Origin of the sequence: Eggerthella sp. 1_3_56FAA (assembly GCF_000185625.1) — a bacterium.
Classification (GTDB): domain Bacteria; phylum Actinomycetota; class Coriobacteriia; order Coriobacteriales; family Eggerthellaceae; genus Eggerthella; species Eggerthella lenta.
Map to the genome: position 1 here is coordinate 175,181 of NZ_GL622579.1, position 55,470 is coordinate 230,650.

Consider the following 55,470-nt stretch of genomic DNA (forward strand, 5'->3'; position numbering starts at 1 on the left):
GCGCAACTGCGACGCCGCCGCTGCGCGATCCGGCGCGCCGATGTGGGCGCTTGGCTGACGCGGTCGCGACCGGCTGAGCGGAGGAGGCGAAGCGGTCGGCTGCCCGCTCGGCGGCGGCTAGCGTGCGTTCTTTGAGATCGGACGACGCGCGCACCTGGTGCTGCATGCGCTCGTACTCCTTGCGGAAATCGTTTTCGTTCATGAGTGCGCTCCTAGATTGATCTTGAGGGCCTTGCGCGCGCGGTGGAGGTGGGATCGGACGGTGCCTGAGCGCTCGCCGGTGATCTGCGCTATCTCGTCGGTTGCATATCCTTCGAAGTAGAACAGGTGCACGGCGGTGCGCTGCTGGGGCGTGAGGCGGGCGAGAGCCGCGGCCAAGTCGCCGGGCTCGAGGTTGCGGTTGCCGAAAGCGTCGTCGGGCGCTTCGCGTCCCGGCTCGTCCAGCTCGGAGGCGCGCAACGTGGACAGCGTGGCATCGTCAAGCTCGGCGCGGCGCTTGCTCCAGGGGCTGCGGTGCACGTCGTTGCAGCAGTTGATCGTCACGCGCAGAAGCCACGCCTTCAGATGCTCGTCGTCGGTGAACCGCTCTCTCGATTGCAGCAGGCGCATGAACACGGTTTGAAACACGTCCTCAGCGTCGGCGACGCTGCCCATGCGGCTGGTAGCCAAGCGAAGCACGGTGTCGCCCCAGCGCTCCATGGCGCTTTCGAGCGCCACGGCGTCGAGGACGTGCACGGTTCCGCTCGGCTGGCCAGCGTGCGGTTTTCGTCCGTTCGCTGCAGCAAGCGGACGGTCGCTCCGGGACGTTCCGGCTCCCAGAGCCTCGCAACCTACATCCATATCCCATCTCCTTTCCGCTACCAACACGCGCGAAGGAGCGTTTTGTCGCAGATGCTTCCGCCATCATACACAAGGTGCCCACAATTCAGAGGAGAAGGGGGAAAATGAAAAAGGCCAGACATGATGTCTGACCTTTAGAATTCAAATGGTGGACTGTCGGGGACTCGAACCCCGGACCTTGGGATTAAGAGTCCCCTGCTCTACCAACTAAGCTAACAGTCCAGAAATAACGCCTATGTCAAAGTTCCAAGTGCGCAAAGCGCTGGATTATTTTAAAGCATGTTTCCAGCAATTGCAAGTACTTTTTTCAAACTCGCGCTGGGGTGGATGATGGGACTCGAACCCACGACCTCCAGAGCCACAATCTGGCGTTCTAGCCGACTGAACTACACCCACCAAGGCGCAAGGTGGTAGTATACGGATTTTCTACCGGGAGTGCAAGAGGAATATGAGCAAAATGTATCAACCATTTTGCAAACGCCTGTCGATCGCTTGCTTTCAAGTAGTATAGAATCATCCAAGACGTCGAAAACGGCTGCCTAGCGCGGCGCCCGAAGAAGAGTCGACGCCCGAGGGGCAGGGCATCCGGCCCTCCCGCAATCGGAATGAGGAGCACTACGTGGATATCAAGCAATCGTCTGAAAAGCGGTTCGCACTTTTGATCGATGCCGACAACGTGTCGGCGAAATATATAAAGCCCATCACCGACGAGCTGTCGAAGTACGGCACCGTCACCTACAAGCGCATCTACGGCGACTGGACGCTCACGCTCCATGCCAAGTGGAAAGACGCGCTGCTGGAGAACTCCATCACGCCCATCCAGCAGTTCGGCTACACTCAAGGCAAGAATGCCACCGACTCGGCCATGATCATCGACGCCATGGACATCCTGTACACGCGCTCGGTGGAGGGCTTCTGCATCGTGTCGAGCGACAGCGATTTCACGCGTCTGGCCAGCCGTATCCGCGAAAGCGGCCTCACGGTCATCGGCATGGGCGAGAAGAAGACGCCCACGCCGTTCAGAAAGGCATGCGACATTTTCACCACGCTGGAGCTTCTGCTGGGCGACACGGGCGGCAAGTCGGGCGGACGCAACAGGAACCGTCACGACCAGGGCTCGTCGTCGAACGGCCAGGGCGCTGGAACCACCACCATGAGCAAGGACGAGATCGAGCAGGCCGTGGTGAACATCATCACGGACAACCAGAACAACGGCAAGTCGACGGGGCTCGGAGAGGTGGGCAGCCGTCTGCTGAAGCGCTACCCCGACTTCGACGTGCGCAGCTACGGCACGAACCTGCTGTCGAAGCTGCTCGACGAGTTCGCCAGCGTGCAGATCATCAAGGACGGCAGCTCGGTGGCCGTGGTGCTGGCTGAGGGTGCGAACGCTCCGAAGGACGCTTCCCCGGAGGCAGAGCAGGCACCCGAGACCAAGCAGGCCGACGACGTGAAAGACGCGCCGGTTGCAGAATCTGAAGGATCGACGGACGCACAGGGCGCCGCTGAGGCGAAGCCGGTCGAGAAGAAGCCCGCGTCGCGCCGTCAGCCGCGTCGTCGCAAGGATCAGGTCGCGGCGCAGCAGGGATCCGAGGCTACCGAGGAGAAGCCGGTTCAGGAACCGGAACTCTCAGCGGAGCCCGCAGGCGAGCAGCATGATCGTCTGGCCGAACCTGTCGTCGAAGCCGAGCCTGCCGAGCAGCCTCCCTCGGACAACCGTCCCGGACGTGCCGCCCGCATGCGCGCGGCTGCTTCTCGCTCGAGAGGCTCGGAAGGGCGCAAGCAGGCGGGGAAGAAGCAGACCGAGAAGGGTGAGCGCTCGGACGGCGAGGTGCCTGCCCAGGCCGCCGCGCCAACCGAGGAGCAGAAGCCCGCTGCGAAGCCGAAGCGCAAGCCCGCGAGGGCGAAGGCCCCCAAGGCCGAGCAGCCGGTCGCCGAGGCTACGGCGACGCAGGAGGAGCCCGTCGGGGAAGCGCCGAAGCGGGAGTCCGAAGCGCCCGCGAAGCGCGCACCGAAGCGTCCAGCCAAAGCGACTGCGAAGGCTGTCGCCGAAGGCGCCGCTGCCCCGTCCGACCCCGAGGCGTTCATCCGCCAGACCGTGGCCGCCGCCGAGCCGGAGGGGATCGCGCTGTCCGTGCTGGGCAAGCGCGTGCGCGGCAAGTTCCGCACGTTCAAGCTGCGCGATCTGGGCTACGCGCAGTTCAGGCCCTATCTCGACGACCTGGACGGCATCAAGGTGGAGCAGCGCGACGGCCAATCCTACGCCCGCCTCGACCGATAAGCGCGAATTGCCCGCGAGGGGTTTCTCGTGCGGTGCCGACAGGGAGGCTTCCCATCGGCGCCGCAGGGAGCCGCCCGATTACGGCTCGTGGTCTGCGCTCGGGGCGTCGAGCGGAATACCGCGCCCTCTTGGCAGAGGCGCGCATAAGTCGAGGACTTGGACTCCCTGCCCGATGCCGTGCGAACTCGCGGGCGCGGAAATGGACGAACGCGGCGGCGCATCCCGGCTCGTGACGGTCGGGCAACAACCGTTCGTTGAAGTCGTGAGGCGGCGTTTTCGGGTTCTTCTCCCATGATATCCTTGTAGCGTGAAAGCTGACGAGGTAGGAGAGGCATGAAGAAGATAGTCATGGTTATCGTCGCCGTCGCGCTGATCGCGGCCGGTGTGTTCGGAACGCTCGCCGTGCAGCGCACGTTCGAGCCCAGCATCTCGCTGTCGTCCACGTCCATCCAGGAGCAGCTGTCCGATTGCAGCGAGCTTGCCACGGCCAAGCTGGACTACCGCGGCCTCGTGCGCTACGAGAACGGCGACATCGACTTCATCACGAAGAAGGCCTTCACCATGGTCTACGATGCCGAGGTGCGCGCAGGCGTGGATCTGGCGCAGGCCCGCGTCGAGGTCAGCGGCAACGCCATCACGGTGAGCCTGCCGGCGCCGCAGCTTCTGGGCATCGAGATCGACCCGAACTCCCTCGAGTTCTACGATTCATCGTTCGCGCTGTTCAACTGGGAGAACAAGCAAGACACGGCCGAGGCGCTGAAGGTGGCGCAGCAAGATGCCGAGGGCAAGGTGAACCAGGCCAACATGCTGGAGCAAGCCAAGGCTCAGGCGCATACGCTGGTCGAGAACCTGTTGAAGCCCTTCACCGTCGGCGACAACGCCTATACGGTGACGGTGGTCGACCAATAGCAACGCGTGCAAGAAGAAGGGCGGCCCTGGAGCCGCCCTTCTTCTTGCAGAGGAACCGTTCCCCTTACGCCAGCTCGTTCTCGCTGAACGCATCCTCGCCGAACGTGATCTCCTTGCCGGCTTTGCGCCACTCGCGGTACTCCGACGTGGCGGTGAACAGCACGTCGGACGACGAGTTGAGCGCCGTCTCGCACGAATCCTGAACCACGCCGATGATGAAGCCGATGGCCACCACCTGCATGGCCACGTCGTTGCCGATGCCGAACAGCGAACATGCCAGCGGGATGAGCAGCAGCGACCCTCCTGCCACGCCCGACGCGCCGCAGGCGGACACCGCTGCCAGCGCGCTGAGGATGACGGCGGTGGGCAGATCGATGGACACGCCCATGGTGTGGGCGGCCGCCATGGCCATGACCGAGATGGTCACCGCAGCGCCCGCCATGTTTATGGTGGCTCCCAGCGGGATGGACACTGAGTAGTTGTCCTTGTCCAGCCCCAGCTTGCGGCACAGCTCCATGTTCACCGGGATGTTCGCCGCCGAGCTGCGCGTGAAGAACGCCGTGATGCCGCTGTCCTTCAGGCAGCGCAGCACGAGGGGGTAGGGGTTCTTGCGGATGCCCCAGAACACCAGCAGCGGGTTCGTGACGAACGCGATGAACAGCATGCAGCCCACCAGCACCAGCAGAAGCTGGCCGTACTCGGTGAATATCTCCAGGCCGTTCGCGCTCACCGTGGTGTACACGAGGCCCAAGATGCCGAAGGGCGCCAGCGAGATCACCCAGCGCACCACCTGCGACACGGCGTCGGACACGCTGGCGAACACGTCCTTCGTGCTCTGCGACGCGGCGCGCAGCGCGATGCCCAGCACCACGGCCCAAGCCAGGATGCCGATGTAGTTCGCGTTCATAAGCGCGTCCACCGGGTTCGACACCACGTTCATCACGAGCGCGCCCAGCACCTCCCCGATGCCCGACGGCGAGCTCTGGTCGGCCGCCGGAGCGCTCAGCGTGAGCTCGATGGGGAACAGGAAGCTGGCCACCACGGCCACGAGCGCCGCGACGAACGTGCTCACCACGTACAGGAGCACGACGGTTTTCATCGATCCGGCTGCGCGAGCGTTCGCAAGCGCGCTGATAACCAGGAAGAACACCAGAATCGGCGCGACGCCTTTCAGCGCCGACACGAACAGCGTGCCCAGCAGCTCGACGACCTCGATGTTCGGCACCGCCACGCCCAGCACGCCGCCGATCACCAGTCCGATGACGATACGCTTCACCAGGCTGACCGAGTTCCACGCCTGGACGACCTTCTTGATTCCCATGATGCGTTCCTTTCCCGTTGAGTCGCATCATAGTAGCAGAAAGAGGGCGCGCGCACGAAAAGCGTTCGGACGACGGTTTTCTTTCCCGCCGTTTTTGGTATCATGGTCGCTGCGCGCTTTCGGGCGCGATGCAACGCGTGCGGGCGTGGCGGAATTGGCAGACGCGCCAGATTTAGGTTCTGGTGGGGAAACTCGTGAAGGTTCAAGTCCTTTCGCCCGCACCATCAAGATACGTCGCGGCGCGCTTCGCCCAATACGGGATGCGAAGGCTGCGCGTCCCGTTCCCCATGCACGCTTTTGTCAAGCTAAACGCATCGTTGGACCCGCATACGCTTGACAAAAGCGTGCACGAGCAGAAAAAGGCTCGCAGCTTCGGCGTTCGGGCGAGCTAGGCGAAGAACTTTCCCAACAGAAAGCCTATGACTACGCTGAGGGCGGCGAACAAAGCGGCGGTGCCCACGAGGCGCGTTTCGCGACGCTCGCGGCGCTTGCGCTCCTCTTCCTCCTGTTTGAGCATGGGAAAGTAGGAGTATCCGTCCGACGTGATGGTGACCACGGTGCCGCGGCGGTCGTCGATTTTCTGCATGAGCGCGCCGTGCGCGATGAGCTCTACCTGCAGGTCGTCGTCGGGGCGATAGGGGAAGGCGCAGTGATACACGAGGTCGCCGTCGACGGTGCACGTTGCGCGCTCGTAGTCCAGCAAGCGCGCCAGCTCGCGTTCCTGCAATATGTTGAGATCGATGGTGGGCATGGAAGCCTCCGGCTGCTGCGTTTCGGGTGCGTTTCGCTTTCGGCTTCATGATACCGTGATCGGGCGATTAGCGGGAGGGCAAAATCGATTTGTAACCTTCGAGATTCGGGTAAGAGGCGCCTTCCTTGCCGTCCAATGGCGCTACGCTTCCGTTTCGACGGTGAGCTTGCCCGAATCGCCCGACTCGATCCGGAAGGGGTAGGCGATCAGTTCCAGGCCCAGCAACAGCACGTGGTGCTCGATGTTCGCGAACGGGCTGATGATAAGCAGCACGGCCAGCACCATCTCGAACACGGTGAAGGCCAGCTTCAACGCGAAGGGCCTCCTTCCCTTGAGCGCGTGCACCACCTCGTCGATCTCGTCGGCGGCCTTGTACAGGCCCAGGAGTCCCCACATCACGCCGACGAAGCTGATGGAGGCATGTCCCTGCACGAGGATGACGCCGCCGAGCACGCACATGACCACGGCCCGCCCCAGCACGGCCGGTTCCTCGACGAGGCTGCGCGCGTCGGCTCGCGCGCCGCTCGCGTGCGCAACCGCGTACACGAGGCCCGCCGCGCCCGATACCGCCATGAGGCCTCCCAGCAGATACGGCAGCGCGTCGGTGACGGTGTCGGGGATCAGCAGGCAGCACATCCCCAAAAGCGGCAGGAGCAGCAGCGAGACCACCGACACCTGCTCGCTGCGGCTGCGGGATTTGATGGCTTTGAGGGTGCGGTCCTGGGGCATAAGGGGCTCCTTGCGTCCTTGTCGAAAGTCGTCTCATGGTAGCATGACTTTCGATGCCGGCGGAATTTTCAACGGGCGGTTCCCCGGTTTCGTTTCCGTTGCACCCTGGTTGCGTCCCGGTTTCGTCGGTTCTTCGTGAACCTGCCTCATCTTTACTTCCCGGCTGGGCGCATATGTGCGATAATTCCGTCTCGGTGTGCTTGGCTTGCTTTGCAGGTCGTAACGCATCGCTGCAAGGGAAGGCCAAGGCAGTCGCACCGAACGATGCCGCAAGGCGACATATGAATGATGGAGGATAGTTACGTGGAAACAAAAGTTGAGGCATTGGAAGATAACCGCACGAAAGTGACCGTTACCGTCGATGCCGCGGACATCGATGCCCGCATCAAGAAGACCTACAAGGACTTCGCCAACAAGTACAACTTCCCCGGGTTCCGCAAGGGCAAGGCCCCGCGCCCGATCATCGACAACGCCCTGGGCGCCGAAGCCGTGCGCGCGACGGTCACCGACGACGTGGTCAACGGCACCTATCCTCTCGCCATCGACGATTGCGACCTGTACCCCATCGCCAAGCCTGAATTCGACGAGACGGACCTCGTCGAGGCCGGCAAGCCCTACACCTTCTCGTTCACCGTCACGGTGAAGCCCGAGATCGAGATTTCCAGCTACGAGCCCGTCGAGATCGAGCTGCCCGCCGAAGGCACGACCGATGCCGAGATCGACGAGCAGATCGACGCCCTGCGCGAGCACTACTACTCGTTCGAGGACGCTTCCGCCGCCACGAAGGTGAAGGAAGACAGCTATATCGACCTGGCCATGAAGGCCACCGACGACAAGGGCGAGGAGATTCCGTCGCTCACGACCGAGAACCGTCCCTACGGCTTGGGCGCGAACCTGTTCCCGGCCGAGTTCGACGAGCAGCTGGTGGGCCTGAAGAAGGGCCAGACCGCTACGTTCACGCTGGACATGCCCGCCGATCCGCCCATCATGCTGTCCGCGCTGGCCGGCAAGACCGAGAAGATCAACTTCGAGGTCGAGGTCAAGGTCGTCAAGAAGAAGATCGTTCCCGAGGTCAACGACGAGTGGGCCAAGGAGCAGATGGGCTTCGAAAGCGTCGAGGACCTGCGTGCGCGCATCGCCGAGTCCGTCACCAGCCAGAAGGCCGACATGATGCCGCGCCTGAAGGAGAACGCCTGCCTGTACGCGCTCGCCGAGCGCGTGGAGGGCGACGTCCCCGAGGCCATGCTGGAGGACGCGGAGGCCAGCTTGATCCAGGACTTCTTCCAGCAGCTGCAGAGCCAGGGCATGACCTTCGACGTGTACCTCGCCCAGCAAGGCATCACGCCCGACCAGTTCAAGGAGGACGTGAAGAAGCAGGCCGAGGACATGTCCAAGCAGGATCTCGCGCTTGACGCGTGGGCCCGCCACTTCGGCATGGAGGCTACGGCCGAGGAGGTCACCGAGGAGTTCGTGAAGAGCGGCGTCGAGGATCCCGCGGCTCTGGAGGCCGAGTGGCGCTCGAACGGCCAGCTGCACATGGTGCGCCAGGGCGTGATCCGCACCAAGGCCGTGAAGGACATCATGGACAAGGCCGTCGTGACCGAGCTCGACCTCTCGAAGAAGAAGGACGAGGAAAAGAAGCCGGCCAAGAAGGCTGCGGCCAAGAAGACGGCCAAGAAGGACGAGGCCGCAGGCGACGAGCCCGCGAAGAAGCCCGCCAAGAAGGCCGCTCCGAAGAAGGCTGCGAAGAAGGACGAGGACGTCGAGGCCAAGGCCGACGACGCAGAATAGCACCGTGAGCACATCGAGCCGTCCGGCCGCGCATCCGCGCGTCGCCGGGCGGCTCGAGGTAACGAAACGGTACCCCGGCCTTGCACAGCGCAGCGATAAACCTCACTATGGCATAAACGCAAGCAGGCCGCCGAGCGGCCGCAAGAGACAAGCGAGGCAACCTTATGAGCTTTGATCCCAAATCAGCACTGATTCCCTACGTTATCGAGCAGTCCCCGCGCGGCGAGCGCAGCTACGACATCTACTCCCGCCTGCTCAACGATCGCGTTATCTTCCTGGGCGAGCAGATCGACGACAACGTGGCCAACTCTGTGGTGGCGCAGCTGCTGCACCTCGAGAGCGCCGATCCGGACAAGGACATCTCCCTGTACATCAACTCGCCGGGCGGCTCGGTGACCGCGGGTCTTGCCATCCTTGACACGATGGACTTCATCAAGTGCGATGTGTCCACCATCTGCCTGGGCGAGTGCGCCTCTATGGCCGCCGTGCTGCTGTCCAACGGCGCCAAGGGTAAGCGCCTGTGCCTGCCGAACTCCATGGTGCTCATCCACCAGCCGTCCGGCGGCGCGCAGGGCCAGCAGACCGAGATCGCCATCGTGGCCGACTTCATGCTGAAGACCCGCAACCGCCTGAACAAGATCCTCGCGGACAACACGGGCCAGACGCTGGAGACCATCCAGAACGACACCGAGCGCGACAACTATATGACCGCCGAAGAGGCCGTCGCCTACGGCCTGGTCGACCGCATCACCACCTCGCGCGCGGTTGCGCCGAGCACCGACGAGTAGAGAAGCGAACAGGATACATGAACGACAGACGCGACGACGAATTCGAAGGCCGAGACGCCGATATCGCCTGCGCCTTCTGCGGCAAGCAGCCGCATCAGGTGGCGGCCATGATATCGGGGCCGAACGGCATCTACATCTGCGACGAGTGCATCTCCGTGTGCGCCGATGCCATGATGCGCGACCTGGGGCTGAGCGTTCCGGGCCACGACGAGGCAGCAATGGCGGAGGGCTTCTCCCACGCCGAGGAGGGCCGTCACGCGCGGGTGGGCGACGGGGTCGTGACGGCTTCGGTCGCCGATCCGGCGCCGGAGGACGTGCTGGCCGACCTGCCCACGCCCCACGAGCTGTACGCCGAGCTCTCCGAGCACGTGGTGGGCCAGGAGCAGGCGAAGCGCGCGCTGTCGGTGGCGGTGTACAACCACTACAAGCGCATCAGCCTGGGCGCGGACGCCGTAGACGGCGACGTGGAGCTGGCGAAGAGCAACATCATGCTTCTGGGTCCCACGGGCTCGGGCAAGACGCTGCTTGCGCAGACGCTGGCCCGCACGTTGCGCGTGCCGTTCGCCATCGCCGACGCCACCACCCTCACCGAGGCGGGCTACGTGGGCGAGGATGTGGAGAACATCCTGCTCAAGCTCATGACCGCGGCCGACTTCGATATCCCGCGCGCCGAGATCGGCATCATCTACATCGACGAGATCGACAAGGTGGCCCGCAAGGCCGAGAACCTGTCCATCACGCGCGACGTGTCGGGCGAGGGCGTGCAGCAGGCGCTGCTGAAGATCGTGGAGGGCACGGAGGCCAGCGTGCCGCCGCAGGGCGGCCGCAAGCACCCGCAGCAGGAGCTCATCCATATCGACACCACGAACATCCTGTTCATCCTGGGCGGCGCGTTTGTCGGGCTTGCCGACATCATCGCCGACCGCGTGGGCAAGAAGGGCCTGGGCTTCAACGCCGAGCTGCCCGAGAGCAAGAAGCACGCCGAGGCCGAGCTTTTGGCGCGCGTGCTGCCGGAGGATCTGAACAAGTACGGCATGATCCCCGAGTTCGTGGGGCGCATCCCCGTGGTGACGTCGCTCAACGAGCTTTCCGAGGAAGATCTCGTGCGCATCCTCACCGAGCCGAAGAACGCTCTGGTGAAGCAGTACACCAAGATGTTCGAGTTCGAGGATTCCGTGCTGACGTTCGAGCCGGAAGCCTTGAAAGTCATCGCTCACGAAGCGGTGGAGCACGGCACGGGCGCCCGCGGTCTGCGCTCCATCTGCGAGCGCGTGCTGCAGGACGTGATGTACGACCTGCCCGAGCAGAAAGGCCCGTCGACGGTGACCATCCGTGCGACGGACATCACGGGGGAGACAAAGCCCGACATCGAGCCGACGGACGGGGCGGAAGCTCTTCCGGCGGGCGATGCGGCAAGCCTGCAAAGCGCGTAGCGCGGGCGCAGGATACGGTAAACGAGCGGGCGGATCGCGGACGAGCGGCGCGCCCGCTTTTCGGTTTGAGAGACTTTGAGGACGAAAGAGCAGATCATGGCCGATAACACGAACGACAAGAGCGGCAAGAAGATCGACTACGACTTCGCCGCCCACGAGCGCCCGCTTTTCGACGCGTGGATGGACGCGGGCTACTTCCAGCGCACGCCCGAGCTGGGCGCGGGCACGGGGCAGCCCTACACCATCGTCATCCCGCCGCCGAACATCACGGGCGTGCTGCACATGGGCCACGCCCTCAACGACACCATCCAGGACACGTGCATCCGCCGCGCCCGCATGCAGGGCCGTCCCACGCGCTGGATCCTCGGCACCGACCACGCCGGCATCTCCACGCAGACCAAGGTGGACAAGAAGCTGGCCGACCAGGGCATCAGCCGTTTGGAAATCGGCCGCGAGGCGTTCATCGAGGCGTGCTACGACTGGTACAAGGAGTACGGCACCACCATCGTGAACCAGATCAAGGGCATGGGCTGCTCGTGCGACTACGCCGACGAGCACTTCACGCTGGAGCCGGCCTACGTGAAGGCCGTGCGCAAGCTGTTCGTGGACTGGTACCACGACGACCTCATCTACAAGGGCAAGCGCATCGTGAACTGGTGCCCCCACTGCACGACGTCCATCTCCGACGACGAGGCCGAGTACGTGGACGAGGCGGGGCACCTGTGGTACCTGCGCTACCCGCTGACCGAGCCCGAGGACGGCCTGGAGTACCTCGTGGTGGCCACGACGCGCCCCGAGACGATGCTCGGCGACACGGGCGTGGCGGTGAACCCGAAGGACGAGCGCTTCAAGCACCTCGTGGGCAAGACGGTGAAACTGCCGCTCGTCGACCGCGAGATCCCCATCTTCGCCGACTGGCACGTGGACAGGGAGTTCGGTACCGGCTGCGTGAAGACCACGCCCGCGCACGACCCGAACGACTGGGCGATGGGCGAGCGCAACGGCCTCGAGCGCATCAATATCTTCGACGAGACCGCGCACGTGGTGGACGGCTTCGGCGCGTTCAGCGGCATGGACCGCGACGAGGCCCGCGAAGCCGTCGTGGCCGCGTTCGACGAGCTGGGCTTGCTGGAGAAGGTGGAGGACCACGACCACTCCGTCATGACGTGCTACCGCTGCCACACGAAGCTCGAGCCCTGGGAGTCCGAGCAGTGGTTCGTGGCCGTGGACGGCCTCAAGCAGGACGCGGCGCGCGTGGTGGAGGACGGCTCCATCCAGTTCCACCCCGAGCGCTGGAAGCAGGTGTACCTCGACTGGCTGGACAACCTCAAGGACTGGTGCATCTCGCGCCAGCTGTGGTGGGGCCACCGCATCCCCATGTTCTACTGCGACGAGTGCGGCTGGGAGGACGCGTCGGTGGAGGACGTCGAGACGTGCCCCGTGTGCGGGAAGCCCGTGCGCCAGGACGAGGACGTGCTGGACACGTGGTTCTCGTCGCAGCTGTGGCCGTTCGCCACGATGGGCTGGACCGAGGAGGGCATGGACGCGCCGCAGATGAAGCAGGCGTATCCCACCCAGGTGCTGTCCACGGCTCGCGACATCATGGGCTTGTGGGTGGCGCGCATGGTGATGGCATCCATGTACTGCACCGATCGCATCCCGTTCGAGCACGTCATCATCCATCCCACGGTGATGGCCGCCGACGGCAAGCCCATGTCGAAGAGCCGCGGCAACGGCGTGGACCCGCTGCGCCTCATGGAGGACTACGGAGCCGACGGCATGCGCTTCGGCCTGCTCATGCAGGTGACGGGTGCGCAGGACCTCAAGTTCAACGAGGCGAAGCTGGAAAGCTCGCGCAATTTCGCGAACAAGATCCGCAACGCGGCGCGCTTCGTGACGATGAACCTCGACGACTACGTGCCGGGCGCGCCCGAGCCCGTGACGCCGGCCGACCGTTGGATATTCTCGCGCCTGGCGGGGCTCGTGGCCCGCGTCGACGAGGCGTACGGGAACTTCGAGTTCGGCGAGATCACGCGCGAGCTGTTCTCGTTCTTCTGGAACGAGTTCTGCGACTGGTACATCGAGTTTTCGAAGGCGCGCCTGAACGGCTCGCCTGAGGATCGCGCGGCGTGCCAGCGTAACCTCGTGTTCGTGCTCGACCAGGCGCTGCGCCTGCTGCACCCCATCATGCCGTTCGTGACGGAAGAGATCTATCAGCAGCTGCCTATCGACCGCACGGAGGCGCCGTACCTCATCGTGGCCGCATGGCCCGATGCCGATGCGCTGGCGCAGTACGTGGACGCGGATGCCGAGCGTGCCATCGACATGGTGTGCGAGACGGTATCGGCCATCCGCAGCACGCGCGCCCGCTACGGCATCTCGCCGAAGACGCAGCTGGCCGTGGCCGTGAAAGCGGGGGAGGACGACATCGCGCGCTTGGAGGCGCAGCGCGGGCTGATCGAGGGCATGGGCAATGTGGCCTCGCTTCAGATGGCCGCCGACGTGGAGAAGCCGGCCGAGTCCAGCGTGACGCTGGCGCCGGGCCTCGAGGTGTACATCGTGCTGTCGGGCCTGGTGGACTTTGAAGCCGAGCGCGCCCGCCTGGAGAAGGAGCGCGTGAAGCTGGCCGCCGACGCCGCGAAGCTGGGCAAGAAGCTGTCGAACCCGGGCTTTTTGGCGAAGGCCGCGCCCGAGATCGTGGAGAAGGATCGCGCCAAGCATGCCGAGATGACCGACAAGCTGGCTCGCGTGGAAGCGCAGCTGGCGGAGCTGGGGTAGCCTGTGTTCCCGTACGCGAGCATCCATCCTGAGGTTGCGAGCGCCGCGACCGACCTGCTGAGATTCGATTATTACCGGTTGGTCGATCCGCGCGACCACCGGGTGTTCGCGTACGACCGCGATGGGGATCGTCTGATCGAGGTCGACGGTCCCTGCTACCAGCTGTGGAACCAGGACGATCCGTGTCTCAACTGCTCGTCGCGCGCTTGCCTGACGATGCAGGACGCCGTGTTCAAGATCGAGTACCTCGACGGTCGCGTGCTTCACGTGACCAGCGTGCCGATGGACATAGAGGGCGCCGAGCTTGTGCTCGAGCTGATCAAGGATGTGACGGACAGCCTGCTGGTGGCCGACATCGAGGTGCGCGACAACATCGAGATCACCCAAATGATCACGAAGTTCAACGAACTCGCCGTGCGCGACGGGTTCACGAAGCTGTACAACAAGACCTTCATCAACAACGAGCTGGAATCTCTCGTTCAGGCTGCACGTGGCGGATCGCCGGCGGGAGAGGCCGCCGTGGTTCTGCTCGACATCGATGGATTCAAGCAGATCAACGATGCGTACGGGCATATTGCCGGCGACGACGCCTTGCAGTACTTCGCGAGCAAGATGCGCAGTTTCTCACGCTCTTTCGACGGGTGGGTCGGACGTTTCGGCGGCGATGAGTTCGTGCTGTGCGCGCCGAAAGGACTTTCGGAAGGCGATCTGGAGCGTCTGTTCGCTGAGATCGACGCGATCGAGCGCCATGCGTTCCAGGCTGAGGCGGGGTCGTTCTCGCTTGCGGCAAGTTGCGGCGTGTGCTTCGTGCGGCCGGATGACACCGTTCGCTCGCTGCTGGATCGCGCTGACGTTGCCATGTACCGGGCGAAGGAAAGCGGCCGAAGGTGGGTTGAGCGCTAGGGCGTGCGGAGCGCCGTCGAGGTGCGCGGTTGATTTTGCGATCCGGCGTTCGGCCATCGAGCCACTTGTCGAAGGAACCCGTGCGATTCGTCGTTCTGGACGAAGCCGCCAGGGCTCCGCACGTTGCCATCCTGAGCGAAACGACCGCAGGACGGTGCCATCATGGAGGCGATCAACGAGCGCTTCAAAGGTGGAAGCATCGCGGACTCATGTAGTCAGCTTTACTTGCGCCCCCTGTGCATCCCGAAGATGCACAGGGGGCGTTTTCGTGTTGCAGGGGCGACGGCTCTTTTGAATCGTATAGAAACCGCGTTGGATTTGTCGGTGAACCGCGTGTAATCCGCGTTGGATTCGTAGGTGCCGCGCGTGGAAACCGCGTTGGGGCGGCGTGGGAAAGGCGCTGGATTCAGGGGGAACCCGCGCTAGATCCCTGCCATCTGCGCGTGAGATCGCGTCGCTATCATTGAACGAGGAGGAATGCTGGACATAAAATAACGTGTGAGGTATATTATGGGGAACTGGGAAGTTGACCTGAGCCTGATAGCTCCATGGCTTAAGGAGCAGGATCAGGAGACGATCGTCGGTATGACGGCGGCGCTGAACGAGCTTCGCGATGTGGGCCCAGGACTGGGAAGGCCGCTTGTGGACACGGTGAAAGGTTCGTCGTTCAAGAACATGAAAGAGCTTAGACCTCCTTCTTCCGGCAGAAGCGAGATCAGGATATTGTTCGCGTTCGACCCGAAGCGGCGTGCGGTGACGCTGCTGGCGGGCGACAAATCGGCTGGCGGAACCCGCGAGCGATGGAATCGTTGGTATGCGCGGGCTATTCCGAGAGCCGATAGGCTTTACCGACAGCATTTGAGCGAGTTGGAGGATGAGAAATGAAGAAGAGCCTTTCCATCGAAGAATTTCTTGAAACGCGTCCTGACATCACTCCTGAAATGTTGGAGGAAGGCCGTCTTCTCGTCGAGGCGAAGATCAAGGGCTATGAGCTGCAGCAGGCGCGCAAGGCGTGCGGCATGACGCAGAAGGAGGTCGCCGCCAAGATGGGCGTCAGCCAGAAGCGCATCTCCGACCTGGAGAACGGCAGCATCGACGTCATGCAGGTGGAGACGCTGCGGCGCTACATCACCAGCCTGGGCGGCACCCTCGAGATCACGGCCAAACTTCCCGGTGTCTCGTTAGAGCTTCAGGGTCTGGGTACCGATCATCCGCTCTTCAAGCAAGAGGCGTGCGCCTTGGCGGCGGACTGACGGAGGGGATCGTCTCGACCAGCGACGGAGCCTCGCGATTCCGTTGCGCTGCGGGACGGCGTTGGTATGGCAATGCCGCTCGTTGCGGATTTATCGTCATTCGTTACCTTTTTGTTGTGTTTATACAACATGTAGGTATAATAAAGACCGCGACGAACGAACCGCTGATCGAAATGGTCAGGTATTTGGGTCGACGCGGGGAATACCCTCGAAGAACTCGGAAAGCGTCATGTCGAACCCGTTCGCGATTTTCGCGAGGTTCTGCAGGGTGACGTTGCGCTGCCCGACCTCGATGGAGGCCAGATAGGTGCGGTCCATGCCGATTTTGTTGGCGAACCGCTCTTGGCTGACATCGTGGACGGCTCGCAGATCCTTGATGCGCAGACCGACTTTTATTTGAAGTATGTTTCGCATCGTCGCAGCGTATCGTGGATGTTGTGTATATAACAACGGACTATATACAACATTGCATGATCGTTAAGGGAGGGAAGGGCGCTCGTCGCCTTTTTCTTTCGCCGTGATTGTTGTATTTGAGCAACAAATACGGGAGTCGCAAGGCTCGTTACATATCTTGAGAAGGCGAAATCGTCGCAAAGCGCGTTCCGTCGATCGACAAGAGGATGAATAGATGCGCAGCCGGCTCTGCATGAGCGGCCGTTGCCTGAGGGCGGCGGCGGGGCGCAGCTATTCATCCTCTTTTCTTTTGACGGAGCGGTTCGACATGTGCGAGGGAAAGGAGCAGGCATGTGGTACGTGGCGCAAGTGCAAGCGGGTCGTGAGTCCTCGACGCTCGAGATGTGCCGCCGTTTGGTACCGCCCTCCGTCATGGAGGACTGCTTCATGCCCGAATACGAGGTCATGTGGAAGATCCGCGGCGAATGGCGCCTGGTGAAGCGGCTGCTGTTCCCGGGGTACCTGTTCTTCGTGACCGATGACCCCGAGGCTCTCAATAGGGAGCTGTCGCGCGTGCCCATGCCCATTCGTCTGCTGGGCAACGAGGAGAACTCGTTCTTCCCGCTCACTGGTAAGGAACGCGACTGGTTCCTGTCGTTCATGGACGGCAACCATACCGTGCGCATGAGCGAGGGCTACATAAGCGGTGACAAGATCACCGTCACGCGCGGTCCGCTCATGGGCTTCGAGGGCGACATCCGCAAGATCGACCGCCACAAGCGTCGCGCCTACATCGACGTCAGCCTGTTCGGTCGTACCGTCCCCGCCAGCGTCGGTCTGGAAATCGTGAGGAAGTCCGCATGAGGCTGAATCGCTCAACGGGGGGGGGGGTGCTGACCGCAAGGGTCGTGTGCTGGTGGTTGAAACTCAAACGACAACAGAAGATTTACTCGAAGGCGGCACGCTAGCGGCGGAAGCCGGGGAAAGCGCGTTCGCTGTTTCTGAGGAGGAGCACGTCGCTGAGACCGCCGGGAACGGTCTGGTCTACCGCTTTGTTAAACGCGCTTTCGATATAGCGTTCTCGCTGTGCGTGGTCGTTGTTGGCTTGGCGCCGATCGCGCTGCTCTTACTGATCATTCGCCTCGAATCCCCCGGTTCGCCGATATACCGCCAAGAGCGCATCGGCTATCGCGGCCAACCGTTACGCATCTTCAAGCTGCGCACCATGGTGGCCGACTCCGACGATGTCGAGAAGCATCTGAGCCCTGAGCAGCTGGCGCAGTGGAGAAGCGAGCGCAAGGTGGAGGACGATCCCCGCGTCACGCGAGTCGGGCGCTTCCTGCGCAGGACCTCCCTCGACGAGCTGCCCCAGTTCCTCAACGTGCTTGCTGGCTCTATGAGCATCGTGGGCCCGCGTCCCGTGGTGGCCGACGAGCTGCCTGCGTACGGTACGGATGTGGACGCTTTCCTGAGCATGAAGCCCGGCATCACCGGCTGGTGGCAGGTTCAAGCAAGAAACGATGCAACCTACGAAGACGGCAGTCGCCAACAACTTGAGCTGTACTACGTGCGGAACGCGAATCTCAAACTGGACGTGGTTGTATTTCTCGAAACATTCAAATCCATCATCAACAAGACGGGGGTATGAGCGTTGTCTTCTGAAGTGGAGTCTTTACGCGACGATAAGACGCGCGCCTTCGAAGTGCGAAAGTTCTGCTCCATACACGCCGGCGCTGACGAGCATCTGATCGAGTTTTGGGAATTCGGCGAGGCCGACGCCCCACTCGTGAGCATCATCATTCCTCTTTACAACTGCGAGCGATATCTGGCTGAAACATTGGATTCGATCGTATCTCAAAGCCTGTCTTCCTGGGAGGCGATTCTGGTTGACGACTGCAGTTCGGATGGATCGCTTGAGATAGCCCTTCAGTTTTCGGAGCGGGATCATCGTTTCGTCGTATTGAGAAACGATTGCAACAGGGGAGCGGCTTTTTCTAGGAACAGGGCTTTAGCGGCTGCGTGCGGCAGGTTTATTGCCTATTTGGATTCCGACGACTACTGGAAGAAAGAGAAGTTGGAGAGGCAGATCACCTTCATGACCGAGAACCGTTTCGGAGCATGCATGACGTCGTACGAGACGGTGAACGAAGACGGAAGCTTTCGCAACATCGTTCATATCGATGAGCGTCTCGACTATAAAAAATTTCTGAAAAAACCTCCCACCTGCTCGCACACGATCATGTTCGATACCGAGCTCGTCGATAAAAAAGCTCTCGTCATGCCGGATATACGAAAAAGGCAGGATGCCGCAACGTGGCTCCAGGTTATAAAGCTGTACGGATGTCTTCATGGGTTCGATGAAGTGTTGGCGGCGAATAGGAAGCGAAGCGATTCGCTCAGCGCGAATAAGGTTTCGGCAGTGAAGGGAACATGGTTCCTGTATACGGAGATTGAAGGTTTGAGCAAGCCATATGCAGGCTACTGCCTGTTTTGGCAGATGTTTCATGCAGTTCTGAAGAGAATAGGAAAACGGTAAAGTGAGCGTGTACCAAGATTTGGTCGAGCGGAAGACGAAGCTATCCCTTATCGGACTGGGATATGTTGGCATGCCGATAGCGGTTGAGTTCGCTAAGCATATCGAAGTTGTCGGATTCGATGTCAACGAAGAGAAAATCCGCTTGTACCGAAAGGGGGTCGATCCGACGAAAGAAGTAGGCGACGAGGCGATCAGCTCCACAGGCGTCGACTTCACGTCGAATCCCGAACGTTTACGGGAAGCGCGTTTTCATATAGTTGCTGTTCCTACTCCGATCAATCAGGACAAGACCCCCGATCTGTCGCCGGTTGTTGGGGCGTCGACCATGCTTGGCCGTCACCTTGAATGGGGTTCGATCGTGGTTTTCGAATCTACCGTCTATCCTGGGGTCACGGAGGACGTATGCGTTCCTATCCTTGAGAGGGAATCCGGATTGCGGTGCGGCGTTGATTTCAAAGTGGGTTACAGTCCTGAGCGAATCAACCCCGGGGACAAAGTCCATACCTTGACCACTATCCGAAAAATCGTTTCGGGCATGGATGATGAGTCCCTTGAAGAAATCAAACGCGTGTACGACATCGTGATAGAGGCAGGCACCTATCCGGTCTCCTCGATCAAAACAGCTGAAGCAATTAAGGTAGTGGAGAACTCCCAGCGCGATATCAATATTGCCTTCATGAACGAGCTTGCCATGGTCTTCGACCGCATGGGTATCGATACGAGCGAAGTCGTGGAGGGCATGAACACGAAGTGGAATGCGCTCGGCTTTAAACCAGGACTGGTTGGTGGGCATTGCATCGGCGTTGATCCGTATTACTTTACCTACGAGGCCGAGAAGCTCGGTTACCACTCTCAGATCATTCTTTCGGGCAGAAGAGTGAACGATGCCATGGGAGGGTTTGTTGCCGAGACGGCCATCAGGGAGATGGTGCGAGTTGGGCTTGCTCCCAAGTCCTCGAACGTGGTCGTCTTGGGCATTACCTTCAAAGAGAACTGTCCCGATGTTCGAAATTCCAAGGTGTACGACATTGTCATGAGGCTAAAGGAATATGGAGTCGAGCCGTCGGTGGTGGATCCTTGGGCTTCGGGAGACGAGGTGAAGCAGGTTTACGGCATGCAGCTACGCGAGTCGGGTGATATTGCGAACGCAGATTGCCTGATTGTCGCGGTTGCCCATGATGAGTTCAAAGAGCTGGGCTTCGAGCGTATTGATGCTTTCTTCGGAGACAAGCCCGACGAAAGCAAGGTGCTTTTGGATGTTAAAGGAATATTGGACGCGAAGCGCTTCTCGTCTTATGGAAGCTTTTGGCGGCTATGAGTTTGTTTACGGATTTGAACGAACCGGGCGTGGCTGGAGTGGATTACGGGAACAGGGTGCTTCTCGTGCAAGCGTTTCTTGCATTTGAGAATCGCCATGATGTTTTCAGTCGAAATGTCGATGGCATGCACTATTGGCATCTTCTGAGGAAGTGGCTGTTCGACTCGGTATGCAAGCAGGTTCGACGTTTCGAATTCGGTGGGCATCCTGATTTTCATGCGCAGTTTTCAAAGGCTAATATCGCAAGAAGCCTGCCTCGTCTCCTCATGCAGCTGGGTGAATCGCGGAGCGGTATCGAGACGGGGGTAAGGGAAGGCAAGAAGGTTGTCTTTTTAGGCAATTGGAAGAAAACCGCTGGTTCGAACGGCGTTTGCAACGTGTTCCTCGAGGATCTGGCTCGAGACCTTGCAGACGACTGCTCGATTCTGGAGCGTCCCCATAAGCTTGCCCATGTAAAAGACTCCCTTGAAGATCTTACGATATACACGGATATCCTAGAGGCTAGATGGCTTGTTGCTCTTGCAACAAGAAAGTGGGAGAAAGCGTCTCGTTGCGTTTTGTCCGACCTTGCGGAATTGGTGGGGCTGCTCGAGTGTGAATTCGATGTCGAGATTGATCGGGAGGCTCTGGCTAAAAGAACCTCTTACGTGGTGACTGGCTATTACGCGCTTTCGAAATCGTTTCGTGAAATCTTCTCAAGATGGCAACCTGAATGCGTCGTCGAGGTCGAGCATTACTCGGTGTTCTGTCTCGTCTGCAACGAAGTTCTTCATGAGCTGGGCATACCGGTAATCGAACTCCAGCATGGGCAAATAGGGCCTGGTCATATTGCGTACAATCTTGATGCGCCGGACTGCGGAAGATACCTTCCTGACCGTATCGCCGCATTCGGTCAGTATTGGATTGACGAATGCGTTGTGCCGGATAGGGATCGACGGATGATCGCCGTAGGATCCATTCCGCTTGAGCGAGGGTTGAAAGCGTCTTTCGACATCGAAAAAGAACAGGTAGACGAGCACGTTCCTTTCGTCTTGGTGGTGTCTCAGGGTTATGACAACGGTGCGGTTTCCTCGTTCGTGTGCGATCTTGCTCGGGATCCGCGTGCGAACGAATACCGCATTGTCGTGAAACTGCATCCTTCCGAAAGAAACTCGTGGAGGGTCGTCCATCCTGAATTGACGGAGGTCGGCACCAGGGTTGAGATCGCGGAGACCGGGGATATCGATTGGTATCTGCAAAGGGCGACAGTTGTCGTAGGGATATCGAGCACGGTGCTTTTCGAGGCTATAGCCTATAGAAAGCGCGTGTTCATCCTGGATACGGTTGACAGTGAAATTGCTCAACCGCTGATGAGGTCAGGTGCGGCCGAGCTTGTGAAGGACGCATCTGAATTTGTGGGGCGCATGAGCGTAGAGGTCGAATCCGTTTCTGACAGCTTGAAATCCTACGTCTGGCACGAGGCTGCGCTCGAGAATACGGAACGGCTCGTTAGAGGCTTTCTTGAGTCCTGATCGGGGCAAAACGGTTATTCGATGATCGTGAAACCATGAAAAAAGACTTCTTGAAAAAAGCATCGACCGATTTCGCTCTCACTATCGGTGCGACCGTGGTTCTCGTAGGGACGCTGCAGCTTCTCGTGTATCCGTTTTTGGCGTGGAAGCTTGACGGCGATCGATACGGTTTGTTCCTGGTGGCGATAGGGATCGTCAACGCGCTTGAGCCGTCGTTCGGGAGCACCTTGTGCAATACGAGGATTATTCGCAACGAACGCTATGAGAAAGCCGGAATAGGACCGGGAGACTTCAAATACCTCCTATCCATTTCTGCCCCCGTACTGGCAGTGGCGACTGCGATAGTGTGCTGGCAACTTCTATCGATGGATCTATTGATGGCGTTAGCTGTTGGGATCCTTACGGGTATGAGTATCGTGAAGGCGTATTGTCTCGTCGCGTTCAGGCTTCATTTCAATTCCAAGAAGCTGTTGCTAGTCAACCTCTTAACTGCTTTGGGTTATGTGGTAGGTATGGGCGTTGCTTTCGCAAGCGGATTCTGGCCTTTCGTGTTCATACTTGGAGAAGCATTTGCCCTCGCATGTTTTGCACGATGCTCAAACGTGTTTTCAGAACCGTATGGCAAAACAAGGCTTTTTGGGTCGTCGCTGCGCACCTATGTGTCTCTTATAGCGAGCAATCTCATCACCTATTCGTCGGTGTACGTTGATCGGTTGCTGCTGTATCCGGCCTTAGGGCCTTCGGCTGTGTCGACCTATTACGTTGCAACCTTTTTCGGCAAGACGTTCTCGTTTTTCTCCTCACCGATCAGTTCCATCATGCTCAGTTACATGAGCGACGGCGTAGTCAAGATAACCGTCCGCAGGTATCACTTAGTGAATCTGTTCATACTCGCAGTGGGGCTTTTCATGTATGCGATTGCCTTCTTCATTGGGCCGCTGTTCGCGATGATTCTCTATCCTACGCTTTATGACCAGGCCTTGTCGTTGATGCCGTTGGGAAATGCAGCATCGATATTTGCGGTTGTCAACTCGTTCAATATGGTCGTAGTTCTTAAAGTTGCCCCGCCCCGCCTTCAGGTTGTTTCGTCGCTGTTCCGTTTGGTTTTGTATGCCGCTTCGATTGCTTTCTCTTCTTGGGTCGGTAGTCTTTGGGTGCTTTGCCTTCTCATGCTCATTTCTAACGCGGTGTCCTACCTATTCACGTATTCAGTGGGGCTTTTCTATATGAAACGTTCAGGAGCTATGGTTCGTACAGGAGCAAATTCGTGATTGCGCAAAAAACTGATACTACAGCGCCGAGCGCGAGAAAAAGTCACATTGGCATTGTGTACTCAATCTTGATGGTTCTTTTGCTGCTTGTTCTTTTTCTCTTGTCGCCGGCAAACAAAGTTTATGCATCGGTGGTTCTTACCGCAGTATTGGTGATTGCGACCGGTCTCTTTGGAAGAGAAGAGCTGGACGAGACAAAGATGTCGTTGCCGATGATCCTTTGCCTTTTCGGCCTTGCTGGTTCGATTCTCCTCACGATGGCGATTTCTCCCTATTCCATGCGGGATTTGTTCATCGACACGAGTTTTCTCCTGCTAACGGTTCTTTTCTTCTATTGCATACGACCGTCCTCGTTCGAGATTAGTCCCTTCATGAAACGCGTCTTTTATTGCCTTGCCCTTGCGGTTGTGCTGGTTTCCGTTTTTCGCCGCGACGCGGAAACTCCTTATTATGTTTTTGGTTCGTACGACAAGAACTATTTTGGCGTGGTGCTGTTCCTGTTTTTCTGCTGGTGCTGGTACGAGAAGCGAAAGCTTGGCGTAGCGGTATGTGTAGTTGCGGCTCTCGTCCTCAACAGCAGGGGATATCAAATGATGCTTCTATGCTTTGCTTTAATAAATGCTGTGATATGGATCAGAGCGCGACGAAAGGGGTCGGTTTCTCAGCCTTCGAGATCCGTGCATCCTGTCGTGTTGTTTTTGCTCTTCGCTCTCATGTTCTTTTCAATCGTGACGTTTAGCTGGTGGTGGAGTACGGCTGTCGTCGGAGGCGATACCGTTTCGGCCTCTTTAGCATCGCGAGGTTTGAATGATACCTCTAATGCTATCAGGTTCAATTCCAATCTTTATGCTATCGAGCAGATTTCCAAGGATCCGCTTTTGATTTTTCGTGGATACGATATCGACATCCGGCGCGTCATGAACATTGGAAACCCTTTTGGCGATAAAGACACTTTGCTCGCGAGTGCTTCGTTGCATGGGTACAGGGTTGTGCAGCCGCACCACGCGGTCATCAACTTGCTTCTTAAGCACGGGGTTCTCTATACAATTTTTTACTTTGCTGTGTTCAGCATTGTCATCGCCCCTTATGCCAGAAAAGAGACGGCTGGCGTTTGGGTTCCGTTTTTTCTTGTCGGCATGGTGATGCATTCGACCATGACGAGTCATTACTTGCTGTTCTTTGTGTTCGTTCTAGCCACGTCGGCACATGATCAAGGTTTTTGTTGTGCGGATGCGAGTAGGGCTGCGAAGAAGTTGGAAAAGTCGCCGAATCAAAGGGTTGTTCGTCGACGTGTCGTCTCCAGGAAAGGTGCCTTCATTTGATGAATGTGGAGAGGAACGTGCTCGCTGTCATTCCTGCTCGAGGAGGCTCGAAAGGGATACCACGAAAGAATATGCGCCTTATGCACGGCAGGCCGTTGATTGACTATGCGATTTCATGTGCAGCAGAGAGCAGCTGTATCACCGATGTTGCCGTTAGCACTGATTCGAGAGAGATACTGGATTTCGTAGAACAGATCGATGGCGTTGTTGCTCTTGAGCGCAGCCCGGAACTTTCCGGAGACGATATTACGCTCGATCCGGTAGTGAATGACGCAGTGGTTCGTGTGGAAGCGTTGCGGGGTGTGCGATACGACATCGTCATCACGATGCAGCCTACCTCGCCTTTGCTAACAGTGCGCACTCTCGATACGGCGATTGAGCGGTTTTTGAATTCCGATTCGGATACGATGGTGAGTGCGACAAACGCTCCTCATTTGAGCTGGGGCAAAGACGGTCGGAATCGTTTTGTTCCGAATTACGAACGACGTCTCAATCGACAGGAGCTTCCGCCGAACTATGTTGAAACCGGTGCATTTTTGGTTTCGAAGCGTTCGTGTATCGGGCCTTCGTCTCGCATAGGGGACAACGTTACGGTTTTTGAGGTCCCTGCTGACGAAGCGGTCGACATCGACACGATGCAAGATTGGATCGTGTGCGAAGCCATGCTCTCTCGAAGGCTCATCGTGTTTCGGGTCGACGGGCATAAGGAGCTTGGCCTTGGGCATGTGTACCGTGCATTAACGCTTGGGTACGAACTGATAGAGCATGACGTCGTATTCGTATGCAATGCACGTCATAGAGAAGGAATCGCCAAGTTGAAATCGGCGAATATGCCGGTTTTAGAGGTGGAGGACGACGAAGAGATGCTCCGATGGCTGGAGGAGCGCCGTCCCGATGTATTCGTATACGATTGCCTTGATAGCGATGCCAGTCTTATGGCTGATGTGAAGAGGTATGTTAAGCGCTTGGTGACGTTCGAGGATTTGGGTGAAGGCGCAAGGTTGGCCGATGCTGTTGTCAACGCCATTTACGAAGGGGCGTCTCCGCATGGAAACGTGTATTCGGGTAAGGGGTACGTCTGCTTGCGGGACGAGTTCCTTATAACGCAGCCTTCGGAAGATTCGGATGAGGTGCGCCGGATTCTCGTCACGTTTGGAGGAACGGATCCGCTCGATTTGACGGCGCGGGTGTACGAACTGGCAAAAAGGCATAATGCAGAGGCAGTGGACGTGACGTTTGATTTCGTTCTCGGCTCGGGATACGACAATCCTGCGGTGCAAAGCGTTCCTGAGTGCGGGATAGAGGTGAGTCGCAACGTGTTGCGCATGAGCGACCATATGCGTAAGGCCGACATGGCTCTTTCCTCCCAAGGGCGCACCACGTTCGAGCTTGCCTGCATGGGCGTGCCTACAATTGTTCTCGCGGAGAACGAACGCGAGCAGCTCCACACGTTTGCTCAAATGGATAACGGGTTCATCAACCTGGGGCTCGGAAGCGAGGTTTCCGACGAAGACCTCGCTTCAACAATAGCGTGGCTTGCGGGGGCGAGGTCCGTACGGCGAGAGATGCGCAAGCTGATGCTTGAGAACGATTTGAGATTAGGGATACGAAGAGTAAAGAGGATCGTTTTGGGAGACGTACTATGAACTTAGAGGATAGGATTGCAAGCGGGGCGTTTACACTCATAGCTGAGATCGGCGTCAATTATTACGATATCGCTCGGCAGCGTGGCATCAGCCCTATGGAGGCGGCAAAGCTCATGTGCAAAGAAGCGAGCGAAGCTGGCGTTCATGCGGTGAAATTTCAGACGTACAAGGCCGAATCGCTCGCTTCCCGACATTCTCCTTCGTATTGGGATACGAGCGAGGAATCCTCAACGAGCCAATACGAGCTTTTCAAGCGATACGACTCGTTTGGAGAGAGGGAGTATCGAGAACTTTCCGTCTATTGCGACTCGATCGGGATAGGTTTCTGCTCGACCCCCTTTGATTTCGAGTCGGCTGATTATCTAGAACCCCTGATGGGGGTATACAAAGTGTCTTCATCCGACCTGACGAACATCCCTTTCATCGAGCATCAGGCTCGAAAAGGCAAGCCTATGATTCTTTCGGTTGGGGCTGGCGACTTGACCGAGATGCGTTCTGCCGTTCAGGCGGTACGCGCCGTGAACGACAGTCCGCTCGCTCTGCTGCATTGCGTGCTCGAATATCCAACGCCGTACGAGCATGCTAATTTGAGCAGGATTGCATCGATCACCCGGGAATTTCCAGACGTAATTGTGGGGTATTCGGACCATTGTAAGCCCGACCCCTCTGCCGAGGTTGTCAAGACGGCTTACGTGCTTGGAGCTCGCATTGTGGAGAAGCACTTCACGCTCGATAAGACGCTTCCAGGAAATGACCATTACCACGCCATGGATCCCTCTGATGCCCGAACGATCCTCGAAGGCGTGTGCTTCGTTGAAACACTACTTGGCGATTCCTCGTTACGACATAGCGAATCGGAAACTGCTGCAAGGGCCAATGCTCGTCGGTCTCTTGTCGCGGCGGCGGATATACCCGCTGGAAGCGTGATAGATAAGGGGATGCTCACGTTTAAGAGACCGGGCACGGGCATCTCGCCCTCGTTGGTGGGGGAAGTCGTGGGAAGGGTTGCTCGCGTGGATATTCCTGCGGATGTCTTGATAGACATGACAATGCTCTCGGATTCTCGTTATTTGAACGGTGCGAGTGACCAATAGATTTGAGAGAGGATGCTGAGTGAAACGGTTGATTTCGAAAGTAAAGCAGGTGCTTTTCGGTGCGGTCGTGAGAACCCGTGCGCGTACGGTGGGCAAAGGTCTCAAAGTGAATCGCTATTCATGGGTATCGAAAAGCGTCGTTCTGGGAGACAACGTTAACTTTAACGGTATGAGAATTGTTGGCGAAGGAGAAATTCGGATCGGGAGCAATTTTCATTCGGGAAGAGGGTGTTCGATAATTGGTTCGTTTCATGACTTCGACTACGGTGATGCCGTTCCGTATGGTATGGCGAAGATTGATAAAGATGTGGTGATTGAAGACAACGTATGGCTTGGGGATCAAGTCATCGTTCTTGGAGGGGCTCATATCGGAGAGGGCGCTGTTATACAGGCTGGGAGTGTCGTCGTCGATCATGTTCCAAAGGGTGCTGTTGCCGGAGGTCATCCTGCCAAAATGTTCAAGATGCGAGATATGGATCATTACGAAGCTCTGAAAGCACAAGGTCGGTTCTTTTGATTTTTCGACAAAGAGCAGGAAAAAAGGGTTGGATCGCGTCTGATAACGAGGTGAACTCATGGAGATATCACGCAGGCGTGATGCTTCGATAGCTTTTTTCTCGGTTATGAAAGGCGATCTGGTCGAGTCGTATCACGGGGAGCTTCGTCGAATTTATCGGAGGCGGCTTCGGTCGTGAGCGCGCAGTAGTCTAGCAGGCAGGAGATCAGCCTTATGGTGTCGGGCTCGTGCATGCCGCTGTTCGCAAGCGCCAGGGTTAAAGAGGCTAGGCCGCTGAGCGTCATGCGCACGTCGGTGAGTTCGTCGACGGCATCGGCTATAGTTTCGATGATCGGTAACTGTCGGAACATCTTAACCTCAAATCCGAATCTAATGAAATAAATCTGTATATTCGGATATTCTAATCCAGAGCTGATGAAAAGGAAATAGTGCTTTTAATCCTCGGCTTTTCGACGCTGCGGTTTGCTGGTAGTCTGTCAGCAGCGAGGAGGAACAATGATGGCTTCCATTAGGTTTTTCAAGCTTTTCGATATGCTTGCGCGGATGGGGTATAAAAAGACCGATCTCAAAACAGAGATAGGGCTTTCGTCAACTACCATCGCCAAGCTCTCCAAAGGGGAGTCCGTCACCACGGACACCATCCTTCGCATCTGCGAGCGATTCGACGTGCAGCCGGGCGACATCATGGAGTACGTCCCCGACGAGGATCAATCCTAGAAGTTCGCTACCCACCTTCAATGCTTTCTTTGTGAGTTGCGTCCGTCACTATCGCTATCCTTCGACTTGCCGCACTCGCTCAGGACGACGGGGGATGGATGGGGCGCTGACCCCGTTCTCTTGTCTTGTTCGGCATCGCGCGGTATTTCGTCCGGCGTTTTTCCAGATCGTGCGATTTGGGAACCGTTTTCGGCACGGTTGACGAGGCTAACATTGTCATGGAAGTTGATTCGCGTCCGCCTCCGCACGGTTTCGCTTGTCGAGGTGCAGCAAAATCGTCGGTTTGGCACATCTCGACGAACTTCGGCCTCGTTTCCCGAAAAAGGCCGAAGCGAAACCCCAGATCGTGTTCGGCGGCCTCCTGGGAATATGGCATCCGGGCGGGTCTGGCGTGCCAAACCGGCGATTTTGCTGCACGCAGGCACTCCGAAACCGTGCGTCGGCCCGGCTCGACCGCGAACCCGCTCATCGGCTCGGCTCGGCCGCGCTTCCGTGCGCCCGGGCTTAGCTTCAGAGTCTGGTAGGGGGCGGCTCTCGAACCAGCCCTCGAATTCAACAGCTTGCGGAAATTACCTGCACGTGAGCTTGTTTTTCGGCAACTTTGCTATAATGACTGATCGTGTGCATGTATTGCGCGTTTTCCATACCTGTGCACCAGTCGCTGAATATACAAGAAAACGAGGTTGAAATGAGCGAACTGCTTAACCAGCTGTGGACTCCTGAACTGCAAGCCGCGTTCACCGTGGTTGTGGTGCTGCTGGTCATCCTGTATGTGCTGTCCATCGTCTGGGTGGTGCGCGATGCGTACCTGCGCGGTTCCTACTGGTACGTGTGGGCTATCGTGGCGCTCGTCCCGTTGCTCGGCATCATCGCGTACTGCTTGCTGCGCCCGCCGCTGCTGCAGATCGACCGCGACGAGCAGGAGCTGGAGATCGCGCTGAAGCAGCGCGAGCTCATGAAGTACGGCGAGTGCGCGAACTGCGGCTACCCGGTGGAAGCCGACTTCGTGCTGTGCCCGAACTGCCACCAGCGTCTCAAGAACCTTTGCGGCACCTGCAACCACGCGCTCGACCCCACCTGGACCGTGTGCCCGTACTGCGCCACGCCCGTTGCCGGTGGTCCGCGCACGCGTCGTGCCCCGCAGCAGCGCGGCGCTCGAACGCAGCAGCCGCAGCAGGCGGCGACCCAGCAGCAGACGAGGCAGGCGCGCCCCGCTCAGTCCGAGCACGGCGTGCAGTAACCACTTCGCAATGCAATCGAAGCCGCCTCGCGAACAACGGGGCGGCTTCGTTGTTTTGTCGCAAAGGCGGGCGCAAGGCGCGCTCGCTGCGAACCGATCGTGCAGGCGCTTTGTGCGCGCCCGGCACAGGAAAGGAACAGATATGAACATCGTACTTCCCGACGGCTCGAAGAAAGAGCTCGCAGACGGCTCCACCGTCGCCGACGTGGCCGCGTCCATCGGCGCCGGCCTGGCGAAGGCCGCGCTCGCGGGCATCGTGAACGACCAGCCGGTCGACCTCTCGGCTCCCGTGGCCGAAGGCGACTCGGTTGCCATCGTCACGGCCAAGAGCGACGAGGGGCTGGAGCTTCTGCGCCACTCCACCGCGCACGTCATGGCCGCCGCGCTCGTCGACCTCTACGGCGACGTGCAGTTCGGTGTGGGGCCGGCCATCGAGGACGGTTTCTACTACGACGTGAAGCTCGACCGCGCGCTGTCGCCGGACGACTTTGCCGCCATCGAGGCCCGCATGGCCGAGATCGTGAAGGCCGACGAAGCCTTCGAGCGCCGCGTGGTCACGCGCGCCGAGGCCGAGGAGATCTTCGCGAGCCAGCCGTTCAAGCTGGAGCTCATCGCCGAGCTGCCGGAGGACGCCGTCATCACCACGTACACCATCGGCAAGTTCACCGACCTGTGCCGCGGCCCGCACCTGCCCTCTACCGGCAAGCTGGGCGCGTTCAAGTTGACCAAGCTGGCCGGCGCGTACTGGCGCGGCGATGCCGAGCGCGAGATGCTCACCCGCATCTACGGCACCGCCTTCTTCAAGCAGAAGGAGCTGGACGAGCACCTGCGCAACCTGGAGGAGGCCGAGAAGCGCGACCATCGCAAGCTGGGCCGTGAACTGGGGATCTACACCATGGACCCGCTGGCCGGCGTGGGTCTGCCCATGTACCTGCCCAAGGGCGCGCGCGTGATCCGCACCATGCAGGAGTGGCTGCGCCGCGACCTGTACGAGCGCGGCTACGAGGAGGTCATCACGCCGCACGTGTACAACGCCGACGTGTGGAAGACCTCGGGCCACTACGGCTTCTACAAAGAGAACATGTACTTCTTCAACATCAACGAGGGCACCGACGAGGATCCGCGCCTCACCGAGTACGCCGTGAAGCCCATGAACTGCCCGGGCCACGTGATGCTGTACAAGAGCGAGCTGCATTCCTACCGCGACCTGCCGCTGCGCTACTTCGAGTTCGGCACCGTGTACCGCCACGAGATGAGCGGCGTCGTGCACGGCCTGCTGCGCGCCCGCGGCTTCACTCAGGACGACGCGCACGTGTTCTGCACGCGCGACCAGGTAGTGGACGAGGTGGTGGCCATCCTCGACCTCGTGGACCACATCATGTCCACGTTCGGGTTCCAGTACGAGGCCGAGATCTCCACGCGCCCGGAGAAGAGCATCGGAACCGACGACATGTGGGAGCACGCCACCAACGCGCTCAAGGAAGCCTGCGCGCGCCACGAGCTGGCCTACGACATCAACGAGGGCGACGGCGCGTTCTACGGCCCGAAGATCGACATCAAGGTGAAGGACGCCATCGGGCGCACCTGGCAGTGCTCCACCGTGCAGGTGGACTTCAACATGCCCGAGCGCTTCGAACTGACCTACCGCACCGAGGACAACACCGAGGAGCGCCCCTGGATGCTCCATCGCGCCATCTTCGGCTCCATCGAGCGCTTCCTCGGCATCCTCATCGAGCACTACGCCGGCGCGCTGCCGCTGTGGCTGGCTCCCGTGCAGGTGGCCGTGCTGCCGCTGGCCGACCGTCACAACGAGGCGGCGCACGAGCTGGCGAAGCAGCTGAAGGCCGCGGGCGGCCGCATCGAGGTGTACGACCAGAACGAGCCCATGCGCGTGAAGATCGCGAAGGCGCAAAGCCAGAAGATCCCGTACATGGTGGTGCTGGGCGACAAGGAGATCGAGAACGGCACGGTCAGCGTGCGCGAGCGCCACGAGGGCGACCTCGGCGCGTGGCCGGTCGAGCAGCTGGTGGAGAAGCTGCGCGAGGCCGCGCTGTAGACGCTCGCTCCCCATCCTCCGCGTGACAGCGACCTCGGCAGCGTGCCGGGGTCGCTTTTTTTTTCACGGTTGCGTACTATATCGGCTTCCGATATACTGACTATATCGGAAGCCGATATAGTTTTGGAACGGAGGGGAACCGTGGAATCGATCGCGCTGACCGAGGCGGTGTTCTACATCCTGCTCTCGCTCGACGAGCCGCTGCACGGCTACGGCATCATGCAAAACGCCGAGCGCCTGAGCAACGGCCGAGTGCGCCTGGCGGCGGGCACCCTGTACGGCGCGCTCGACACGCTGCAGAAACGGCGCTGGATCGAGCCGGCGCCCGGCGCAGGGTCGGGGCGCAAGAAGGAGTACCGGTTGACGGACGCCGGCCGCGATGCGGTGCGGGTCGAGCTCGACCGGCTGCGCGAGCTGGTGGGAAACGGCGAGGAGATCGTGGGGAGGTGGTCGGCATGAAGCGGGTCATGCACCGGCTGTTCTGGGCATGGGATTTCGACCGCGAGGAGGACTGGCTGAACGCCTGGGCCGCGCGCGGGCTGGCCCTCGTCGACGTATGCGGGATCCGCTACGTGTTCGAGGAGGGAGCGCCGGGGGAGTGCGAGTACCGTCTGGAGCTGCTGGAGCATACGGCGGGCAGCTCCGAGGGCCGCTGTTATCTGGACTTCCTGCGCGATCTGGACATCGAGTGCGTCGGAACGTACGGCCGCTGGGCGTACCTGCGCCGCCCGCGCGATGGCGCGCCCTTCGACCTGTTCTCCGACATCGACTCCAAGATCGCGCATCTGCGCCGCATCGAGGTGCTGGTGCTGGCCGTGCTCCTCGTCCAGGTGACGACAGCGGCGAGCCTGCTGCATAGAGGCGGTTTCCTGCCGGAAATGCTGCCGATCGCCGTGCTGTGGGCGGCGATCATGATCCTCATGGCGTGCGGGTTCGTCCGCATCGCCCGCAAGCTTCGACGGTTGAAGCGCGAGCGCGCCGTGCGCGAGTAACTACGCCCTAGGTTGTCATCCTGAGCGCAGCGCCGCAAGGCGGGGACGCGAAGGATCCCATGCGGCGCCAGCGGAAAGCGCCACGGCTGGCGCCGCATGGGATCCTTCGCGTCCCTGCTGCGCGGGGCCTCCCTGCGCTCGCTTTGCGTGCTCGGGAGCTTGACAGTCCGCTGGACTGTCAAATGCTGCGCTCGCCCGGGATGACGAAGGGGGCGCAGGATCAGCCCAGCCAGAGGCGATAGATGGTGGGCGGGTCGTAGTCGGCCAAAGCGACGCAGAAGCGAGACGGGTCGATGTTCTCGTAGGCCGCCGGATCGCGGAACGTCTTCTCGTAGACGAGGAAGGGGCGGGTGAGGGTGCGCGTCTCTCCCGGTTGGAGGACGAACCATTCGTCGGGGATGCTGTTTTGGACGAGCCCTCGGTCGGAAGGGGTGCCGTACAGCTCCTGCAGCAGATAGTTTCCCGAATCGCCGCCTCCGCCGTTGTCGAGCATGTCGTTGGCGCCGTTGAAGTCTTCGCTCCAAAGCTGCATGACGGGGAGATCCTGCTCGTATTCCATGGTGTTCGTCAGAGTCAGTTCGACGAGCATGATCTTGCATTCGTGCTTACGAGCCTCGGTGTACCCGGTCGTCAAGGCGTAATGGGGGTACCACTCCGCAAATGCGTCGAGGGAGACGGTTTTGGTTTCGCCGGGGACGATCTCGACGCCGTCAGAATCGTATATATAGTTGAATTCGCTTAGATAACGCTCGCGTTCCTCATCGGACCACGAACTTCGCTCTTCCTCACTCACGCTGAACCATTTCCCTCGGGTCAGGCTTTCAGTTCGGTAGGTTTGCCCGAAAGGCACGTCTACGATGCGCTCGGCCTCGTAGTTTCGGTTGCCCGCGGTGCTGATCGTCGAGGGAAGGGGTTCTCGATCCGTCGTCCGTTCGCGCGGCTCGCCGGGGGCGAACTGGAAGGCGAACCAGACGAGCGCGCAGGTGGCCGCCGCGATGCAGGCGGCGCCGATCAGGGTCCGTGCGATTCTGCTGCGTGCTGCGCTCATAAGGTTCTCCTTCTTCGTGTTCTTCCGCATCCAACCTAGCACGACCCTCGGCGATGCGGCAATGATGAAGTTTTTCATCACCGGTTCTGCCGGCCGCGCCGGGCGGCTTGCGCTATGCTGGGACGATCCAAGCGGCAAAAGGGAAGGAGCGGCGATGGTTTCGTGGTCGACGGTGGCGGTGCTGGCGCTGACGTGCGTCGTGTACGCCGCGTTCTGCGCGGCGGTGGTGCGGGCGTTTTTCCGCGCGCGCGTCAACCGCACGGCGGTATCGGGCGGCGGGCGCGTGGGCTGCCTGCTTCGGCGTGACCCTTGTCGGATCGCTTATGGCGCTCGATGCGCGGGGCGTCGATGCGGCCGCGACGTTCGCCGCCTGCGCGTGTCTCTTGTCGTTCCCGTCGTGCCTGCTGCTCGAGCGCCGCTGGCGCAACCGCGACATGGCCGCTGCCGTGGCTTATCTGCAGCTCCATCGGCCGGCTCCCCGACCTGCAACGCCGGCTGCCGCGCCGGGGTCGGAATGGGGCACCGGCCTCGACGCCACCTGCGCGCGCCTCGCGCGCTCCTACGACCTGACGCGCCGCGAGGAGGACGTGCTGCGCCTGCTCATGGAGGGCCGCACGTTCGCCGAGGCCGCCGACGAGTTGGTGGTGTCGCTCAACACGGTGAAGAGCCACGTGCGCCGCATCTACGCGAAGATGGGCGTCAACGGCAAAGCCGATTTGCTGGAAAAGGTGTCATCGGCCATCTAGCCCCAACTGGGGCGCGCGGGACGGCTGCGCTTGGTGTACCATACGTTGGACGAAACGGCGCGGCGACGGCGGGGAGGTGCGCGCATGGCGCAGAGGGAACTTGCGAGCTATCGGGACAAGCTCGCTCAGACGAACAGGGAGGCGAAGGCCACGGCGGCAGCGCTGGCCGTCATCGTGGCGGTGTGGCTCGTGGGCGGGTTCGGGCTCGCAGGCTTCGACGTCCAGCTGTTCGGCACGCCTTTGTGGATAATCGCGGGGTGCATGGGCACATGGGTCGCCGCGGTCATCGCCGCCGTCGTGCTGGCGCGGTTCGTGTTCGCCGACTTCCCGCTGGACGACGAGGAGGGCCTTGATGGGTAACCTCGCCGCGCTCGTCCCCGTCGCGCTGTTCCTCGCGTTCGCCGTAGGGCTCAGCGTGGTCGTGCGCCATCGCACGCAGAGCGCGTCGGACGGCGGCGGCTTCGTGAAGGAGTACTTCATCGGCAACCGCGGCCTGGGCGGCTTCGTGCTGGCCATGACCACCATCGCCACGTACGGGTCGGTGAGCTCGTTCGTGGGCGGTCCGGGCCAGGCGTGGAGCATCGGTTTCGGCTGGGTGTACATGGCCGTGGTGCAGGTGACGGCGCTCGTTCTGCTGTACGGCATCGTGGGCAAGAAGATGGCGCTCATCGCGCGCAAGCTCGATGCGATCACGGTGGCCGACGTCGTCCGGGCTCGCTACGGATCGAACGCGCTCGCGAACTTGTCGGCCGCCATCGTCGTCGTGTTCTTCGGCGCCACCATGATCGCGCAGTTCGTGGGCGGTGCGAAGCTGTTCGAGGCCGTGACCGGCTACTCCTACGTGTTCGGCCTCGTGCTCTTCGGCGTTGCCGTGATTCTGTTCACCACCATCGGCGGCTTCCGCGGCGTGGCGCTGACCGATGCGCTCTGCGGCATCGCCATGCTCGTGGGCATCGTGGTCCTGGCCGCGGGCATCCTGGACGCCGGCGGCGGCTACGAGGCTATCATGGGTTCGATCGCGCAGAACCACCCCGAGATGCTGGAGCCCACGTCCGGCGGCAACATGCCGCCGTCGCTGTACCTTACCCAGTGGCTGCTCGTGGGCGTGTTCACGTTCGTCCTGCCGCAGTCGGTGGTGCGCACGATGGGGTACAAGGACGTGAAATCGCTCCACCGCGCCATGATCGTGGGCACCGTCATCATCGGCGCCATGATGATCGGCGTCACGGCGCTCGGCGTGTTGGCCGCTGGCGTGCTCACCGAGGATCTGGCGGCCTACGGCGGCAGCGTGGACAACATCATCCCGCTGGCCATCTCGCGGACGCTGCCGCCGGTGCTGGCGGGCATAGCTATCATCGGGCCGGTGGCCGCCTCCATCTCAACCGTGTCCTCGCTGCTCATCTCGTCATCCTCGGCGCTGGTCAAGGACGTGTGGATGCATTACGCCGAAGCGCGCGGCCGCCGCATGGGGGAGCGTGCGCTGTCCGTGTCGAGCCAGGCGGTTACGCTGGGGCTGGGCGCGGTGGTGTTCGTGCTGGCCGTCGTGCCGCCCGACGTCATATGGAAGATCAACATGTTCGCCTTCGGCGGCCTTGAGACGGCGTTTTTCTGGGTGATGGTGTGCGGCCTGTTCTGGAAGCGGGCGAACCGGACGGGTGCGCTGTGGTCGATGGCGGGCGGTACGCTGGCGTATTGCGCAACGATGGCGCTCGGCTTCAAAGTGGCCGATCTGCATCAGATCGTCATAGGCATCGTCGTGGCTGGCGTGTGCATGGTCGCAGGCTCGCTGGCCGGCAAGCAGGCGCCGGCCAGCCGCATGGAGGTGTTCTTCCCTGATTGCGACAGCGGCGCGGAGGCTGCGAACGGGTCCTCGACTCGCCGCGCGGGCTAGCGCCGCCGGCCGTCGCGTTCGTCGGGGTGTTCGTCGCGACGTTGTCGCGCGTCCTCGAACATCTGCCTGACGTCGTCTTCGCTCAGTCCCATCCGCTCTGCCGCACGGCCCATCTCGTCCATGCGCCGACGGTACTCGCGCACAACGCGCTCGGCCATGCGACGCCGCCGCTCTTCGCGATGCTGCAGAGCCTGCGCCAGCAGCGGGTCGTCTCCGTCGGGACGGGCATCGGGCGCCAGCTCGCGACGCGCCATCTCCTGTGCGGCCAGGTCGAGCGCCTCGTCGATGGCGCGCTTGCGGGCCGAGCGACGTTGCAGCAGCGCCGCTTGCTCCTCCCAGGACTCACCGTCTCGGCCGCGCTCCTCGCGCCGTGCCGCCAGCCGCTCGAGCGCCTCCTTGCGTGCCAGCATGCGCTCCAGCTCCCAGTGCTCGCGCAGGATGTCGCCGATGTCGCGCGGGTTGCGGCTGATCTCCTTCACGGCCTCGATGGGCTTCGCGTCGGCCACGCGATAAGTGAGCATGCCCATCAGCGGCATGAGGAACACGGTGATGGCGCCGGCGGCCACCAGCACGCTGGCCGTCTCCTGCGACATGGCGTTTGCGCTCACGGCTACCGAGGTCACCGCCACGATGATGGGCAGCGCCGTGGTGCAGTACAGGGCGATGGTCAAGCGGTTGTGCGTGGAGATGCTGCGCGTGTCCTTGCCGGTGGCGAGTGCGACGAATATGGGCACGGTGCGGATGAGCAGGAGCAGCACGATGAACCCGACCAGCACCACAGGCTGCTGGAACACGGCCATGAGGTCGATCTTCGCGCCCGAGGCGACGAAGAACACGGGGATGAGGAAGCCGTACGCCACGCCGTCCAGCTTATGCTCCAGCGCGTGATCGCCCTCGGGAATGATGTAGCGCAGCACGAACCCGGCGGCGAACGCGCCCAGCACGATGTCGAGGTCGAACGCCGCGGAGAGCGCCACCAGCCCCACCAGCAGCAGCACGGTGACGCGCATCATGGTCTGGGAGGTGCCTTCCGCGTTCTCGGTGAGGAAGTTGAACAGCTTGTGCCCGGCCTTCTTCGCCTTCGCGGGAACGACGGCCGCCACCACGCACAAGGCGACGAACGCGAGCAGGATGAGCACGGTCTTCCATTCCGCGCGCGTGGACAAGAGCAGCGCCATGGCCAGCACCGGGCCCAGCTCGCCCCAGGTGCCGTATGCGAGGACGGATTCGCCCACCTGCGTTCCCATGAGTCCGCGCTCCTTCAGGATGGGCATGAGCGTGCCCAACGCCGTCGTGGTCAACGCGATGGCGATGGCAACCGACTCGAGCTCGTTGGAAAACAGGCCGCTGGCGAAATGCACGAAGAGGAACGCCAGGACGATGGATACGCACCAGGTTGCCAGCCCGCGCTTGCCCTGGCTCCCGGTGAGGCTCTTCGGATTGATCTCGTAGCCGGCTAGCAGGAACAAAAACGCCAGGCCGAGGTCGGACAGCAGCCCCACCGCGTCGGTGAGCACGATGGCGCCCGTCATGTTCGGCCCCAGCAACGCGCCGGCGATGAGCAGGAACACCGTCTCGGGAACCAGCTTGTTGGGGATGAGTTTGGCGACGATCGGGCAGGCTGCCGCGACGAGCGCGATGATGGCGAGCGAAACGAGGTCGACGGTCATAGGTTGCCTTTCGTGCATGTTTGGCATAGGTGCAGGTAAACGTTGCTATTGTACACCCTCGGCTCCGCGCTGATCGTGGTATGCTAACGGACACGCAAAGCGCATCGGTTCGCTCGTCCGTTGAAAGGAACGCCCATGATCGTGACCACTACCCCCTCCGTCGAAGGCTACCGCATCACCGGCTACTACGGCATCGTGTTCGGCGAGGTTATCACCGGCATCAACTTCCTGCGCGATTTCGGCGCGGGCATCCGCAACATCGTGGGCGGCCGCAGCGAGGGCTACGAGCAGGAGCTTCTGCAGGCCCGCAACGAGGCTCTGCAGGAGCTGGAGCAGCGTGCGGCCTCCATGGGCGCGCACGCCGTGGTGGGCGTGGACATGGATTACGAGGTGCTGGGTCAAGGCAACATGCTCATGGTGACCGCTTCCGGCACCGCCGTGACCCTCGAGCAGGCGTAAGGGGCCGACGCGATGGGCGCAGCGAGGCGAAACGCAGGGCACGCGGGGGGTGCGCGGGATGCGAAGCGCGCGCCCCGCCGCGCCCCCTCGGCGTTCAAGCGGGAGGCGTACTTTGCGCTCGAGGACGTGCGGCGCGGCAACGCCGTCGCGCGCATCGTGGGCATCGCGCTGTTCGCGCTCATCGTCGCGAACGCGATCCTCGTGTTCGCCGAGACGCAGCCCGGCATCCCGGCCGGGGTGTCGGCGGCGCTTCTGGCTTTCGGGCTGGCGTCCAGCGTGTGCTTCGGCTTGGAGTACGCCGCGCGCCTGTGGACTGCCGACCTCGTCCATCCCGATGCATCGCCCGCTCGCGCACGCATGCGCTACGCGCTGTCGCCGATGGGGATCATCGACCTGCTGGCCTTCGCGCCCGGTCTGCTCGTGCTGTTCGTGCCCGTGTCGTCCTCCATGCTGAACGCGGCTCGCATCATCCGCCTCGTGCGCCTTATCAAGCTGTCGCGCTACATGCGCGGTCTGCGCTCCATCGCGCGCGTGTTCCGAAAGCGCCGTCCGGAGATCGTGGCGGCATTCATGGTGCTCGCCCTGCTCACCGTAACGGCCAGCGTGCTCATGTACGAAATCGAGCATCCCGTGCAGCCCGAGAAGTTCGACAGCGTGTTCACGGGCATGTACTGGGCGATGACCACCATCACCACCACGGGCTACGGCGACCTCGTGCCCGTCACGGCCGCCGGGCGCCTCGTCGGCTTCTGCACGATGCTCCTGTCAATCGGCGTGGTGGCCATTCCGGCCGGCATCTTCTCAGCCGGGTTCGTGTCCGAGTTCCGGGCTCAGGATGCGCGCGACCGGCTCGATGCCGACGCGTTGCAAGGAGGCTTCGACGAGCGCGCTGCGGAAGGCGGACCGGCCGAAGGCGGGGAAGCGGACCGCGACGCCTAGGGAGCCTGCGTCCCCGTCAGGCCCTCTGGCGCTCCGCACCCGCGCGCCTGGTCCGTCCGCGTGCGATTTTTCGGCACGCGGCACCCGCGCGCGGCCAAGATGCTTCACGTGAAATATTTGCTCTCAAGCGCCCGATTGCTTCACGTGAAATAATCGGGCGCGTCGAAGCGGGGTGCAGGGTGGAGCCCGTGGTGGCATAGGCTCTGCGGGAGGTCGCCCGCGCCCCCGCTCGCGCCGCCTCCGCACGTCTCCGCATGGCAGAGATTGCACGCTATGCACGATTCGCCGCCATCGCCGTTTCTTCCGACCTGGGTTTTCTTCCTGCGCCTTTGACGACGGGCCCAAATAATCGTGCATAGCGTGCAATCTCTGCCATCCCGCTTGCCAGCCCGTCGTCAGGCCGATGCTGAAGCGAGCCCATTCGCGTCGGACGCGACGGCTTGCCCTCCCGCCCCGCGCGCCCCGCGCTCCGCCTGCCCGTCCCGCGCGCCTCGCGCTCCGCCCGCGAGTCCCGCCCCCGCATGCCGCGAAAGAGGGGCACCGGGATCGAGCCGCCCTTGGCGTACCACTAGAAACAGCGAAGGATCCGAGTGTTTCACGTGAAACATCTGTTCTCAAGCACCAGATTGTTTCACGTGAAACATTTGAGCGCATCAGGGTGCCTCGAGGCGAGGAGGGGTCGGAGCCGGATCGCGTCGCCCGCGCGGGCTCCGCCGGTTCTGCGCATCCGTGGTGCGGTGGGGGCGCGGGCGCGGTTCTACACGGGCGCGAGCGCGACGCGACGTCCTGCGGCTTCTACACGGGTGCGTGAGCGGCGCGACGCCCTGCGGCTTCGATGCGGGCGAGAGCGTGGCGCGACGTCCTGCGGCTTCGGCGCGGGCGCGCCGCTGTGCGCCGGACAACTGCGCGGGAAGAGGGCCACATGCGCAGGCCGTTCGTGCGAACGGGACGCCTTGCGATGCGGGTGCGCTGAGCCGGCCTTTACGCCTCCAGGTACGCCTGGAGCGCGGGCCAGCGACGGGCCGCTTCGGCGTAGCCCTGCTCGTAGAGCGCGAACAGCTTGTCGGCGTCGCGCTCCATGCTGCCCACGGTAACCGGCTCGGGAGGCCTGATGAGGAACAGCTTTCCGGCATCGTGCAGGCGAGGCAGCGCGCGGTACGTGCGGTTGTACTCGTAGTGGCGGTGCTGCAGGCGCTCGAGGTAGTGGGGGTACAGTCCATAGCGCTGGCGCAGGATGGCCATGAGCTTGTTCGGTCCTTTCACGTAGTCGGCCGCCTGCGTGAGCACCACGATGTGCTTGCGCGCGCCCGTCAGCATCGAGTACATAATGGGCACGCTGTCGCAGGTGCCGCCGTCCAGCAGCAGCTTGCCGTCGACGTCCACGATCTGGCTGACCAGCGGCATGGACGACGACGCGATGAGGTAGGGCAGGTCGGCCAGCGAGTCGGCGAAGGGGTGGTAGTCCGCCTCGCCGGTGACGAGGTCGCTGGAAACGGCGATCAGCTGCATGGGCGACTGGTCGAACCCGGCGTAGTCGAACGGCTCCAGGCGGTTGGGGATCTCGTCGAAGGCGAACTCGCGCCCGCAGGCGTTGCCGGTGCGCACGAAGCTCTTCATGGACAGATAACGCCAGTCGTCGCAGTACTTCGTGTTGAGGTAGCACGTGCGGCCGTCTTCGCCGGCCACGTAGTTGTAGCCGCACAGCGCACCCGCCGACACGCCGATGACGCGCTCGCAGAACAGCTTCTGATCCATGAAGAAGTCCAGCACGCCGGCCGTGAACTGGCCGCGCATGGCGCCGCCTTCCAGCACGAGGTTCACCGGGACGGTGCCGTGTCCGCGCCAAGCGGGCACGTGCGACGATGCGGGCGAGGAGGCGGGTGCTGCGGAGGCGTGCTCGGTCGTTTCGCTCATGCGGGTTCCTTTCTGTGCGTCGTCTCCGATTATATCTCAGCGCGCCCGCCCCTCGAGCATTCGCAGGCAAGACGTGCAACAAGGCCGCCGTCTGTGGAGCAACGATGGAGGAGACCGTCCTCGACGACCGTTCACCGGGCGAAAATGTCGGGAATGTCGAGATTCATGCTCCGAACCGTAACAATTTGATGCACAGTTGAGCAAACGCGTTTACAATACGATGCGAACAAGAATTGCCGCGGGTGAGAGATGCGCGCGGCCCCTACAAAGGAGGCTTTAACATGAGCGAGGTCGTTTCTTCTTCCGATTTCCAGTCCAAGGTGCTTGATGCGCAGGGTCCCGTTCTCGTGGACTTCTTCGCCACGTGGTGCGGTCCGTGCAAGATGCTCGCGCCCACGCTCGACGAGGTTGCCGCCGAGACGGCCGGCAAGGCAGCCGTCTACAAGCTCGACATCGACCAGAGCCCCGACATCGCGCAGAAGTACGGCGTCATGAGCGTGCCCACTCTCATGGTGTTCGAAAACGGCCAGGTGAAGAACCAGGCCGTGGGCGTGCAGCCCAAGCAGAACATCCTCTCGATGATCGGCTAGCTTCTTCCTCGGCCTGAGGCAGCGAAGCCCTCTCCGCTCGGAGGGGGCTTTTTTGCGCCCGCATGCCGGATGTCGCCCGGGCTTACCGGTCGTCTGCGGGATCGCGCGGCGTTTCCCCCACCACCCAGGCGCGATGGCAGTCCCAGCGTCCTGTTTCGTCCGATGCCGTCAGAAGGTAGTTTCCCACCACCGCCTGAGGCTCGATGCCTTGGCGGGAGGCTTCGGCGAACAGCGCGGCGGCGTTGCTGGCGTCGGCAGTGGGGGACACTTTGAGCAGGCACTCCCGGCAGGTCGTCTCGTCGTGCGCGCTCGATCGGCGCCAAAGCACGGCACCGTCCTGCGCGCCTGCGTCCACGGCCGACTCGTAAACCTCGTCAGGCTTGTCCGCAAAGACGACCACCCCGTAGCGCCAGGGCTCCTCCACGAGCAGCTTCCAGGGAGCCGCGGCATCGTAGTCGATGGCGCTCAGGCTGCCGATGGCCGGGGAGCCGGGCTGCATGCCCGCCCGTCGCAGCTCCTCGGCTTTCGCGTTGAGCGCGCGCTGGCGGGCGAGGCGCGCCTTCGTGGCTTCCAGCTCGGCGATGCGCTGCTCTACGCCGTCCTCGGTGCGCGCGAGGGCCTCGTCCAGGCTGCGCGCCGAAAGCGCTCGGTACCCCCGCAGCTCCTTGACCGGCACGCCCAGTTTGCGGTAGAACGCGATCTTGCTGGCCTCGATGAGATCATGCAGCGAATACTGGCGGTAGCCGTTCGCTTCGCCCCGTCCGGCTTGCACGAGGCCCTCGCTTTCCCAATAGCGCAGCGTGGAGGAGGCGACGCCCAGGTAGCGGGCTGCTTCTTTGATGTCGTAGAGGCGGGGCAAGGTCATGGGCGCGTTCCTTATCGATGGTCTGAAGATTCGGCGAATCCCGCACATTGCGGGCTTTACCTTAAAGCAGCTTTAAGGTTTAGAGTACCATGCGGAAAAAATCTCAGCAAATTGCATATCGGAGCGACATGACATGATTACCAGAGGCATGCTCAAAGAGTATTTGAAATACATCGTCCCCACGATGATCACGTTCACGTTGGGCGGCGTGTACAGCATCATCGACGGCGTGTTCGTGGGACACGCGGTAGGAGACGCGGGCCTGGCCGGCATCAACGTGGCCTTCCCGCTGGTGGCGTTCATCATGGCCGTGGGCACGGGCGTCGGCATGGGCGGCGGCGTGATCTCGTCCATCGCGCGCGGCGCCGGAAACGAGGCGAAGGCGCGGCGCGCCATGGGCACCACGCTCACGATGCTCGCGCTGTCCGCCGTGCCCATCATGGCGCTGCTGTTCACGCTGGCGACGCCCATTTGCGAGCTTTTAGGAGGCCAGGGCGAGACGCTGGCGCAGGCGGCGGCGTACACGGGCGTCATCGCCTGGGGCGTCCCGTTCCAGATCCTCGTGACCGGCTGCACGCCGCTTATCCGCAACCAGGGGAAAGTGGCCTACGCGATGGCCGTGCAGGTGTTCGCCGGCTTGATGAACGTGGCGCTTGACTACGTGTTCGTCATCTTGCTGGGCATGGGCACCGCCGGTGCGGCGGCGGCCACCGTGGTCTCGCAGGTTTCGGCGTTTCTGCTGGTGCTGGGCTTTTTCCTGAAGAGGGAGAACCGCATCGCCGTGGCCGACTTGCGTCCCGACCGGCATATCGCGCTGCATGCGCTGCGGTTGGGGCTGGCGCCGTTCGGGCTGACCCTTTTGCCCGAGGCCACGGTGGTGGCCATCAACGTGAACCTGTCGATGTACGGCGGCGAGCAGGCGCTGGCGGCCTACGCAGTGGTGTCGTACACCGCCTGCGTCATCCAGATGCTCATCCAGGGCGTGGGCGACGGCTCGCAGCCGCTCATCTCCAAGCACTACGGCGCGGGCGACGCCGACGGCGTGCGCCGCTTCCGCAACACGAACTACCTGATCACCATCAGCCTGGGCGTGTTGGGGTTGGCGGCCATGTACTTGCTGCGGAATCAGGTGCCGCTGCTGTTCGGGGCGTCCGACGAGACGGCGGGGCTCATCGCGTACGCGCTGCCCGTCTTCTCCACCGCGTACGTGTTCTACGGGTTCACCCATGCGTCCACTTCGTATTTCTACGCGGTGGACGACGCGAAGGCGTCGAGCGCCATCGTGTACGGCGAGGCGCTGCTGGTCGTTCTCATCGTGTTCGGCGCGGCGCGCCTGTTCGGGCTCGACGGCATCTGGCTGTCGGTGACCGCCGTGCAGATGGTGCTGTCCGTGGCGGCCGCCGCTCTGCTGCGCTACCGTCATCGCGCGCGTCGGCCCGATCGCGCGGCAGAGCCTGCGGCAAGCGAGGCCTGCTAGCGGGCGCCCTGTCATCCTGAGCGAGCGCAGGGAGGCCCCGCGCAGCGGGGACGCGAAGGATCCCGTGCGGCGCCAGCGGGGAATCTCACGGCTGGCGCCGCACGGGATCCCTCGGCTTCGCCGCTTCGCTCAGGATGACAAGGGGGCTGTCGCCCGCCGTCGCTTCGCTCAGGATGATGCGGAGTCGAGCTCTTTCTCGACGAGGGGCTTGAGGTAGCCGTAGCCTTCGGCGTCCATGCGCGCGTAGGGCACGAAGCGCAGCGCTGCGCTGTTGATGCAGTAGCGCAACCCGCCCGTCTCGGCCGGGCCGTCGGTGAACACGTGGCCGAGATGAGCATCGCCCGCACGGCTGCGGACCTCGGTTCGATAGGTGCCCAGCGTCCGGTCGAGGCGCTCGGTGACCACCTCGCGCGCGATGGGGCGCGAGAAGGCGGGCCAGCCGCATCCGGCATCGAACTTGTCGGACGAGGCGAACAGCGGCTCGCCGCTGGTCACGTCCACGTAGATGCCCGGTTCGAACGTGCGGTCGTAGGCGTTGCGGAAGGGCGGCTCGGTAGCGTTCATGCGCGTAACGCGGTACTGGTCGGCCGACAGCATGCGGCGCAGCTCGTCGTCGGAGGGGGCGGCGTAGCCCGCCTCGCGGATGAGCGCGTCCACGTCCGCATCTGCAAGGCCGTCTTCGTCGCGCGGCCCGTCTGCACGACGCGATACGGACGGCGTGGGGATGTCCTCGCGCTCGACCGCGCCCGCCGTCGCGGCGCCCTCGCCCAACGCGAGCGGTTCGCACAGCCCGTCCACCTGCACGCAGGCCCGACCTTCCTCGAGGCCCATGCGCTCGGCGAACGCGTCGGCGCTGCGGACGTCGATATGGCAGTAGCCGCCCGGGTTCTTCTCGAGGTAGTTCTGGTGGTACTCCTCGGCGGGGTAGAAGCCGTCGAGCGGCTCCACCTCGGTGACGATGGGGCTCGTATAGCGCGCCTGCTGGCGCAGCAGCGACGCCTCGATGGCGGTCAGGTCGGCCTCGTCGGTCCAATAGATGCCCGAGCGGTACTGGGTGCCGCGGTCGTTTCCCTGACAGTCGACCGACGTGGGGTCGATGGCCTCGAAGAAGGCGTCCAGCAGCACGTCGGTGGGCAGCACGCGCGGGTCGTAGGTTACGGCCACGGTTTCGGCGTGGCCCGTGTTCCAGCGACATACGTCGTAATAGCTGGGGTTCTCGGTGGAACCGTTCGCGTAGCCGACGACGGTTCCGCGAACGCCCGGCAGTCGTTTCAGATAGGCTTCGAGCCCCCAGAAGCATCCTCCGGCAAGATACAGGGTGCGTAGCTCGGCGGGGGTTTCGCTCCCTGCCGAATCCACGTTCGTCATGTTGCTCGCGTGATTCATGCCCGGTCCTTTCGATAGCGATCGCATTCATGGTAGTGCGGAGGGGGCGGACGCGGGGCGCATGCTGGAATCCGTCACGCATGCGTTGCCGGTCGCGCTCCGTTCCTGCCGTTTTAGCGCATATTGGTGCCAAGTTTGTGACATTTAGGCGACGTACCTTATACTTACACTCGGAAAACACGGATACCCGCGAAACCAGGAGGCATGCATGACCGAGGAAACCGCGAGCAACGAAACATCTGCCGCGTGCAAGGCGGCATCGACGAACGACGTCATCGACGTCGCCGTCATCGGAGCCGGTCCGGCCGGGCTCACGGCGGGGCTGTACGCCGCGCGCGCAGGCTTGAACGTGGTGCTGTTCGAGCGCATCTCGCCGGGCGGACAGCTTGCTCAGACCGAGCACATGGAGAACTACCCGGGCTTTCCCGAGGGAACGGGAGGCTTCGAACTGGCCTTCGCCATGAAGCAGCAGGCCGATCGTTTCGGCGCGAGCAACGTCGGCGAAGAGGTGGTGTCGGTCGACTTCACCCAGAACCCGAAGGTTCTGACCACCGCGTTCAACGAGTACCGCGCCAAGAGCGTGATCATCGCCACGGGCGCGCGCCCGCGCAAGCTGGGACTCGAGCTGGAGGAGGACCTGCAAGGGCGCGGCGTGTCGTACTGCGCCACGTGCGACGGCAACTTCTTCCGCGACAAGGAGGTCATGGTGGTGGGCGGCGGCAACACGGCCGCGGGCGACGCCATCTACCTGTCGCGCATCTGCAAGAAGGTGTATCTCGTGCACCGGCGCGACAAGCTGCGCGCCACGGCCATCTACCACAAGCGCCTGGAGGACCTGCCGAACCTCGAGTTCGTGTGGAACGCCGTGCCTCGCAAGCTCGTGGCCGACGAGGGCAAGCTGGCCGGCGTGCGCCTCGAGATGCTCGAAACGGGCGAGGAGCGCGACATCGCGGTGGACGGCCTGTTCGTGGCCGTGGGCACCGAGCCCAACACCGAGTTTCTGGGCGGCGCGCTGCAGTGCGACGAAACGGGATACATCGTGGCCGATGAGTCGTGCGCGACCGAGGTGCCCGGCGTGTTCGCCGCGGGCGACGTGCGAACGAAGTTCCTGCACCAGGTGGTGACCGCCGTGTCCGACGGCGCCGTCTGCGCCGAAGAGGCCGCAGAGTATCTGGCGATCTAGGATAAGATGCGGATCGACGGTCGATCTGCTATCATAAGCCAGTTACAGCATAGGCGCCCGCTCCGCATGCTTGGAGCGGGCGTTCTTGGCGCGCGGGGCGCGCGAGCACGGGAACCACGTCGAAAAGGACAGCACCCATCATGCAGGATAACGATATGCGCGAGAAGCTGACGAAGATCATCGAAGCCTACGAGGATGTGCAGGCGAAGATGGGCGATCCGGCAGTCCTCGCAGACCAGAAAGAATACAACCGCCTGGCCAAGGAGTACGCCAACCAGGGTCCTTTGGCGAAGAAGGCGCGCGAGTACGTGCAGGCGGCCGACGATCTGGCCGAAGCCAGGGAGATGCTGGCCGATCCGGACATGAAGGAATTCGCGTTGGAGGAAATCGCCGGCATCGAGGCGAAGCTGCCGGCGCTCGAAGAGGATATCAAGTTCATGCTGATCCCGGCCGACCCGGCCGACGACAAGGACATCATCGTAGAGATCCGCGCAGCTGCCGGCGGCGACGAGGCGGCCATCTTCGCGGGCGAGCTGTACAAGATGTACGAGCGGTTCGCGAGCGCGCAAGGCTGGAAGACCGAGACGATGGACATGTCGGCCTCCGAAGCCGGCGGCTTCAAGGAGATCCAGTTCAAGGTCAAAGGCGACCACGTGTACTCGGTCATGAAGTTCGAGAGCGGCGTGCACCGCGTGCAACGCGTTCCGAAGACCGAGAGCCAGGGCCGCATCCACACCTCCACGGCCACCGTGGCCGTGCTGCCCGAGGCCGACGAGGTGGAGGTCGAGATCAACGAGAACGATCTGCGCATCGACGTGTACCGCGCCGGCGGCCCGGGCGGCCAGTGCGTGAACACCACCGACTCGGCCGTGCGCATCACGCACCTGCCTTCGGGCCTCGTGGTGCAGTCGCAGGATCAGAAGTCGCAGCTGCAGAACAAGATCGCGGCCATGGCCGTGCTGCGCGCCCGTCTGTACGAGAAGATGCTGGCCGAGCAGCAGGCCGCCGAGGGCGCGAAGCGCCTCGCGCAGATCGGATCGGGCGACCGCTCCGAGAAGATCCGCACGTACAACGGCCCGCAGGATCGCGTGACCGACCACCGCATCGGCTTCAACGGCACGTACAACGGCGTGCTTCTGGGCGACGGCTTGGGAGACGTGATCACCGCTCTGCAGGCCGCCGACCGCGCGCAGAAGCTGGAAGCCGCGGTCTAGATTGAACGACATCTGGACCATTCAGGCCGCCCTTGATTGGACGGTGGGCTACCTCGAGCGCAAGGGCGACGAGAACCCACGGCTGTCCGCGCAGTGGCTGCTGTCCGAGGCGACCGGCCTTTCCCGCATCGAGCTGTACGCGAATTTCGAGCAGCCGCTGTCGATGGGGGAGCGCGATGTGCTGCGCGCCTACGTCACGCGCCGCGGCAAGGGCGAGCCTCTGCAGTACATCACGGGCGAGGTCGGTTTTCGCCATATCACGGTGAAGGTTCGTCCCGGCGTGCTGATCCCGCGCCCCGAGACCGAGGTGCTGGTCAGTGAGGCCTTGGCGCTGCTGCCGGCGGCGCCGAAGCGGGTGGCGCAGCATGCATGGTCGGAAGACGACCTTCCCCCTGCCACTTGGCCGGAAGGCGAAGCCGGGGAGCAACGCCCCGAGCGAACGGCCGACCAGGGCGTCGCCGAGGATGGATCGACGCCGGGCGTCGCCCCGGGTGAACCCGTTCCCGAGCCCGCCCCGCTCCTCGTGGCCGACCTCTGCACCGGCTCCGGCTGCATCGCCTGCTCCGTCGCCTACGAGCATCCGCTTGCGCGCGTGATGGCCACCGACATCGCGCCCGAGGCCGTCGCGCTCGCTCGCGACAACGTATCCGCCCTCGATCTGGGCGATCGCGTCGAGGTGCTGTCGTGCGATCTGGGCGAGGGCGTCGATCCTGCGCTCATGGGCGCATTCGACCTGGTCGTGTCCAATCCGCCGTACGTGCCCACGGCCGTCATGGACGATATCCCCCGCGAGGTGGCCGAATTCGAGCCTGCGCTCGCGCTCGACGGCGGCGCCGACGGGCTCGACGTGCTGCGCCGCCTGCTTCCCTGGTGCCGCCGCGCCCTCAAGGAGGGCGGCGGCTTCGCCTTCGAGCTGCACGAGACCTGCCTGGGCGAGGCCGCCCGCCTCGCCGAAGAGGCCGGCTTCTCCGATGTTCGCGTCACGGCCGATCTCGCCGGGCGCCCCCGCGTCCTCACCGCCCGAAAGCGCGCCGTGTAGGACGGATCTTCAGGGCGGCGCGGTTTCCGTGCGAGCCCCGGCGCTTCCGGCAGGACGCGGCGTCCCGCGCGGGCGGGACAGGCTTATGCGCTGCCGGTTGCACGGTTTCGCCCTCGGATGTGCGGCAAAAACGAGGTTTTGGCAGTCATCGGCCGGTTCCCAGCTCCTTCTTCGAAGGATGCCGAAGCGAAACCCCAGGTCGCGGTTCGCGAGTTCTGCAAAACGCGGTGCCCGGGCGGGTCGTCGGTGCCAAAACCTCGATTTTGCTGCACGTGACCCCAGCGAAACGGTGCGCGAGGCCCGCCAGCGCCGCCTCCGCGCAAGATCGGCGCTCGTGGAACCCGCCGAGCCTGCCGAACCAGCGCCGAACCCGCCGAGATCGCTGCTGCGAGCGTCCGTCCCGGACGCTCGCGCGTGGACGGCTATAATAGGACGGAACCTACGAACGGAGGGCTTCCATGCTTGAACGCAACATCCTCGACGACAACCTGACGCTTTCGGCCTACGTGCTGCGCCAGCGGCTGGAAGGCCGCGAACCGACGATCGGCCTCGTGCTGGGCTCGGGCCTGAATCCGCTGGCGAACGAGATCGCCGATGCGGCGAGCATCCCCTACGCGGAGGTGCCGCGCATGAAGACGAGTACGGCCGAAAGCCATGTGGGCCGCTTCGTCTGCGGCACGCTGGGCGGCAAGTGCGTGCTGGCCATGCAGGGTCGTCTGCACGCCTACGAGGGGAACAGCGCCCAGGAGGTGGCCTACCCGGTGTGGCTCATGGAGCGCCTGGGCGTGCGCACGCTTATCACCACGAACGCGGCCGGCGCGCTCAACCCGAACTACGAGGTGGGCGATTTCTGTATCATGGCCGATCAGATCAATTTCACGGGGCGCAATCCCATCGCCGCGCCCGACCCGGCGAACTTGTCGGACCGCTTCTTCTCCATGCTGGACGCGTTCGACCCCGAGCTGCGCGCCATCGCCCACGACGTGGCGGCCGAGCGCGGCGTGCGGGTGCGAGAGGGCGTGTACCTGGGCGCGCTCGGACCCAGCTTCGAGACGCCGGCCGAGATCCGCATGTTCCGTTCGTGGGGCGCCGATACGGTGGCGATGAGCGTGTGCGAGGAAGTCATCGCCGCGCGGCACGTGGGGATGCGCGTGCTGGGCATCTCGCTGGTGTCGAACATGGGCTGCGGCATCGAGGGCGCAAGCCCCACGGGGCTCGAGGTGCTGGACGTGGCGAAGACGCGCGAGGGCGATTTCTCGCGCCTGATCACGGGCATCGTCGAGCAGCTGTAGTAGGAGAGGGGGAGCCGCTGCGAAGGAAGCGGCTGTGAAGGGAGCGCCGGCGCGAGCGGCTGCGCAAGCGCCGGCGCTCCGTACTGGCGCCTTACGCCTCCAGCAGTAGATCCCCTTCGGCGATGAGGCCGGCCTTGCGCATGAGCGCGCCCACGGCCCAGGCGATGAGCGCGGGCAGCACGAAGCAGACCAGCACGAGGCCGACCCAGTCGAACGCGCCGGGCGCGGCCGCCCCGGCCTCCATGCCCGATATCCAGCCGGTGTACACGCCGATGGGCCCCACGAGCCCGCACGTTCCCATGCCCGATGCCACGGCGGGTCCGTTCTGGCTCAGCTGGAACACGCACGTGGCCACCGGCCCGGTGACGGCCGAGGCGACGATGGCCGGCACCCAGATCAGCGGCTTCTTCACGATGTTTCCCATCTGCAGCATGGAGGTTCCCAGACCCTGCGACAGCAGGCCGCCCCAGCGATTCTCGCGGAAGCTCAGCACGGCGAAGCCCACCATCTGGGCGCAGCACCCTGCCAGCGCCGCGCCGCCCGCGAGCCCCGTCAGCCCGAGAGCGGCGCAGATGGCCGCCGACGAGATGGGCAGCGTCAGCGCGATGCCGATGACAACCGACACGATGACGCCCATGAAGAAGGGCTGCAGCTCGGTGGCCCACATGATGAACCCGCCCACCGACGAGGCCAGCGCGCCGATCCACGGCGCTGCGACCAGCGCCAGGCCGCAGCCTCCTAGGATGGTGACGGCGGGCGTGACGATGATGTCCACCTTCGTCTCCTTGGACACGGCCTTGCCCAGCTCGGAGGCGACCACGGCGATGACCAGCACGGCCAAGGGACCGCCCGCGCCGCCTGCGTCGTTGGCGGCGAAGCCCACGGCGGCCAGCGAGAACAGCACGAGCGGCGGGGTGTGCAGCGCGTATCCGATGGCGATGGCCATGGCCGGCCCCGCCACGCTTTTGGCGAACGTGCCGATTTGGTTGAAGAACGCCAAGCCCGAAAGATCGCCCACGGTGCTCAGGATGGTGCCGATGAGAAGCGAAGCGAACAGGCCCTGCGCCATGGCCGACAACGCGTCGATGGCGTAGCGTTGGAAAGTGACCTCGATATCCTTGCGCTCCAGAAATGCTGCGACAGTTGATGCCATGATGCCCCGTCCCCCTTGGTTCGACCTGCATGTTCGTATGAGGAACCATAGTAGGCGAAACGGGCGGCGCGGGGAACCGTTGATTCCCGATCGGCGGCAATTCCGCCTGCGCGCGGCGCGTTTTGAAAGGAAAAACCCGAGCAGGGGCCGTGCCATTCGGGACGCCCTTTTGAGCGTTTGGGGATGCGGGACGCGAGGGGCGCGCATTCGGGTACAATCGGAGACCGACTGAGACACCGAGAAGAGATGCGGGAAGCGAACCCTATGAACCAACGACTTGCATTGCACGTGCTGGCCAGCGGAAGCCGCGGCAACGCGGCCGTAGTCGAGGATACCGCCACGGGCAAGGGCGTGCTCGTGGATTGCGGCATCTGCAAGCGCGATTTCTTCGCGCGTTGCGACGAGGCCGGGTTCGATCCGGCGAACCTCGAGGCCGTCCTCATCACGCACGACCATACCGACCATACGAAGGGCCTCGGCGTGGTGCTGCGCGGCCTGGCGAAGCTGGGCATCGAGCCCGCGGTGTTCGCCGACGACGCCGTGCGCGCGGCCAGCAAGGAGATCATCGTGCTGGAGGGCGCATGCGACCTACGTGCGTTCTCCTCGGGCGACGCGCTGTCGCTGGCGGGCATGCAGGTGCACGCCTTCCGCACGTCGCACGACGCGGCATCGTCGTGCGGGTTCCGGGTCGAGGCCGACGGAGACGCGGTGGGGTTCATGACCGACACGGGCATCGTCACCGGCGAGGCCGACGAGGCGTTGCGCGATGTGCGCATCCTCGCACTGGAGAGCAACCACGATGTGCAGATGCTCAAAGACGGGCCCTACCCGTATCCGGTGAAGCGGCGCGTGGGCTCGGATACGGGCCACTTGTCGAACGTGCAGGCCGCAGACGAGCTGGAGGCGCTGTTGAGCGACGCGCTCGAGCAGGTGGTGGCCATGCATATCTCGCAGAACAACAACACGTACCGTCTGCCCGGCGAGGCGCTGACCGCTGTGGTTCGGCGCGCCGGGCATCCGGCAACGGTGCAGGTCGCGTACCAGACCATGCTGATGAGCGCGCGCTGAGGCGCGCTCCGCTCAGGATGACAGGAGGGCCGGATCCTGAGCCAGCGCTACATGATCCGCTGCATGCGGGCGATCTGCGCGAAATAGACGATCGAGGCTACGACCTCGACGGCGATGATCGTGAGCACGCCGGCCGTGCTGATCTGCTCGAAGGCGTACGGCGCGAGCGCCGCCAAAGGCGCGAGCACGGAGAACGCCTCGAAGGCGCGCAGTCCCGCTTTCCCGTTGATGGCCGCATTGCGCTCGTCGCCCTGCTCGATGATCTGCTGCGGCGTGGGCTTGTGGGCCAGCGCGAAGGCGCCGCAAACGAGCAGCGCGGCCGCGCATCCGGCGAAGCCCCACACGCCCTTCGCGGCGATGGGCAGGACCGAGGAGATCCCGCCGAGGTCGAGAGCCAGCGCGACGGCGACGATCGCGCTGGCGATTCCGATGGACAGCGTGAGGACAGCGGACTTCCTATTCATGGTCTTCCTCCTGGTAGATGAACACGTCTTCAATCTGCAAGCCGAAGCGGCGGGCTATTTTGAACGCGAGCAGGATGGAAGGGTTGTAGCGCCCCTTCTCGAGCGAGCTGATGGTCTGGCGCGACACGCCCAGCTCCAACGCGAGATCCTCTTGCTTGATGCCGCGCGCCTTGCGGATCTCCTCCAACCGGTTCTCCATGGCGCTCCTCTCCGATGCGAATATGTAAAGCTAGCTTTCCATCAAGTATAGACCCCTGCGCCAGCAATGTAAAGCATGCTTTCCATAAAAGAAAAGCGCGCCCATCGGGCGCGCTGAATGGCGGGGAGAGCGGCGGACTTTACGCGGCCGCCGTGTAGGACCAGAGGCCGGTGGCTTGCGAGATGATCTCGTCGAACGTCCAATGGCGGCTTGTCCGATCGCGGCTGAGCGGATCGACCACCGCCAGTTCGCCGTGCTCGTCGATGCCGGTGACCACGATGTAGGTGTCCGACGATCCGAACGAGCCTGCTTTCATGGAGGCGATGATGGGACGGTCTCCCACGAGCTCGCGTCGCATGGCCAACTCGTTCGCATCGATCTCTCGCGATGCGAGCCCTAGTTGGGCTGCGCCGTCGGTCAGGAGCCCGGTGGCTTCAACGGTGTCGGCATAGCCGCTGCTCTGCGAGAGGGAGGCCACTTCGACGGGCCCCATGCTGGCGTCCCCGGTGGCTTCGATGCGCACCATGGCCAGGCACAGCGGGGCGGCGCCCGCATCGCCGACGGTCCTCGATCCGTAGGGGCGATCGGCCCATTGCGGGTCGTCCTGATACAGGGTGGGCACGACGCCTTGTTCCCATGACGATCGAGGGGTGCTGAAGCCGTCTTCGGCGGTGGCGGCGTCGGCCGATCCTATGAGGGGAAAGGCTCCGTCGTCGATCGCGGCGGACAGGGCGTGCGCGGCGAAGATTCCGAGAAACGCAGACAGGACGGCGACGAGCACCATGGCGAACACCGCTTTGAGCATGCGCTGCGGCTCGACGCTTCGGCTTGCTTGGCTGGCGGCGGTGGTTGAGCTTGCGCATACGGGGCGCACCGTCTCGGAGGGAGCGTAGGTCCTGATGCAGGTGGAACGTTTCGGCGCGGATGCGTAGCGGATGCCGTGCGTGCGGTTCGGGAGGCTGCGGCGTTCCGTCGCGTACGGGTCGGAGCGGTAATCGGAGCTGGCGCTTTGGGAAACGAAATAGAGTAAGCCTCGATACGGCATGAACGCCTCCTTTCGGATAGAGGGGTGAAGATAGGTCGAACCGCTCCTCGCGCTCGGCGGGAAGCGGTTCTCGGGTTCGTTCGCGTGAGGCGAGTCTAGTCGCCGTATGGGGTTTCTCGTGCGAGCTGGGACGATCGTTTCCCCTCTATGGGCGATCGGTCAGCAATCCGACAAGTTATCGGCTGGGATGCAAAGGTATTCGAAATGATGGAGGTGCGCCGGGGAGGACGAGTTTCCGGCTTCGGTTACTCGATCACCCAGGTTCCGAGGAGGGCGAAGTGGTCCGAGCCCTGCACGTTGACGGTCTCGAGATCGCCGACGGACATACCGCTGTTCTTCGAGTACACGATGTGGTCGATCTCGATCATGGGCGGCACGGGAACCATGGCATAGTGGGGTTCCGACGGATACGTCATGTGGAAGCCTTCGCCCGCTTGCTCGGAGGCGTCCACCAGCGTGTCTCCCAGCATCTTGCGGTAGCGGGAGTGATCCCAGGTGGAGTTGAAGTCTCCCATGATCAGGTATTCATCGCTGTATCGGCGCAAGGTTCCCAAGTTGGTGAGGCTCTCGTTCCAGAAGCCGAGCGTGCCCGTCTTGGGCGATGTGGGATGCGCGCTGACGAGGCGCACCTCGTGGGATCCGGCGGTTATCGTGCAGGCCGGCACGGCAGATCCGGTGAGGGGCAAGATGCTTTCCGAAGCGTTGCGCATGGGCGCGAGCGTGTAGATGACGTTGACGCCGCCGTTGTCGCCCGCTCCTGCCAAGCCGATGACGCGCGAGGGCAAAAGCTCGTCCAGTCCGGCGGCGGAAAGCCGTTCGATCAGCGAGCCGCTGACCTCTTGCATGGCGAGTACTTCCACGTGCTGGTCGCGGACGATCGAGACGATCTGCTCGGCATCGGCGTTTCCGTTCTTCGTGTTGAGCGTCATCACGCGCATGACGGTGTCTCGCGGGGTGGTCTGCTCCGGGACGGCTTCGACCGCCTCCTCGGCGATGCGGGGCGCGGGCAAGAAGAAGCCGACATGCCACACGATCTGGCAGACAAGGCAGAGAACGGTGACGGCGGAAAGTACTTTCCGCCTGGTCAACGCTGCGATTATGAGAACGAGGACGCTGAGAAGGGCCAGCCACGGGATGAATGCTGCCGCCTCCGGGATGAGCCTGCCGTTGCTCAGGGCTGAAGGTGCGAAGCGTGCGGCCATGATGACGACAACGCATGCCGTGACCGCCCATAGCAGCGTCGATATCGCTATGCGGACGGGGGAGCGTCGGGGCCGCTGCGTCGAGGTCGTTTTGCTATGCGCCGGTGCCGGGTTCATAATCGCTCCTGCTTTGTTTTCGGATATTTGCAGATACCAATTTATCATCCGAATCGTCATCGTGTGACGGAAAATCGCCGCTCATCTTTCAAATGGCCATGAACGCCCGTTTCGGGCGCACG

Annotated in this window: 53 protein-coding genes, 3 tRNA genes and 1 pseudogene; 38 read left to right on the plus strand and 19 right to left on the minus strand. The window is 62.4% G+C overall.

Annotated features, from left to right (window positions below; translation table 11 throughout):
* The 4 genes and pseudogenes from HMPREF1023_RS00710 to HMPREF1023_RS00725 form a co-directional block, all read right to left on the minus strand.
* Nucleotides 1-202, minus strand: a pseudogene (locus HMPREF1023_RS00710) (hypothetical protein); the annotation flags it as partial.
* Nucleotides 199-840: an RNA polymerase sigma factor gene (locus HMPREF1023_RS00715; protein WP_009608270.1), complete on the minus strand. Its 642-nt coding sequence runs from the start codon at nt 838-840 to the stop codon at nt 199-201. The gene HMPREF1023_RS00715 and the pseudogene HMPREF1023_RS00710, both read right to left, overlap by 4 nt.
* Nucleotides 841-986: 146 nt before the next feature.
* Nucleotides 987-1,062, minus strand: a tRNA-Lys gene (locus tag HMPREF1023_RS00720).
* 97 nt (nt 1,063-1,159) lie between these two features.
* Nucleotides 1,160-1,236 (minus strand) — tRNA-His (locus HMPREF1023_RS00725).
* A 223-nt stretch (nt 1,237-1,459) separates the two neighbouring features.
* Between HMPREF1023_RS00725 and HMPREF1023_RS00730 the strand changes: the two genes are divergently transcribed.
* Both HMPREF1023_RS00730 and HMPREF1023_RS00735 read left to right on the plus strand, forming a co-directional pair.
* Nucleotides 1,460-3,118, plus strand: coding sequence for an NYN domain-containing protein (locus tag HMPREF1023_RS00730; protein ID WP_009304206.1), 1,659 nt, complete (start codon nt 1,460-1,462; stop codon nt 3,116-3,118).
* Nucleotides 3,119-3,451: 333 nt separating this feature from the next.
* Complete coding sequence (locus HMPREF1023_RS00735; RefSeq protein ID WP_009304207.1) at nt 3,452-4,027, plus strand: DUF4230 domain-containing protein; 576 nt, start codon at nt 3,452-3,454, stop codon at nt 4,025-4,027.
* 64 nt (nt 4,028-4,091) lie between these two features.
* On the opposite strand, the gene sstT is transcribed toward HMPREF1023_RS00735, so the two are convergent.
* On the minus strand, nt 4,092-5,348 hold the full coding sequence (sstT, locus tag HMPREF1023_RS00740) for a serine/threonine transporter SstT (protein WP_009304208.1): 1,257 nt from the start codon (nt 5,346-5,348) through the stop codon (nt 4,092-4,094).
* Between the two features lie 139 nt (nt 5,349-5,487).
* Here sstT and HMPREF1023_RS00745 point away from each other — a divergent pair.
* Nucleotides 5,488-5,572, plus strand: a tRNA-Leu gene (locus HMPREF1023_RS00745).
* Between the two features lie 164 nt (nt 5,573-5,736).
* Here the strand turns inward: HMPREF1023_RS00745 and HMPREF1023_RS00750 are convergent.
* Nucleotides 5,737-6,099 (minus strand): hypothetical protein, encoded by a 363-nt coding sequence (locus tag HMPREF1023_RS00750; RefSeq protein WP_009304209.1) that lies wholly within the window; start codon nt 6,097-6,099, stop codon nt 5,737-5,739.
* Between the two features lie 141 nt (nt 6,100-6,240).
* Nucleotides 6,241-6,828: a DUF308 domain-containing protein gene (locus HMPREF1023_RS00755; RefSeq protein WP_009304210.1), complete on the minus strand. Its 588-nt coding sequence runs from the start codon at nt 6,826-6,828 to the stop codon at nt 6,241-6,243.
* A gap of 303 nt (nt 6,829-7,131) precedes the next feature.
* Between HMPREF1023_RS00755 and tig the strand changes: the two genes are divergently transcribed.
* From tig to HMPREF1023_RS00790, 8 genes are all read left to right on the plus strand, one after another.
* Nucleotides 7,132-8,619: a trigger factor gene (tig, locus tag HMPREF1023_RS00760; RefSeq protein WP_009304211.1), complete on the plus strand. Its 1,488-nt coding sequence runs from the start codon at nt 7,132-7,134 to the stop codon at nt 8,617-8,619.
* Between the two features lie 164 nt (nt 8,620-8,783).
* A complete protein-coding gene (locus HMPREF1023_RS00765; protein ID WP_009304212.1) occupies nt 8,784-9,407 on the plus strand; it encodes an ATP-dependent Clp protease proteolytic subunit in 624 nt (207 codons plus the stop codon).
* 17 nt (nt 9,408-9,424) lie between these two features.
* Entirely contained in the window at nt 9,425-10,840 is a 1,416-nt protein-coding gene (gene clpX, locus HMPREF1023_RS00770; protein WP_009304213.1) for an ATP-dependent Clp protease ATP-binding subunit ClpX, read from the plus strand.
* Nucleotides 10,841-10,936: 96 nt separating this feature from the next.
* The gene (locus tag HMPREF1023_RS00775; protein WP_009304214.1) at nt 10,937-13,618 is read left to right on the plus strand and encodes a valine--tRNA ligase; all 2,682 of its coding nucleotides are present in this window, start codon (nt 10,937-10,939) and stop codon (nt 13,616-13,618) included.
* A 3-nt stretch (nt 13,619-13,621) separates the two neighbouring features.
* The gene (locus tag HMPREF1023_RS00780; protein ID WP_009304215.1) at nt 13,622-14,521 is read left to right on the plus strand and encodes a GGDEF domain-containing protein; all 900 of its coding nucleotides are present in this window, start codon (nt 13,622-13,624) and stop codon (nt 14,519-14,521) included.
* Between the two features lie 162 nt (nt 14,522-14,683).
* Nucleotides 14,684-14,860, plus strand: a complete 177-nt coding sequence (locus tag HMPREF1023_RS15350) for a hypothetical protein (RefSeq protein WP_015760849.1) — start codon at nt 14,684-14,686, stop codon at nt 14,858-14,860.
* 171 nt (nt 14,861-15,031) lie between these two features.
* Nucleotides 15,032-15,406: a type II toxin-antitoxin system RelE/ParE family toxin gene (locus HMPREF1023_RS00785; protein ID WP_009304216.1), complete on the plus strand. Its 375-nt coding sequence runs from the start codon at nt 15,032-15,034 to the stop codon at nt 15,404-15,406.
* Nucleotides 15,403-15,774: a helix-turn-helix domain-containing protein gene (locus HMPREF1023_RS00790; RefSeq protein ID WP_009304217.1), complete on the plus strand. Its 372-nt coding sequence runs from the start codon at nt 15,403-15,405 to the stop codon at nt 15,772-15,774. The genes HMPREF1023_RS00785 and HMPREF1023_RS00790 overlap by 4 nt, the downstream gene beginning before the upstream one ends.
* 177 nt (nt 15,775-15,951) lie before the next feature.
* Here HMPREF1023_RS00790 and HMPREF1023_RS00795 read toward each other — a convergent pair whose 3' ends face one another.
* Entirely contained in the window at nt 15,952-16,188 is a 237-nt protein-coding gene (locus HMPREF1023_RS00795) for a helix-turn-helix domain-containing protein (protein ID WP_009304218.1), read from the minus strand.
* 330 nt (nt 16,189-16,518) lie between these two features.
* Here HMPREF1023_RS00795 and loaP point away from each other — a divergent pair, with 330 nt between their 5' ends.
* The 10 genes from loaP to HMPREF1023_RS15075 are packed head-to-tail and all read left to right on the plus strand — an operon-like array spanning nt 16,519 to nt 27,382.
* Nucleotides 16,519-17,031: an antiterminator LoaP gene (loaP, locus tag HMPREF1023_RS00800; RefSeq protein ID WP_009304219.1), complete on the plus strand. Its 513-nt coding sequence runs from the start codon at nt 16,519-16,521 to the stop codon at nt 17,029-17,031.
* A 46-nt stretch (nt 17,032-17,077) separates the two neighbouring features.
* Nucleotides 17,078-17,815 carry a sugar transferase gene (locus HMPREF1023_RS00805; RefSeq protein ID WP_009608291.1) on the plus strand — a complete coding sequence of 246 codons (738 nt, stop codon included), beginning with the start codon at nt 17,078-17,080 and terminating at the stop codon, nt 17,813-17,815.
* A 3-nt stretch (nt 17,816-17,818) separates the two neighbouring features.
* Nucleotides 17,819-18,703, plus strand: a complete 885-nt coding sequence (locus HMPREF1023_RS00810) for a glycosyltransferase family 2 protein (protein WP_009304221.1) — start codon at nt 17,819-17,821, stop codon at nt 18,701-18,703.
* A 1-nt stretch (nt 18,704) separates the two neighbouring features.
* Nucleotides 18,705-20,021, plus strand: coding sequence for a nucleotide sugar dehydrogenase (locus tag HMPREF1023_RS00815; RefSeq protein WP_009304222.1), 1,317 nt, complete (start codon nt 18,705-18,707; stop codon nt 20,019-20,021).
* 29 nt (nt 20,022-20,050) lie between these two features.
* Entirely contained in the window at nt 20,051-21,532 is a 1,482-nt protein-coding gene (locus HMPREF1023_RS00820) for a capsular biosynthesis protein (protein WP_232228672.1), read from the plus strand.
* Between the two features lie 35 nt (nt 21,533-21,567).
* A complete protein-coding gene (locus HMPREF1023_RS00825) occupies nt 21,568-22,803 on the plus strand; it encodes a hypothetical protein (RefSeq protein WP_009304224.1) in 1,236 nt (411 codons plus the stop codon).
* Nucleotides 22,800-24,125, plus strand: coding sequence for a hypothetical protein (locus HMPREF1023_RS00830; RefSeq protein WP_009304225.1), 1,326 nt, complete (start codon nt 22,800-22,802; stop codon nt 24,123-24,125). The genes HMPREF1023_RS00825 and HMPREF1023_RS00830 overlap by 4 nt, the downstream gene beginning before the upstream one ends.
* Nucleotides 24,125-25,771 (plus strand): cytidylyltransferase domain-containing protein, encoded by a 1,647-nt coding sequence (locus HMPREF1023_RS00835; RefSeq protein WP_015760845.1) that lies wholly within the window; start codon nt 24,125-24,127, stop codon nt 25,769-25,771. The genes HMPREF1023_RS00830 and HMPREF1023_RS00835 overlap by 1 nt, the downstream gene beginning before the upstream one ends.
* A complete protein-coding gene (locus HMPREF1023_RS00840; protein ID WP_009304227.1) occupies nt 25,768-26,865 on the plus strand; it encodes an N-acetylneuraminate synthase family protein in 1,098 nt (365 codons plus the stop codon). Before HMPREF1023_RS00835 ends, HMPREF1023_RS00840 begins: the two co-directional genes overlap by 4 nt.
* A 19-nt stretch (nt 26,866-26,884) precedes the next feature.
* Complete coding sequence (locus tag HMPREF1023_RS15075) at nt 26,885-27,382, plus strand: acyltransferase (RefSeq protein ID WP_081434197.1); 498 nt, start codon at nt 26,885-26,887, stop codon at nt 27,380-27,382.
* Nucleotides 27,383-27,486: 104 nt separating this feature from the next.
* Here HMPREF1023_RS15075 and HMPREF1023_RS00850 read toward each other — a convergent pair whose 3' ends face one another.
* Nucleotides 27,487-27,732, minus strand: a complete 246-nt coding sequence (locus tag HMPREF1023_RS00850; protein WP_009304228.1) for a hypothetical protein — start codon at nt 27,730-27,732, stop codon at nt 27,487-27,489.
* 145 nt (nt 27,733-27,877) lie between these two features.
* On the opposite strand from HMPREF1023_RS00850, the gene HMPREF1023_RS00855 reads away from it, so the two are divergent.
* The 5 genes from HMPREF1023_RS00855 (at nt 27,878) to HMPREF1023_RS00875 (ending at nt 32,387) form a co-directional block, all read left to right on the plus strand.
* Nucleotides 27,878-28,099, plus strand: a complete 222-nt coding sequence (locus HMPREF1023_RS00855; RefSeq protein WP_009608286.1) for a helix-turn-helix transcriptional regulator — start codon at nt 27,878-27,880, stop codon at nt 28,097-28,099.
* A 688-nt stretch (nt 28,100-28,787) separates the two neighbouring features.
* Nucleotides 28,788-29,339 carry a zinc ribbon domain-containing protein gene (locus HMPREF1023_RS00860; protein WP_009304230.1) on the plus strand — a complete coding sequence of 184 codons (552 nt, stop codon included), beginning with the start codon at nt 28,788-28,790 and terminating at the stop codon, nt 29,337-29,339.
* A 142-nt stretch (nt 29,340-29,481) separates the two neighbouring features.
* Complete coding sequence (gene thrS / locus HMPREF1023_RS00865; protein ID WP_009304231.1) at nt 29,482-31,395, plus strand: threonine--tRNA ligase; 1,914 nt, start codon at nt 29,482-29,484, stop codon at nt 31,393-31,395.
* A 141-nt stretch (nt 31,396-31,536) separates the two neighbouring features.
* Nucleotides 31,537-31,854, plus strand: coding sequence for a PadR family transcriptional regulator (locus HMPREF1023_RS00870; RefSeq protein ID WP_009304232.1), 318 nt, complete (start codon nt 31,537-31,539; stop codon nt 31,852-31,854).
* Nucleotides 31,851-32,387, plus strand: a complete 537-nt coding sequence (locus tag HMPREF1023_RS00875) for a DUF2812 domain-containing protein (RefSeq protein ID WP_009304233.1) — start codon at nt 31,851-31,853, stop codon at nt 32,385-32,387. Before HMPREF1023_RS00870 ends, HMPREF1023_RS00875 begins: the two co-directional genes overlap by 4 nt.
* Nucleotides 32,388-32,607: 220 nt before the next feature.
* Here HMPREF1023_RS00875 and HMPREF1023_RS00885 read toward each other — a convergent pair whose 3' ends face one another.
* Complete coding sequence (locus HMPREF1023_RS00885) at nt 32,608-33,435, minus strand: hypothetical protein (protein WP_226844377.1); 828 nt, start codon at nt 33,433-33,435, stop codon at nt 32,608-32,610.
* A 323-nt stretch (nt 33,436-33,758) separates the two neighbouring features.
* On the opposite strand from HMPREF1023_RS00885, the gene HMPREF1023_RS00890 reads away from it, so the two are divergent.
* From HMPREF1023_RS00890 to panF, 3 genes are all read left to right on the plus strand, one after another.
* On the plus strand, nt 33,759-34,181 hold the full coding sequence (locus HMPREF1023_RS00890; RefSeq protein WP_232228673.1) for a response regulator transcription factor: 423 nt from the start codon (nt 33,759-33,761) through the stop codon (nt 34,179-34,181).
* Nucleotides 34,182-34,265: 84 nt separating this feature from the next.
* A complete protein-coding gene (locus HMPREF1023_RS00895) occupies nt 34,266-34,541 on the plus strand; it encodes a YhdT family protein (protein ID WP_009304236.1) in 276 nt (91 codons plus the stop codon).
* Nucleotides 34,534-36,072, plus strand: coding sequence for a sodium/pantothenate symporter (gene panF, locus HMPREF1023_RS00900; RefSeq protein ID WP_009304238.1), 1,539 nt, complete (start codon nt 34,534-34,536; stop codon nt 36,070-36,072). The genes HMPREF1023_RS00895 and panF overlap by 8 nt, the downstream gene beginning before the upstream one ends.
* On the opposite strand, the gene HMPREF1023_RS00905 is transcribed toward panF, so the two are convergent.
* Complete coding sequence (locus HMPREF1023_RS00905; RefSeq protein ID WP_009304240.1) at nt 36,069-37,742, minus strand: cation:proton antiporter; 1,674 nt, start codon at nt 37,740-37,742, stop codon at nt 36,069-36,071. The genes panF and HMPREF1023_RS00905 overlap by 4 nt on opposite strands.
* A gap of 135 nt (nt 37,743-37,877) precedes the next feature.
* Between HMPREF1023_RS00905 and HMPREF1023_RS00910 the strand changes: the two genes are divergently transcribed.
* Nucleotides 37,878-38,201, plus strand: coding sequence for a putative heavy metal-binding protein (locus HMPREF1023_RS00910; RefSeq protein ID WP_009304242.1), 324 nt, complete (start codon nt 37,878-37,880; stop codon nt 38,199-38,201).
* Between the two features lie 12 nt (nt 38,202-38,213).
* On the plus strand, nt 38,214-39,140 hold the full coding sequence (locus HMPREF1023_RS00915) for an ion transporter (RefSeq protein ID WP_009304244.1): 927 nt from the start codon (nt 38,214-38,216) through the stop codon (nt 39,138-39,140).
* A 981-nt stretch (nt 39,141-40,121) separates the two neighbouring features.
* Here HMPREF1023_RS00915 and HMPREF1023_RS00920 read toward each other — a convergent pair.
* Nucleotides 40,122-41,054: a patatin family protein gene (locus tag HMPREF1023_RS00920; protein WP_009304245.1), complete on the minus strand. Its 933-nt coding sequence runs from the start codon at nt 41,052-41,054 to the stop codon at nt 40,122-40,124.
* A 281-nt stretch (nt 41,055-41,335) separates the two neighbouring features.
* Between HMPREF1023_RS00920 and trxA the strand changes: the two genes are divergently transcribed.
* Nucleotides 41,336-41,644 (plus strand): thioredoxin, encoded by a 309-nt coding sequence (gene trxA, locus HMPREF1023_RS00925; protein ID WP_009304247.1) that lies wholly within the window; start codon nt 41,336-41,338, stop codon nt 41,642-41,644.
* 82 nt (nt 41,645-41,726) lie between these two features.
* Here trxA and HMPREF1023_RS00930 read toward each other — a convergent pair whose 3' ends face one another.
* Nucleotides 41,727-42,509 (minus strand): MerR family transcriptional regulator, encoded by a 783-nt coding sequence (locus HMPREF1023_RS00930; RefSeq protein WP_009304248.1) that lies wholly within the window; start codon nt 42,507-42,509, stop codon nt 41,727-41,729.
* Nucleotides 42,510-42,642: 133 nt separating this feature from the next.
* On the opposite strand from HMPREF1023_RS00930, the gene HMPREF1023_RS00935 reads away from it, so the two are divergent.
* Nucleotides 42,643-43,986, plus strand: a complete 1,344-nt coding sequence (locus HMPREF1023_RS00935) for an MATE family efflux transporter (protein ID WP_009304249.1) — start codon at nt 42,643-42,645, stop codon at nt 43,984-43,986.
* A 168-nt stretch (nt 43,987-44,154) separates the two neighbouring features.
* Here HMPREF1023_RS00935 and msrA read toward each other — a convergent pair whose 3' ends face one another.
* Nucleotides 44,155-45,372, minus strand: coding sequence for a peptide-methionine (S)-S-oxide reductase MsrA (gene msrA / locus HMPREF1023_RS00940; RefSeq protein WP_009304250.1), 1,218 nt, complete (start codon nt 45,370-45,372; stop codon nt 44,155-44,157).
* A gap of 208 nt (nt 45,373-45,580) precedes the next feature.
* Here msrA and trxB point away from each other — a divergent pair, with 208 nt between their 5' ends.
* The 4 genes from trxB to HMPREF1023_RS00960 all read left to right on the plus strand — a co-directional run bounded on the left by trxB (nt 45,581) and on the right by HMPREF1023_RS00960 (nt 50,100).
* On the plus strand, nt 45,581-46,555 hold the full coding sequence (gene trxB, locus HMPREF1023_RS00945; protein ID WP_009304251.1) for a thioredoxin-disulfide reductase: 975 nt from the start codon (nt 45,581-45,583) through the stop codon (nt 46,553-46,555).
* 140 nt (nt 46,556-46,695) lie between these two features.
* A complete protein-coding gene (prfA, locus tag HMPREF1023_RS00950) occupies nt 46,696-47,769 on the plus strand; it encodes a peptide chain release factor 1 (protein ID WP_009304252.1) in 1,074 nt (357 codons plus the stop codon).
* 1 nt (nt 47,770) lies between these two features.
* Nucleotides 47,771-48,808: a HemK/PrmC family methyltransferase gene (locus tag HMPREF1023_RS00955; RefSeq protein WP_009608264.1), complete on the plus strand. Its 1,038-nt coding sequence runs from the start codon at nt 47,771-47,773 to the stop codon at nt 48,806-48,808.
* A gap of 458 nt (nt 48,809-49,266) precedes the next feature.
* A complete protein-coding gene (locus HMPREF1023_RS00960) occupies nt 49,267-50,100 on the plus strand; it encodes a purine-nucleoside phosphorylase (RefSeq protein WP_009304254.1) in 834 nt (277 codons plus the stop codon).
* A 91-nt stretch (nt 50,101-50,191) separates the two neighbouring features.
* Here the strand turns inward: HMPREF1023_RS00960 and HMPREF1023_RS00965 are convergent, their stop codons facing one another.
* Nucleotides 50,192-51,253, minus strand: a complete 1,062-nt coding sequence (locus HMPREF1023_RS00965; RefSeq protein WP_009304255.1) for a PTS transporter subunit IIC — start codon at nt 51,251-51,253, stop codon at nt 50,192-50,194.
* 264 nt (nt 51,254-51,517) lie between these two features.
* Between HMPREF1023_RS00965 and HMPREF1023_RS00970 the strand changes: the two genes are divergently transcribed.
* Nucleotides 51,518-52,321 (plus strand): MBL fold metallo-hydrolase, encoded by an 804-nt coding sequence (locus tag HMPREF1023_RS00970; RefSeq protein ID WP_009304256.1) that lies wholly within the window; start codon nt 51,518-51,520, stop codon nt 52,319-52,321.
* A 47-nt stretch (nt 52,322-52,368) separates the two neighbouring features.
* Here HMPREF1023_RS00970 and HMPREF1023_RS00975 read toward each other — a convergent pair whose 3' ends face one another.
* The 4 genes from HMPREF1023_RS00975 to HMPREF1023_RS00990 all read right to left on the minus strand — a co-directional run bounded on the left by HMPREF1023_RS00975 (nt 52,369) and on the right by HMPREF1023_RS00990 (nt 55,348).
* Nucleotides 52,369-52,785, minus strand: a complete 417-nt coding sequence (locus HMPREF1023_RS00975) for a hypothetical protein (RefSeq protein WP_009304257.1) — start codon at nt 52,783-52,785, stop codon at nt 52,369-52,371.
* Nucleotides 52,778-52,984, minus strand: coding sequence for a helix-turn-helix transcriptional regulator (locus HMPREF1023_RS00980; RefSeq protein ID WP_009304258.1), 207 nt, complete (start codon nt 52,982-52,984; stop codon nt 52,778-52,780). The genes HMPREF1023_RS00975 and HMPREF1023_RS00980 overlap by 8 nt, the downstream gene beginning before the upstream one ends.
* 139 nt (nt 52,985-53,123) lie before the next feature.
* The gene (locus HMPREF1023_RS00985) at nt 53,124-54,029 is read right to left on the minus strand and encodes a papain-like cysteine protease family protein (protein ID WP_009304259.1); all 906 of its coding nucleotides are present in this window, start codon (nt 54,027-54,029) and stop codon (nt 53,124-53,126) included.
* 245 nt (nt 54,030-54,274) lie between these two features.
* Nucleotides 54,275-55,348 carry an endonuclease/exonuclease/phosphatase family protein gene (locus HMPREF1023_RS00990; protein ID WP_015760828.1) on the minus strand — a complete coding sequence of 358 codons (1,074 nt, stop codon included), beginning with the start codon at nt 55,346-55,348 and terminating at the stop codon, nt 54,275-54,277.
* Nucleotides 55,349-55,470: the final 122 nt, after the last annotated feature.

Excerpts from the sequence above, each read along its gene's own strand:
- HMPREF1023_RS00785 (WP_009304216.1), top strand. The coding sequence starts at position 15,032 with ATGGGGAACTGGGAAGTTGACCTGAGCCTGATAGCTCCATGGCTTAAG.
- HMPREF1023_RS00715 (WP_009608270.1), bottom strand. The coding sequence starts at position 840 with ATGGATGTAGGTTGCGAGGCTCTGGGAGCCGGAACGTCCCGGAGCGAC.
- HMPREF1023_RS00875 (WP_009304233.1), top strand. The coding sequence starts at position 31,851 with ATGAAGCGGGTCATGCACCGGCTGTTCTGGGCATGGGATTTCGACCGC.
- HMPREF1023_RS00980 (WP_009304258.1), bottom strand. The coding sequence starts at position 52,984 with ATGGAGAACCGGTTGGAGGAGATCCGCAAGGCGCGCGGCATCAAGCAA.
- HMPREF1023_RS00970 (WP_009304256.1), top strand. The coding sequence starts at position 51,518 with ATGAACCAACGACTTGCATTGCACGTGCTGGCCAGCGGAAGCCGCGGC.
- HMPREF1023_RS00860 (WP_009304230.1), top strand. The coding sequence starts at position 28,788 with ATGAGCGAACTGCTTAACCAGCTGTGGACTCCTGAACTGCAAGCCGCG.
- HMPREF1023_RS00910 (WP_009304242.1), top strand. The coding sequence starts at position 37,878 with ATGATCGTGACCACTACCCCCTCCGTCGAAGGCTACCGCATCACCGGC.
- HMPREF1023_RS00985 (WP_009304259.1), bottom strand. The coding sequence starts at position 54,029 with ATGCCGTATCGAGGCTTACTCTATTTCGTTTCCCAAAGCGCCAGCTCC.
- HMPREF1023_RS00735 (WP_009304207.1), top strand. The coding sequence starts at position 3,452 with ATGAAGAAGATAGTCATGGTTATCGTCGCCGTCGCGCTGATCGCGGCC.
- HMPREF1023_RS00825 (WP_009304224.1), top strand. The coding sequence starts at position 21,568 with ATGAAAAAAGACTTCTTGAAAAAAGCATCGACCGATTTCGCTCTCACT.
- HMPREF1023_RS00930 (WP_009304248.1), bottom strand. The coding sequence starts at position 42,509 with ATGACCTTGCCCCGCCTCTACGACATCAAAGAAGCAGCCCGCTACCTG.
- HMPREF1023_RS00935 (WP_009304249.1), top strand. The coding sequence starts at position 42,643 with ATGATTACCAGAGGCATGCTCAAAGAGTATTTGAAATACATCGTCCCC.
- HMPREF1023_RS00890 (WP_232228673.1), top strand. The coding sequence starts at position 33,759 with ATGGCGCTCGATGCGCGGGGCGTCGATGCGGCCGCGACGTTCGCCGCC.
- HMPREF1023_RS15350 (WP_015760849.1), top strand. The coding sequence starts at position 14,684 with ATGGAGGCGATCAACGAGCGCTTCAAAGGTGGAAGCATCGCGGACTCA.
- HMPREF1023_RS00885 (WP_226844377.1), bottom strand. The coding sequence starts at position 33,435 with ATGAGCGCAGCACGCAGCAGAATCGCACGGACCCTGATCGGCGCCGCC.
- HMPREF1023_RS00975 (WP_009304257.1), bottom strand. The coding sequence starts at position 52,785 with ATGAATAGGAAGTCCGCTGTCCTCACGCTGTCCATCGGAATCGCCAGC.
- trxA (WP_009304247.1), top strand. The coding sequence starts at position 41,336 with ATGAGCGAGGTCGTTTCTTCTTCCGATTTCCAGTCCAAGGTGCTTGAT.
- HMPREF1023_RS00775 (WP_009304214.1), top strand. The coding sequence starts at position 10,937 with ATGGCCGATAACACGAACGACAAGAGCGGCAAGAAGATCGACTACGAC.
- HMPREF1023_RS00905 (WP_009304240.1), bottom strand. The coding sequence starts at position 37,742 with ATGACCGTCGACCTCGTTTCGCTCGCCATCATCGCGCTCGTCGCGGCA.
- panF (WP_009304238.1), top strand. The coding sequence starts at position 34,534 with ATGGGTAACCTCGCCGCGCTCGTCCCCGTCGCGCTGTTCCTCGCGTTC.
- HMPREF1023_RS00765 (WP_009304212.1), top strand. The coding sequence starts at position 8,784 with ATGAGCTTTGATCCCAAATCAGCACTGATTCCCTACGTTATCGAGCAG.
- HMPREF1023_RS00960 (WP_009304254.1), top strand. The coding sequence starts at position 49,267 with ATGCTTGAACGCAACATCCTCGACGACAACCTGACGCTTTCGGCCTAC.
- HMPREF1023_RS00790 (WP_009304217.1), top strand. The coding sequence starts at position 15,403 with ATGAAGAAGAGCCTTTCCATCGAAGAATTTCTTGAAACGCGTCCTGAC.
- thrS (WP_009304231.1), top strand. The coding sequence starts at position 29,482 with ATGAACATCGTACTTCCCGACGGCTCGAAGAAAGAGCTCGCAGACGGC.
- prfA (WP_009304252.1), top strand. The coding sequence starts at position 46,696 with ATGCAGGATAACGATATGCGCGAGAAGCTGACGAAGATCATCGAAGCC.
- clpX (WP_009304213.1), top strand. The coding sequence starts at position 9,425 with ATGAACGACAGACGCGACGACGAATTCGAAGGCCGAGACGCCGATATC.
- HMPREF1023_RS00850 (WP_009304228.1), bottom strand. The coding sequence starts at position 27,732 with ATGTTCCGACAGTTACCGATCATCGAAACTATAGCCGATGCCGTCGAC.
- HMPREF1023_RS00895 (WP_009304236.1), top strand. The coding sequence starts at position 34,266 with ATGGCGCAGAGGGAACTTGCGAGCTATCGGGACAAGCTCGCTCAGACG.
- HMPREF1023_RS00855 (WP_009608286.1), top strand. The coding sequence starts at position 27,878 with ATGATGGCTTCCATTAGGTTTTTCAAGCTTTTCGATATGCTTGCGCGG.
- trxB (WP_009304251.1), top strand. The coding sequence starts at position 45,581 with ATGACCGAGGAAACCGCGAGCAACGAAACATCTGCCGCGTGCAAGGCG.
- HMPREF1023_RS00990 (WP_015760828.1), bottom strand. The coding sequence starts at position 55,348 with ATGAACCCGGCACCGGCGCATAGCAAAACGACCTCGACGCAGCGGCCC.
- HMPREF1023_RS00840 (WP_009304227.1), top strand. The coding sequence starts at position 25,768 with ATGAACTTAGAGGATAGGATTGCAAGCGGGGCGTTTACACTCATAGCT.
- loaP (WP_009304219.1), top strand. The coding sequence starts at position 16,519 with ATGTGGTACGTGGCGCAAGTGCAAGCGGGTCGTGAGTCCTCGACGCTC.
- HMPREF1023_RS00795 (WP_009304218.1), bottom strand. The coding sequence starts at position 16,188 with ATGCGAAACATACTTCAAATAAAAGTCGGTCTGCGCATCAAGGATCTG.
- HMPREF1023_RS00835 (WP_015760845.1), top strand. The coding sequence starts at position 24,125 with ATGAATGTGGAGAGGAACGTGCTCGCTGTCATTCCTGCTCGAGGAGGC.
- HMPREF1023_RS00750 (WP_009304209.1), bottom strand. The coding sequence starts at position 6,099 with ATGCCCACCATCGATCTCAACATATTGCAGGAACGCGAGCTGGCGCGC.
- HMPREF1023_RS00965 (WP_009304255.1), bottom strand. The coding sequence starts at position 51,253 with ATGGCATCAACTGTCGCAGCATTTCTGGAGCGCAAGGATATCGAGGTC.
- sstT (WP_009304208.1), bottom strand. The coding sequence starts at position 5,348 with ATGGGAATCAAGAAGGTCGTCCAGGCGTGGAACTCGGTCAGCCTGGTG.
- msrA (WP_009304250.1), bottom strand. The coding sequence starts at position 45,372 with ATGAATCACGCGAGCAACATGACGAACGTGGATTCGGCAGGGAGCGAA.
- HMPREF1023_RS00755 (WP_009304210.1), bottom strand. The coding sequence starts at position 6,828 with ATGCCCCAGGACCGCACCCTCAAAGCCATCAAATCCCGCAGCCGCAGC.
- HMPREF1023_RS00920 (WP_009304245.1), bottom strand. The coding sequence starts at position 41,054 with ATGAGCGAAACGACCGAGCACGCCTCCGCAGCACCCGCCTCCTCGCCC.
- HMPREF1023_RS00915 (WP_009304244.1), top strand. The coding sequence starts at position 38,214 with ATGGGCGCAGCGAGGCGAAACGCAGGGCACGCGGGGGGTGCGCGGGAT.